The following is a 55,028-nucleotide window of genomic DNA, read 5'->3' on the forward strand; positions in this document are numbered from 1 at the left end:
CCAAGCTGGCCTTGGGCGCAGCCATGCGCAAGCTGCTGCATATCGCTTGGGGAGTGGTGCGTTCCGGCCTGCCGTTCGATCCCAATCGTGCCCTTGTCGGGGGGTAAGTAAGACGGTATCTACCGATCTGCGAGGGCTCAGGCCAGCGCGGCGTGCAGGCCGAGGCAGTCGGCGAAGTGCCAGTCGGCCAGGTCCGGCCAGCGGTTGTCGGGCAGGTTCACCAGTACCGAGCGCGCGCCGGCGGCGCGGGCGCTGGCGAGGTCGTAGGCGTAGTCGCCGACCATAGTCAGTTCGGCCGGATCGATCGACCAGCCGGTGGCGATGCGCTGCAGGCCGGCCGGGGACGGCTTGGGCGGTGCGTCCTCGCGGCCGAGCACGTCGGCGGCGGCGAAGCAGTCGGCCAGCCCGATCGCTTCGAGCGACAGCAATGCCAGCTCGCGCAGGTTGCGCGTGAGGATGCCGAGCCGGCAGCCACGTGCCGCCAGTGTGCGTACCAGCGGCACGGCGCCGTCGGCGGGGCGAGACGCCTTCGCCAGTGCGTATTCGTGCTCGAGCAGCCAGGCACGTTTGGCGTCGGCTTCCGGTGCGGGCAGGGCGGCGATATGGGCGAGGATGTCCTCGTCGTCGCGGATCTCCAGCGTGCGGCGGATCGCGGCGAAATCGTGTACGGCGATCGTCAGCGTGCCGTCCAGGTCGAACACCCAGTGCCGGTGCGAGGCCAGTGCGTGGCGCGTGGTCGTCATCGGCGGGTCACCCTCGGCGGCGCGCATGAACCGCAGAAACGACAAAGCCCGCATCGCTGCGGGCTTCGTCTACAATTGGTGCCCAGGAGAGGACTCGAACCTCCACGGTTTTACCCGCTAGTACCTGAAACTAGTGCGTCTACCAATTCCGCCACCTGGGCAGGTGCCGCGCAACCGTTCGGGCTGCGCGAGCCGCGTAGATTAGGCATCTACCCCAGGGTTGTCAACAATACGTCGATAAAAATTTTCCCCTGCTTCCGGACGATTTCCGTCCCGGAGGCCTTCAACCAAGGTAATTGAGTGACCCAGAAGAAAAACACGCGTGGCGGCAAGCGCCGCGCAGTCTCACCCGCCCGCGACGACACCCCCCTGCGGCCGTCCGGCAAGCCTCGCTCCAACGGCGGTGCGCCGCGCAAGGCTGCCGGCGCGGTCCGCGATCCGCAGGCCGAGCGCGAGGCGCAGCGCTACGAACGACCGATCCCCAGCCGCGAGGCGATCCTTTCGATGCTGGCCGAGCGTGGCGAATGGCTGAGCGAGGCGCGCATCGCCGAAACCCTGCAGCTCGACCATCCCACCGACCTGATGGCGCTGCGCAAGCGCCTGGGCGCGATGGTGCGCGACGGCCAGCTGCTGCAAGGGCGTCGCGGCGACTATGCGCCGGCACAGAAGCTCGACCTGATTCCCGGCCTGGTGATCGCCAACGCCGAGGGCTACGGTTTCCTGCGTCCGGACGAGGGCGGCGACGACCTCTACCTTTCGCCGCAGCAGATGCGTGCGGTGATGCACGGCGACCGCGTGCTGGCCAGCGTGGTCGGACTGGATCGCCGTGGCCGCCGCCAGGGCGCCATCGTCGAGGTGCTGCAGCGGCGATCGCCGCGGCTGGTGGGCCGGGTCACGGTGGAAAACGGCGTCACCGTGGTGGCGCCGGATGACCGCCGCCTGCTCCAGGACATCCTGATCCCGCCGGGCAAGGAGCTGGGCGCGAAGAACGGCCAGATCGTGGTGGTGGAGATCACCGACCCGCCGACTGCCCAGCGCGCGCCGCTGGGCGAGATCCGCTCGGTGCTCGGTGAACGCCTGCAGCCCTCACTGCTGGTGGAAATGGCGATCGCCAGCTACGACCTGCCCAGCGAATGGCCGGCCGCCGCGCTGCACGATGCGGCTCAGGTTGAGCCGGAAGTGACCGCGGCCGAGCGCGAGGGTCGCGTCGACCTGCGCAAGCTGCCGTTGGTCACCATCGACGGCGCCGATGCGCGCGATTTCGACGACGCCGTCTATGCCGAGCCACGTCGCGGTGGCGGCTGGCGGCTGATCGTGGCGATCGCCGACGTGTCGCACTACGTGCGCGTCGGCAGCGCGCTGGACAAGGAAGCGGTGGAGCGCAGCACCTCCACCTATTTCCCCGGTTTCGTGGTGCCGATGCTCCCCGAGTCGCTGTCCAACGGCATCTGCTCGCTCAACCCCAAGGTGGAGCGGCTGTGCATGGTGTGCGACATGCAGGTGGATGTGTCCGGCGAGGTCACCAAGTCGAAGTTCTACGACGCGGTGATGCTCTCGCACGCGCGCCTCACCTACGACAAGGTGTGGCAGGTGGTGGGGCTGAACGATCCCGATGCGCGCGACGAGGTCGCCGACGTGCTGCCGCAGCTGGAGAACCTGCACGCGCTGTACAAGGCGATGGCGCAGCAGCGCCAGCGTCGCGGCGCGATCGATTTCGAGACGCCGGAAGTGAAGTTCCGCCTCGACCAGCGCGGCGAGGTGGAGTCGATGGGCGCCACCGAGCGCAACGACGCGCACAAGCTGATCGAGGAATGCATGATCGCGGCCAACGTGCAGGCCGCGCTGTTCCTGGAAAAGAAGAAGATCCCTGCGCTGTTCCGCGCGCACGAGCCGCCGCCGGCGGAGAAGTACGAGGATCTGCAGCAGTTCCTGCGCGAGTTCAAGCTCAGCATGCCGCCGATCGCCGAAGTGGCGCCGGCGGATTTCTCCGAAGTGCTGCGGATGGTGCGCGAGCGCCCCGAGCGCGAGCTGATCCAGTCGGTGCTGCTGCGTGCGCAGAGCATGGCGGCGTACCAGCCGGACAACCGCGGCCACTTCGGCCTGGCGCTGAGTGCCTACGCGCACTTCACCTCGCCGATCCGCCGTTATCCGGATCTGCTGGTGCACCGGGCGATCCGCTACGCGCTCACCGGCGGCAAGCCGGAGAAGTACAGCTACACGCCGACCGAGATGGCCTCGCTGGCGGTGCACACCTCCCAGCGCGAGCGCCGCGCCGAGGAGGCCGAGCGCGACGTGGACGAGCGCTTCAAGTGCGCGTGGATGAGCAAGCACGTGGGCAGCGAGTTCGACGGCGTGGTCACCGGCGTCACCTCGTTCGGCCTGTTCGTCGAGCTGGACGACTCGAAGGTGTCTGGCCTGGTGCACATCAGCCAGCTGGCCAACGACTATTACCACTTCGATCCGCTGCGCAAGCTGCTCAAGGGCGAGAAATCCGGCGAGCAGTTTCGCCTGGGCGACCACGTGCGCGTGCAGGTGCTGCGCGCGAGCCTGGAGGATCGCAAGATCGACTTCCGGCTGGTGCCGCAGAAAAAGAAGGGCGTGCCGCCGCCGCGGACGGCCAAGGCTTACGACTATTCCGCCAGCGGCGAGCGCTACTCGCTGCCCAAGGCGGCCAAGCCGGCAGTGAAGGCGGAGAAGGCACCGGGAATGTTCGGCCGCGCGGCGAAGGCGATCGGTCGGGCGTTTGGACGTCGCGATGCAGAGCTGCCCGTGGCCGCGCCGGCGAGCGATAATCCGCCGCCGCGTTCCCGCACGCCGGCGCCGGCGGTCGAGCCGGCGCCGCGCAAGCGTCGTGGTGCGTCGTCGCAGGAGGCCCGCAGCCCGGGTGCACCGCGCAAGGGTGCCTCGGGCCCATCGTCCGGTGGACGCCGAAGCGAGGGCAGCAAGGCCGCGCCGGCCTCGGCCGGTGGGCGGAAGCGCGGCGGTCGTTCCTCGAAACCCAAAGGCAAGTCATGAGTGAGAGTTGGATCGTCGGGATCAACCCGGTCGAAGGTGCGCTGAGCAACGATGCCGAGCGCGTGCGCGAGGTGCTGGTGGAGCAGGGCCAGCGCAACGCGCGCGTGCAGGCGCTGGCCGAACAGGCCAAGGCGCTGAAGATTCCGGTGCACCATCGCCCGCGTGATCAGCTGGACAAGCTGGCGGGCGAAGCGCGGCATCAAGGCGTGGTGGCGCTGTACGAGCCGCCGCCGATGGCGCACGAGGGCGATCTCGCCAAGCTGATGGAACGCGATGGCGCCAACACGCTGGTACTGGTGCTCGACGGCGTGACCGACCCGCACAACCTCGGCGCCTGCCTGCGCAGCGCGGCGGCGGCCGGCGTCACGGCGGTGATCGTGCCGAAGGATCGCGCGGTCGGACTGACCCCCGTGGTGCGCCGTGCTTCGGCCGGCGGCGCCGATCGCGTGCCGCTGATCGCGGTGACCAACCTCGCCCGCACGCTGCGCGAGCTGAAGGACGCGGGCGTGTGGATCACCGGCCTGGCCGGCGACACCGACACCTCGATCTACGGCGTGGACTTCAAGGGGCCGGTGGCGCTGGTGCTGGGCAGCGAAGGCGAGGGCATGCGCCGGCTGACCCGCGAGCTGTGTGATTTCGTGGCGAAGATCCCGATGCCGGGCACGATGGAGAGCCTCAACGTGTCGGTGGCCACCGGCGTGGTGCTGTTCGAGGCCTTGCGTCAGCGGAGTGCGAAGCGATGACCTTTCACTGGTACGACCTGGCCGGCTACGCCGGCGTGCTGCTGATCCTGCTGGCCTACTTCCTGCTGCAGGCCCACCGGCTGCACGGCAACAAGCTGGCCTATCAGCTGATGAATATCGTCGGCGCGTTCGGCGTGCTGCTCTCGCTGGTGTTCGGCAGCTTCAACTGGTCGGCATTCCTGCTCGAAGTGGCGTGGATCGCCATCGGCATCTACGGCATCGTGCGCGGCGCCGCCCGCCGCCGCGAAGCACGCGAAAAGCCACTGCCCACCCCGTGACCCTCTGACCCGGTAGGAGCCCGCTCGCGGGCGACGCCTTTCGCTTTGCTGGCGCAGCACAGCCAGGGGCATCGCCCGCGAGCGGGCCCCTGCGGGCAGGGGCGTGGTGGCTTATTCGCCGAGCTTGGTCAGCTCCGGGCTGGAGGTGAAGTCGCGCTTCACCCGCTGCTTGTCCAGCGTCTCGCCGTGCACCTGGAACCAGATGCTCTCGGCGATGTTGGTGGCGTGGTCGCCGATGCGCTCGATGTTCTTGGCCATGAACAAGAGGTGCGTGCACGGCGTGATGTTGCGCGGGTCTTCCATCATGTAGGTGAGCAGCTGGCGGAAGTAGCCGGTGTATGCCTCGTCCAGCTCGGCGTCGCTCTTCCACACCTGGTAGGCGTGCTCGGCGTCCTGGTCGCGATAGGCCACCAGCACCTCCCGTACTTCGGAGGCGGCCAGCTTGGCCAGGTAGTCCAGGCCCTTGGTCGGCGAGATCGGGGCGACCATCGACAGCGGAATCGAGCGCTTGGCGACGTTGGCGGCATAGTCGCCAATGCGTTCGATGTCGGCGGCGATGCGCAGCGCGGCGAACACGTTGCGCAGGTCGCCGGCCATCGGCGCCCGCAGTGCCAGCAGGCGCACCACGTCGTGGCTGATTTCCTGCTCCAGCTGGTCGATCGCGTCGTCGTTGGCCACCACGCGCTGCGCGGCGCGCTCGTCGCGGCGGGCGATCACGTCGAGGGCCGACTCCAGCTGGGTCACCGACAGCTCGCCCATGCGCACGATCTCGCCGGTGAGGCGGGCCAGTTCGCTGTCGTAGCTCTTGATGATGTGCTCGCTGCCGCTACTCATGTCGGTACCTGCCTGTATGGGATGCCTGGAACGGGTGGAACACGGGGACGACTCAGCCGAAACGGCCGGTGATGTAGTCCTCGGTCTGCTTCTTGCTCGGCTTGGTGAAGATCTTCTCGGTGCCGTCGAACTCGATCAGTTCGCCCATGTACATGAACGCGGTGAGGTCCGAGCAGCGCGCCGCCTGCTGCATGTTGTGGGTGACGATGACGATGGTGAACTGGCTCTTGAGCTCCTCCACCAGTTGCTCGATGCGGCCGGTGGCGATCGGATCGAGCGCCGAGGTCGGCTCGTCGAGCAGCAGCACCTCGGGGCGCAGCGCGATGGCGCGGGCAATGCACAGGCGCTGCTGCTGGCCGCCGGACAGGCCGAGTGCGTTCTGCTTGAGCTTGTCCTTCACCTCGTCCCACAGCGCGGCGTCGCGCAGGGCCTTCTCCACCCGCACGTCCATGTCGGCGCGCGAGAGCTTCTCGTGGTGGCGGATGCCGTAGGCGACGTTCTCGAAGATCGTCATCGGGAACGGCACCGGTTTCTGGAACACCATGCCGACCTTGCTGCGCAGGCGGTTCATGGAGTACTTCGAGTCCAGCACGTTCTCGCCGTCGAGGATCACTTCGCCGCGCGCTTCCAGCTTCGGGTAGATCGCGTAGATGCGGTTGAAAATGCGCAGCAGGGTCGACTTGCCGCAGCCGGACGGGCCGATGATGGCCGTCACCTTCTTCTCCGGGATCGCCATGCTGATGCCTTTCAGCGCATGGAACCCGTTGTAGTAGAAGTGCAGGTCGTTGACCTGGATCTTGGTCGGCGCGACGGCCTCGGGGCTGGCCGCGGGCTGCGGGTGGAGGCCGGCGGCGGCGGACTCAGTCATGGGACACCTTGTTGCGGGAAAGGACCAGGCGGGAGGCGAGGCTGAGCAGCAGTACGAACATCGTCACCACGAAGGCGCCGGCCCAGGCCAGCGCGTGCATTGCGTCGCCGGGGTCGTTCGCGTACTGGTAGATGATCTGCGGCAGGCTGGCCATCTTGCTCATCGGGCTGAACACCATGAAGTTGTTGCCGAACGCGGTGAACAGCAGCGGTGCGGTTTCGCCGCTGATGCGCGCCAGCGCCAGCAGCACGCCGGTGATGATGCCCGAACGCGCCGCGCGGATCAGGATCTGCAGGGTCAGCTTCCACTGCGGCACGCCCAGCGACAGCGCCGCCTCGCGCAGCGTGGAGGGCACCAGGCGCAGCATTTCGTCGGTGGTGCGCACGATCACCGGCAGGGCGATCAGCGCCAGCGCCACGCCGCCGGCGAAGCCGGAGAAGGTGGTGTTGCCGTTGGTCAGCGTGGTGCTGGGCAGCACCACGATGGTATAGACGAAAAGGCCCATCACGATCGACGGCGCCGACAGCAGGATGTCGTTGAGGAAGCGGATCGTCTCGCCGAGTTTGGTGCGGTTGGCATACTCGGCCAGCCAGGTGCCGGCCAGCACGCCGATCGGGGTGGCGATGGCGATGCCGATGAAGTTGATGATCAGGCTGCCGACCATGGCGTTGGCCAGGCCGCCGTCCGATCCATAGGCGGTGATCTTGGTGAACAGCTTCAGGTCCAGCGCGCTGATGCCCTGGCGCAGGGTCTCGAACAGGATCCACGCGAGGAAGCCCAACCCGATCAGGGTGGCCAGCACGCTGAGCGACAGCGCGACCCAGTTGGTGATGCGGCGACGAAGGTAAAGGGTATTCATCACACGCCCTCCCGCTTCTTCAGCTGCGCGAGCATCAGCCGCGCGATCAGCAGCACGACGAAGGTAACCACGAACAGCAGGAACGCCAGCGCCATCAGGGTCGATTTCTGCAGGCCCACCGCCTCGCTGAACTGGTTGGCGATGGTCGAGGCGATCGACGCGCCCGGATCGAGCAGCGAGGCGGAAAGGTCCATCGCATTGCCGAGCACGAAGGTCACCGCCATGGTCTCGCCCAGCGCGCGGCCCAGGCCGAGGAACACGCCGCCGATGACCGCCGAGCGGGTGTACGGCAGCACGATGTCCCACATCACTTCCCAGGTGCTCGAGCCCAGTGCGTAGGCCGACTCCTTCAGCCGGGTCGGCACGGTCTGGAACACCTCGCGCATCACCGAGGAGATGAACGGGATGATCATGATCGCCAGCACGATGCCCGCGGTGAGCACGCTGGCGCCAAACGGATAGTTGCTGGCGAACAGCTTGCCGACAAATGGTACGTGTGCGGCCAGCCAGGACACCTTGCCGTCGTCCGGACTGTCGCCCAGGTAGCTGGTCAGCCACGGTTTGATGTGCTCGGAAAAAAACGGCGCGAAGATGAACAGGCCCCACATGCCGTAGATGATCGACGGGATGCCGGCCAGCAATTCGATCGCCGAGGCGACCGGCGTGCGCAGCCAGGGCGGGGCGACCTCGGACAGGTACAGCGCAATGCCGAAACTGACCGGCACGGCAATGATCAGGGCGATCAGCGAGGTGGCGATGGTGCCGTAGACCGGGACCAGTGCACCGTAGACGTCGTTGCCCGGATCCCATTCCGAGCTGACGAGGAAGTGCCAGCCGAAGGTGGCGAAGGCGTGGCGGCCGCCCCACAGGGTCGCTCCGGCGGCACCCAGCAGCGAGGCGAGCACCAGCAGCGCACAGCACATGAGCAGCCAGCGGAACCAGCGGTCGTGGCGCGCGTCGCGATGGTTGCGCTGGTCTCCGGTGGCACGGGTCGCGAGGGCGTCTGGGGCACTGGACATGGAACGGGCCGTCCTCTCGGTGGCTAAGGGCGCAAGGATAGCGGCGCCAGCAACGGAAAGCCGCCCCTGGACCTCCGGGGCGGCTGTTCGGGCGTCATCCGCAGGCCGACGGCGGGCAGGGCGCCGCCGTCGGCCGGGAGGACCATCTTACTTCTGGAAGTCCGAGGCCCAGTAGGCTTCGATCTGCTTCACCAGCGACGGCGGCAGCGGCACGTAGTCGAGCGAGGCGGCCTGCGGCTGGCCGTGCTCGTAGGACCACTTGAAGAAGTCGAACGCCACCTTGGTGTGCTCGGCATTCTTCGGCTGCTTGTACATGATCGCCCAGGTGGTGGCGGTGATCGGCCACGCGGTCTTGCCCGGCGCGTTGGTCATGATCAGGTTGAAGTCCTTGGCGTTCGCCCAGTCGGCGGTCGCGGCGGCGGCGGCGAAGGCGTCGGCGCTCGGCTTGACCACTTCACCGGCGGCGTTCTTCATGTCCACCCAGCTGATCTTGTTCTTCAGCGCGTAGGCGTACTCGACGAAACCGATCGAGCCCTTGATCTGGCGCACGTACTGCGACACGCCCTCGTTGCCCTTGCCGCCCACGCCGGTCGGCCAGTCCACGGAGGTGCCGAACTTGACCTGGGCGGCCCAGGCCGGGCTGACCTTGGTCAGGAAGTTGGTGAAGTTGTAGGTGGTGCCCGAGCCGTCCGAGCGGTGCACGACGGTGATCTTGCCCGCTGGCAGGTGCAGGCCGGCATTCAGTGCGGCAATCTTCGGGTCGTTCCAGTTGGTGATCTTGCCCATGAAGATCTCGGCCAGGGTCGGGCCGTCAAGCTTGATCTGGTCGGACTGGATGCCGGCGATGTTGACCACCGGCACGATGCCGCCGACGACCAGCGGGAACTGGCCCAGGCCGAACTTCTTCAGGTCCTCGCCGCTCAGCGGGGCGTCGGACGCGCCGAAGTCGATGGTGCCGGCCTTGATCTGCGCGATGCCCGCGCCCGAACCGACCGACTGGTAGTTGAGCTGGTTGCCGGTCTTGGCGGCATAGGCGGCCGACCACTTGGTCAGGACCGGGTAGACGAAGCTGGAACCGGCACCGGTGATGTCGGTGGCCTGAGCAGCGGCGACGCTGAACAGCGACGCGGCAGCGATCAGGGCAATGCGGGATTTGGTCGAGGTCAACACGGTAGCTCCTTGAGGAGGAAAGACACGGGAGGAAGGCCCGTCCTTTCCCCATTAGAGGGGTGACGTGTTGCAATGAAATGAGATGAATGTTTCAGCCGTGTGACAACCTGTCATCCGGCCGTCACAGCACCCCTTCGCCGATCGCCTCGCGCTCGAAGATTTCCAGCCGGCGCCAGCGGTTGATGATGCCGCAGAACAGCTCGGCGGTGCGCTCGGCATCGTAGACCGCCGAGTGCGCCTCGCGGCTGTCGAAGCTCTGGCCCGCTGCCAGCACCGCCTTGCTCAGCACCGTCTGGCCAAACGCCAGGCCGCTCAGGGTGGCCGTATCGAAGCAGCTGAAGGGGTGGAAAGGGTTGCGCTTGTGGCCCACGCGGCGCACGGCGGCATTCAGGAAACCCAGGTCGAAGGCGGCGTTGTGTCCCACCAGCACGGCGCGCTGGCAGTGCTGGTGGCGCATGGCGTGGCGTACCTCGTTGAAGATGTGGTCCAGCGCCTGGCGCTCGGCGAGGGCGCCGCGCAGCGGATTGTCCGGATCGATGCCGGTCACTTCCAGCGAGCGGGGATCCAGGTTGGCGCCGGGGAAGGGCTCCACGTGCGCCGACACGGCCGGGAGAGGGTGCAGGTAGCCTTCCGCGTCCATCGTCAGGGTCACGGCGGCGATTTCCAGCAGGGCATCGCGTTCGGCGTCGAACCCGCCGGTCTCGACGTCCACGATGACCGGGAGAAAGCCGCGGAAGCGGTCGGCCATGCGGGTGGCAAGGCTCTTGTTGAGGTCGTCCATCGACCAAGCATATCAGCCGTCCCGTGGCAGCCCGGAGACGGCGGAGCACCTTGCCGCAATGCCCGGCCTGACTTTGTCCTGTCATCTGGATGGAACTACTCCGTAAGAACTTGCGCGCAAGATGTTGCGAATTCGCTTCAGCCGGTCGGCCGTATGGCCCGACCGCCGGGGCGCTTATGCCCATCCAGTGGAGACCTACCCATGCGTTCCAAGTTGCTCGTGGCTGCGATTGCAGCTGGCCTCGGCTTCAGCAGCCTTGCCGGTGCCCAGACCTCCAAGGCCCCATCGGCCGCCTCCCATGCCGAGATCGAGACCCTGAAGGCCCAGCTCGCCGCCATGCAGGCGAAGCTCGATGACCTCGAGCAGCGCGCCGATGCCCAGTCCGACATCAATGTCAGCACCGGGCAGGCCATCGAGAAGGTCCAGGCTGCCGGCAACAACGACAAGAAACTGGCCAGGCTGGAGAAGCTGGTGAACGACACGACCATCGGCGGCAAGATGTACGTCGACTTCTCGAACATCGACCAGAAGAACAGCGACAGTGGCAAGACCGCAGCCTCCGGCACCGGCTTGGACGTGAAGCGCTTCTATCTGAGCGTCACCCACAACTTCGACGACATCTGGTCGGCCAACCTGACCACCGATTTCAATTATGTCGGCAGCGACGGCCAGACGAACCTGTTCGTCAAGAAGGCCTACGTGCAGGGCAAGTTCGACCAGGCCGCCGTGCTTCGCCTGGGTTCGGCGGACATGCCGTGGATCCCGTTCGTGGAAAACCTCTACGGCTACCGCTATGTGGAGAACACCCTGATCGATCGCCTCAAGTACGGCAATTCGGCCGACTGGGGCGTGCACCTGGGCGGTGACGTCGGCGCCGGCAAGTCGGTGAACTACGCGGTGTCGGTGGTCAACGGCAATGGTTACAAGAATCCGGGCCGTTCCAAGAGCGTGGATGTGGAGGGGCGCGTCGGCTTCGTGCCGTTCGAGAACATGACTGTCGCCGTCGGCGGCTACTCCGGCAAGCTCGGCAAGGACGTCCAGGGTGTTGCCACGCCGAACCGCGCCACCCGCGGGGACATCCTGGTGGCCTATGCCAGCAAGCAGTTCCGCCTCGGCGCCGAGTACTTCACCGCCAGCGACTGGAACAACGTGCTGACGCCCTACACCGACAAGGCCGATGGCTACTCGGTCTGGGGCAGCGTGGCGGTGGTCGACGGGGTCAGCCTGTTCGCGCGCTACGACAACGCCAAGCTGAGCAAGAACCGCGACGGTGCGGCCAGGGACGCGTATTACAACGCCGGCGTCGAGTTCCAGGTGACCAAGGGCTTCAAGCTGGCCGGCGTTTGGAAGCACGAAAAGGCCGACAAGACCGTAGGCACCCCGGTGCCGCCGCACGTGCAGAACCTGAAGACCAACGAGATCGGCGTTTTTGGCGAAGTCGCCTTCTGATCGCCGGGCCCGGTAGGGTGGTTCGGGGCGGTCGGCATGCCCGCCCCGGGCCGATGTTGGATGCGTCGCCGCTGCCGGGTACCCGGGCAGCGGCATGTCGTCTTTCTGTCATAATTAGTGTGTGCAGCTGTAACACGCGGCGTGGATGATGTTAAGCCGATGACAACAATTGGCCGGGCAGCACACCTGTCCGGTCGTCTTGCTCGGCCACATCACCTTCAGTCCCGGAGTCACACGCCATGCGTAACAACCTGATCGCCGCTGCCGTCGCCGTTGTGCTGGGCAGCCTCAGCTTCGGCGCTCACGCCGACACCACCGGCAACATCTTCAAGGATGGCCACGTCGATGGGGAGCTGCGCCTGTACAACTTCGACCGCATCTACTCCACCAGCGCGGTGCCGGATGCCCATGCCCTGTCGGGCGCGGTGCTCCTGAATGCGCAGACGGCCGACTTCGGTGGCGGCTTCAGCCTCGGCGGTTCGCTGGTCAGCGCCAATGCGTTCGGTTCGCAGGCGTCCAGCATGTCCAAGATCGACACCACGCTGATGGGTCCGACCAACTCGGTCAGTGCGCTCAGCCAGGCCTATGTGCAGTACAAGGCGAACAACGTGCTGGTGCGCGCCGGCCAGCAGTACCTCAACACGCCGTGGATGGGCTCGAGCGACTCGCGTGTGCTGCCTGCCTCGTATCAGGCGGCGATGGTCGACTTCAAGCCGGCCAAGGGCTGGGACCTGGTGGCCCTGCGCAGCTTCGGCTGGAAGAGCCGTACCTCCGATTCGTTCCACTTCGACAACCTCTACTACCCGCCGACCTACCGCGGTGACTCGTCCTACGGTGGCATCGGCGGCCTGCCCGCCACCGCGCGCGCCGCACGGGGTGCCTGGGCAGCCGGCGCCGTGTATGCCAACGGCGGCTTCAAGGGCCAGGGGTGGTACTACGACTTCATCGACTTCGCCCACATGGGCTATGTCGACGGTACCTACACCTTCAAGACCGGTACCGGGTTCGACCCGTTCATCGCCGCGCAGTACGTCGACGAGACCGGCGGTTCGGGCACCCGTCTGGTTCAGAACAACGTCGCGCTGTTCGGCGTGGCCGGCAGCAAGGTCAAGAGCCGCGCCTGGGGCACCGACGTCGGCGTCAACATCCCGCACGGCAAGTTCGAGGCGGCATACAACAAGATCGACCGGCAGTCCGGTGCGGTCGGTGACGGCGCGCTGATCTCGCCCTATACCGCCGCGTACGCCACCGACCCGCTGTACACCACCTCGATGATCCGCGGTCTGGTGGAGCAGGGTCCGGGCCACGCCTGGAAGACCAAGCTCACCTACAACCTGCTGAATGACAAGCTCAACGTGATGGTGGCCTACGCCAAGTACACCACCGAGCATCGCGGCAACAGCCACAACGTCTATGTCGATCTCACCTACAGTCTCGACGGTGTGCTCAAGGGCCTGTCCCTGCGCAACCGCTGGGAGCGTTCGACCGGCGGCGCCAACGGCCTGAACCCGGGCAACGGCTCGTTCACGTACAACCGCGTGATGATCGCCTACAAGTTCTAAGCGATCATGGCGACGCCGCCGGATACGGCGTCGCCCCCTTGACGGCAGGTCATGACGGGGTCGCCGTACCGATGAAGTTCGGACGGTCGACACGAGACGGTCATCTTCCTGCGCCAAGCTTGGCCGGTAGTTCGATTATCGGAAGGGAGTTCGACCCAGGGACGGAAAAACGGCGGGCAGCAGCCCGCCGTTTGCTTTTTTTTTGCGTCGAGCCAGCGCCACATGTCTTGCAGGAGCCCGCTCGCGGGCGATGCCTTTCGCTCTGATCGACATTCAGAGCCAGGAGCATCGCCCGCGAGCGGTATCTACAGGGGCTTCCCGCGTGGCGCGGATCAGGCTGGCGTCTTGTCCTTGAACCGGCACAGGTCGCGGATCACGCAGTTCGGGCAATCCGGCTTGCGCGCCTTGCATACGTAGCGGCCATGCAGGATCAGCCAGTGGTGGGCATCGAGCTTGAACTCGGCCGGTACCACCTTTTCCAGCTTGTCCTCGACCGCTCGTACGTCCTTGCCCGGTGCCAGCCCGGTGCGGTTGGCGACGCGGAAGATGTGCGTGTCCACCGCGATGGTCGGTTCGCCGAAGGCGGTGTTGAGCACCACGTTGGCGGTTTTTCGACCCACGCCGGGCAGCGCCTCCAGCGCCGCGCGCTCGCGCGGCACCTCGCTGCCATGCTGTTCGACCAGGATCCGGCACAGGGCCATCACGTTCTTCGCCTTGGCGTTGAACAGGCCAATGGTGGAGATGAAGGTCTTCAGCTTGTCTTCGCCCAGCGCGAGGATCGCCTCGGGCGTGTTGGCGACCGGGTAGAGCCGGCGCGTGGCCTTGTTCACGCCGACGTCGGTGGCCTGCGCCGAAAGCACCACGGCGACCAGCAGCTCGAACGGCGTGGTGTAGTCCAGTTCGGTGGTGGGCCTGGGATTCAGCTCGCGCAGGCGGGTAAACAGCTCGACGACATCGGCACGCTTCACGTGGGGTTTCCCTGCTTCTTCGCCCTGGCGCGCGCGAGCGCGGCCAGCACCGGGTTGGCGGGCGAGGCGGCTGCGTCCACTGCGGCCTTGCGCGCGGCCAGCTCGGCTTCCTGCGCCAGCCGCTCGCGTTCGAGCCGTGCCTCGCGACGCCGGAAATGCGTGCGCGCGGCGTCGGCGCGGGCGGGGTCGTTCACCCAGGCCTGCGGCATCGGTTCGAGCACGATGCAGTCGACCGGGCAGGCCGGCACGCAAAGCTCGCAGCCGGTGCAGTCGTCGGCCAGCACGGTGTGCATCAGCTTGGCCGCGCCGACGATGGCATCGACCGGGCACGCCTGGATGCACTTGGTGCAGCCGATGCAGTCGGCCTCGACGATGCGTGCAAGTGTGCGCGGCTTTTCCACGCCGTGCGCCGGGTCCAGCGGCAGCGCCGGCTGTCCGAGCAGGGCGGCCAGCCGGGCAATGCCGGTGGCGCCGCCGGGCGGGCAGCGGTTGATCGGCGCCTCGCCCGCGGCGATCGCCTCGGCGTAGGGGCGGCAACCGTGGAAGCCGCACTGCTCGCACTGGGTCTGCGGCAGGATCGCGTCGATGCGGTCGGCCAGGGTTGTCACTGCAAGGACGCCAACTCTTTCGGTACGACGTAGTGCTGGCCGTCGTAGTGCAGACGCGCCTTGATCGGCCTGTGCTTGCCGGGCGTGTCCGTACATTGTTGGTGGCTGTCGAGGCGACTGGCGTGGGTGTCATCCGATCCGCTGATATCGATGTCGGCCAGGCCACGCGTCATGGCGTCGCCGGTGCTCAGAAGCAGATGCCGGGAGTCGAACGTTCCAGCGCACTGGGTATCCCAATCGCCGTTGCTGCGTGACACCGCCAGCCCATCCAGCACGGTGCGAAGCTTGCCGTTGATAACGGCGTAGAGCGACAGGTCGACTTCTTCGAACGGATCGGGGCCCGAGCTGCCCTCCAGCGTCTTGCGGATTCCGAACGCCAGCGTTCCCGGCGCGAGCCGGTAGCGAGCGGTGTCCAGCTTGATGTCTTCGATCCGAATGGCGTCGTCGTCCATGTAGCCGGGCAGACGCAGGCGTTGCAGCAGCTTCAAATTCCCGCTGTCGAGCAACAGCAGATCGAGGTCGCCTTCATTGCCCTGGTCCGACCCGGGTGACATCAACGGCACCAGGGCCAGGGTCAGTTCGGGGTGTTCCGGCCACACCTTGCAAACGACGTCCCCGGCGTCGCCAATGTCGTCACTCGATGGGGTGATGCTCCTTTCCCCCAAGCGGTAACCGCCATCCGGGTCGGGCCTGGCATTGGGATAGGCATGGCGCACGATGGCGTCGGCTTGCGCGCATGCGGCCCTCGCCAGCGTCGCGTGCATACCGCACAGGAGCAGGACGAGGATCGGCAACGTGCGGGCGAAAGGCATGTGTTGACGTCCTGGCAGCCTGGGGGTCGAAACCGCTCGACTCAGCGTCTGGGTGATGCGCGCTATCAGCGGACGGTGGCGCCCGGCCTGGCGCCCTGGTCGGCGTCCAGCAGGAACAGGTCGCTGCCGCCCTCGCCGGCGGACAGGATCATCCCCTGGGACAGGCCGAAGCGCATCTTGCGCGGCGCCAGGTTGGCGATGAACACCACGTTGCGGCCGACCAGCTTGTCCGGCTCGCCGTAGGCGGCACGGATGCCGGAGAAGATCTGCCGGGTGCCCAGCGGGCCGGCGTCCAGCTCGAAACGCAGCAGCTTGTCCGAGCCCTCGACGAATTCGCACACGGTCACCTTGCCCACGCGCAGGTCGAGCTTGGCGAAATCGTCGATACCGATGGTCGGGGCGACGGCGGCGGCTTCGGGGGTGGGTGGTGCGGTGTTCTCGGTCATGGCGTTCTTTTCGGTCTTGCGGGGGGCGGGGGCGGCCGCTGCGGGGGCGGCCAGGGATTCCTTCGAGGCTTCGACCATGGCGTCGATCTGCTTGGGATCGAGACGGCCGAGCAGCGGCTCGAACGGGGCAATGATGTGGTTGTGCAGCGGCGCGCGGGCGCTGTCGAAATCGAGGATCGGCGCTGCAAGGAACTGTTCGGCCGCGGTCACCGTGGCCGGCACGATCGGCTTGAGCAGGCCGCCGAGCAGGCGGAACGCGGCGATCGCGAACGAGCACACCTGGTGCAGTTCGAGCCGGCGCGACTCGTCCTTGGACAGCGTCCACGGCGCGGTGGCGGCGATGTGGCCGTTGACCAGGTCTGCCATGGTCACGAAGCGGCGGGTGACCTCGGCGAACAGCCCGCGGTCGTACAGCTCGGCGATGCCGTCGTAGTGCTCCAGCAGGCGGTTCCACAGCTCCGCCTCGGTGCTGCCGAAGCGCTCGGCGAGCTGGCCGTCGAAGAACTTGTGCACGAAGCCGGCGGTGCGGCTGGCGATGTTCACCCACTTGCCGACCAGGTGCGAGTTGACGCGTTCCTCGAAGGCCTTCAGGTCGAGGTCCACGTCCACCGGTGCGTCGTCGAGCATGGTGGCGAAGTAGTAGCGCAGGCACTCCGGGTTCAGGCCCACGTCCAGATACGTGCGGGCCTGGATGAAGGTGCCGCGCGACTTGGACATCTTCGCGCCGTTGACGGTGAGGTAGCCGTTGACGTGCAGCGCGGTCGGCACGCGGAAGCCGGCGCCGTGCAGCATGGCAGGCCAGAACAGACCGTGGAAATTGATGATGTCCTTGCCGATGAAGTGGTGCATCTCGGCGGCGCTGTCCGGGCCGAGGTAGGCGTCGAAATCGGTGCCGGTGCGCTCGCACAACGCCTTGAAGCTGGCCAGGTAGCCGACTGGCGCGTCCAGCCAGACATAGAAGAACTTGCCCGGCGCGTCGGGGATCGGAAAGCCGAAATAGGGCGCGTCGCGCGAGATGTCCCAGTCCTTCAGGCCGCCGTCCAGCCACTCGCGCAGCTTGGCGGCGACGCCGCTGTCGGCCACCGGCTGGCCGCCGGAGTATTTGCCGGCGAACCAGTCGCGCAGCAGACCCTCGAACTTGGACAGCTCGAAGAAGTAGTGCTCGGACGCGCGCAGCACCGGCGTAGCGCCGGACATCACCGAGTACGGGTTGATCAGGTCGGTCGGTGCGTAGGTGGCACCGCAGTTCTCGCAGTTGTCGCCGTACTGGTCGGGCGTCTTGCACACCGGGCAGGTGCCCTTGATGTAGCGGTCCGGCAGGAACATCTGCTTGTCCGGATCGAACAGCTGCTGGATGTCGCGGCGGGCAATGAAGCCGCCGTCGCGCAGGCGCGTGTAGATCAGTGTCGCCAGCTCGCGGTTTTCGTCCGAATGAGTGGTGTGGTAGTGGTCGAAGTCCACGCCGAACGCGGCGAAATCCGCCTCGTGGCCGGCACGGATGCCGGCAATGTAGTCCTCCGGCGCCAGGCCGGCCTTCTCCGCCGCCAGCATGATCGGCGTGCCGTGCGCGTCGTCGGCGCAGACGTAGATCGCCTCGTGGCCGGCCATGCGCTGCGCCCGCACCCAGATGTCGGCCTGGATGTAGCCCAGCAGGTGGCCCATGTGCAGCGGGCCATTGGCGTAGGGCAGGGCGTTGGTGACGAGGAGGCGTCGGCTCATGGCGGCTTGCTTGGCTTTGATGACCGCAGATTATGGCATGGCCGTCCAAAGCGTCCGACCGGTCCATGCCGCAAACAAAAGGCCCACCAGGTGGCGGGCCTTCGGGTTCCACGGAAGCGGGAAACGTCAGTTCTGCCGTTCCCACACCTGCGAGCGGCCGATCAGGGCGAAGCCGATGTAGCCGTGCACGTCGAGCTTCTGGCCGCCGTCGAGCATCTTCAGGCGTACCTTGTAGACCTTGCCGGTCTTCGGGTCGAGGATCTTGCCGCCGTCCCACACGTCGTCGTCCTTGCTCACGCCCCACATGATGTTCATGCCCTCGATCGGCTGGTTGTGGCGCTCGCCGTCGCACTTCTTGCAGATCGGTTCGGCGCCGTCGCGGGCGATGTCCTCGGGGCTGCGGTTGAGCAGCTTGACGATGTGCGCCTGGAGCTCGCCGTTGTGGTCGGTGATCTCGACGATCGACTTGGCCATGTGGGTCTCGTCGTCGATGGTTTTCCAGGTGCCGACCGGAGTGTCGTTGGCGGCGAACGCGGAACCGGCGATCAGCAGCAGGCCGGCGGCGAGGGTGAGGCGGGACAGCAGGGTCATGGGTTTCCTCCCGTACGAATGCGTATGGCGACGAGACTGGCGAGGGCCGGGGAGAGCGTCAAGCTGCAATGCGCAAGAGCCGCCCGGGGCCACCGGGCCATGATCCAGCGCAGCCGGTGACGCCGGCATGACTGGCATAATTGCACTCTTTCCCCGCAAGAAAGCCCCCATGACGCAGGCAAACGAAGCCCTGGTGCGCGAACTGCTCGCCGCGCTCACCGACCCCCATACAGGCGCGCTGCTGGCCGAGTCCGTGCGCGCCATCGGTGTGGATGGCGACCGCGTGTCGGTCGACGTCCAGCTCGGCTATCCCGCGGCCTCTGTGACGGCGGAGCTTGCCGCGCAGGTGCGCCAGGCACTGGAAGCCCATCCGGCGGTCGCCGCGGCGGCGGTGTCGGTCGGCAGCCGGGTCCAGGTGCACAAGGTGCAGGGCCAGCTGGCGCCGCTGCCGAACGTGAAGAACATCATCGTGGTCGCCTCCGGCAAGGGCGGCGTGGGCAAGTCCACCGTCTCGGCGAACCTAGCGCTGGCACTGGCCGCCGAGGGCGCGAAGGTCGGCATCCTCGATGCCGATATCTACGGCCCCAGCCAGCCGCGCATGCTCGGCCTGTCCGGCAAGCCGGAATCCCCGGACGGCAAGACCATCGTTCCGCTCCAGGCGCACGGCTTGCAGGCGATGTCGATCGGCTTCCTGGTCGACGAGGAGACCCCGATGATCTGGCGCGGCCCGATGGTCACCCAGGCGATGATGCAGCTGCTCGGCGACTCGCGCTGGGAACAGCTCGATTATCTGGTGGTCGACCTGCCGCCGGGCACCGGCGACATCCAGCTCACGTTGTCGCAGAAGGTGCCGGTGGCCGGTGCGGTGATCGTCACCACGCCGCAGGACATCGCCCTGCTGGACGCGCGCAAGGCGCTGAAGATGTTCGAGAAGGTCGAGGTGCCGGTTCTGGGCGTGGTGGAAAACATGGCCACCCACGTCTGTTCGAACTGCGGCCACGAGGAACACATCTTCGGCGAGGGCGGCGGCCGGCGCATGGCCGAGCAATATGGCGTGGCCTACCTGGGCTCGTTGCCGCTGGACATCCGTATCCGCGAACAGGCCGATGGCGGCAATCCCACCGTGGTGGCGATGCCCGATTCCGACCTCGCCGCGCGCTACCGCGAGATCGCGCGCAACACCGCTGGCCGGCTGTCGCGCCAGCCGCGCAACAAGTCGCTGGGCCTGGGCAAGGTGGTGGTGCAGGGCGCGCCGTCGGCATGACGGCCGCCGCACGCCGTCGCGTGCTGTGCCTGGCAGGCAGCTTGCGGGCGGTGTCGGCGAACAGGAGCGTGCTGGAGGCCGCGCGTGAACTGGCGCCGGCCTCGCTGGAGCTGGTTCTCTACGACGGTCTCGCAGCGCTGCCCTGGTTCAATCCGGACGACGAGCGGGATCCCCTGCCCGGAGCCGTCACCGGCCTGCGCGAGCAGGTCGCCGCCAGCGACGCGCTGCTGATCGCCTGTCCGGAATATGCGCACGGCGTGCCCGGTGCGTTCAAGAACCTGCTGGACTGGCTGGTCGGCTGCCCGCGGTTTCCGGGCAAGCCGGTGGCCCTGCTCAACGCCTCGGCGCGCGGATCCCATCATGCGCAGGACGCGCTTCGCGAGATCCTGCGAACGATGTCGGCCGAGCTGCTGGACCGAGTGTCCGGCACCGTGCCCTTGCCGGGTACGGGCTGCGACCGGGCATATGTGCTTGCCCAGCTGGAACCGCGCGGCGAGCTGGAGGCCCTGCTGAAGCGGCTTGCGCGGGCGCTCGAGAGCGCCTGATCGGCCCGATGCTGGTCTGTCGGGCCGTTTCGCGTGGTATTTTTCCGGGTCTTTGCGGCAGCCGAATGCTTCGGTTGCCCACCACCCGACGACCGGAGCGCGCGTGAGCATCAAACCCGACAAGTGGATCCGCCGGATGGCCGAGCAGCACGGCATGATCGAGCCGTTCGAGCCCGGCCAGGTGAAGATGCGCGATGGCGAGAAACTGGTGTCCTACGGCACCTCCAGCTACGGCTACGACGTGCGTTGCGCGCGTGAGTTCAAGATCTTCACCAACATCAACTCCACCATCGTCGACCCGAAAGCGTTCGACCCGACCAGCTTCGTCGACGTGGAGGCGGACGTGTGCATCATTCCACCGAACTCGTTCGCGCTGGCGCGCACGGTGGAGTACTTCCGCATCCCGCGCGACGTGCTGGTGGTGTGCCTGGGCAAGAGCACCTACGCGCGCTGCGGCATCATCGTCAACGTCACGCCGCTGGAGCCGGAGTGGGAAGGCCATGTGACGCTGGAGTTTTCCAATACCACGCCGCTGCCGGCCAAGATCTACGCCAACGAAGGCGTGGCGCAGATGCTGTTCTTCGAGTCCGACGAATCGTGCGAGACCAGCTACCGCGACCGCGGCGGCAAGTACCAGGGCCAACAGGGCGTGACCCTGCCGCGCACCTGAATGTTCGCTGGCGACGTCGATCGCCGCGCATCGCGCGCGCCGTACCGGCGCTACACTCCCCCAGTTGTGATGAATGCCTTGCAGGAGATCCGCATGACCCGTCTTTCCTCCCTCGCTGGCCGGCTGGCGATGGCTTTCCTTGTCGGCGGCACTGTGCTGTTGGCGGGCTGCCACCGCGGCGCGACCAAGGAACAGGTAGCTGCGCTCGAGTCCAAGGGCCAGTTCGACACCGTGATCAAGGCGTACAAGGGCGGCCAGTTCCTGGTCGACGGCGCGGTGCTTTCTGCCCTCGATACGGGCAGCCACTTCGCCTATCTGAAGGAAGTGGGCAAGCTGCCCAAGAGCGTGCTGCTGGTGCCCAGCGACGACTACTCGATCCGCAAGGAGCATCTGCAGTACCTGGCGCGGATGCAGCTGGATTACGGTTTCGTCGCCTACTACGACAAGAAGGGCACCCTGGTGCAGATCAATCCCGAGGAAACCAAGACCCGCAGGCTCGAGGACTACCACGGTCCGGCCAAGATGGACGACCAGATGAAAGGCAAGGACGCGGCAGGCTCCAGCATGGAAGACCGCTCGCAGGGTTACTGAGGCGGTTCCTCGCGGGTGCGACGGCTCAGCTGATCGTGCCCGCCGCCAGCCGGGCATCCGTCCGGACACGCGCGGCCGTGCGCAGGGCGACCAGCAGACCCCTGCGCACATCCTCCAGCGACATGCTCGGCGCATGCGCATGCGACACCGCCTGGTCCGGCAGGAAGGGAATGTGCAGGAAGCCGGTGCGCACGCCACGCTGGCGCGCCGTGTAGTGCGCCATGGCGTAGGCGATGTGGTTGCACACGTAGGTGCCGGCCGTGTTCGAGATTTCCGCCGGCAGCCCCTCCTCGCGCAACGCGGCGAGCATCGCCTTGATCGGCAGGCTGCTGAAATAGGCGGCCGGTCCGCCGGCCACCACCGGCTCGTCCACCGGCTGTGCGCCGGCATTGTCGGGGATGCGCGCGTCGTTGACGTTGATCGCCACCCGCTCGAGCGACAGCCGGCTGCGGCCGCCGGCCTGGCCCACGCCCAGCGCGATCGCCGGACGCTCCTCGCGCAGCGCGCGCCGAAGCGCCCTCAGCGAGGCGGCGAACTCGGTCGGCAGCTGCAGTGCGACGATGCGGTGGCCGGCGATCCGGCGGCCGTGCAGCGCGCTGACTGCTTCCCACGAGGGGTTTACCGTCTCGCCGCCGAACGGGTCGAAGCCGGTGAGCAGGATGCGAGGTGTTTGGGTCATGGTCGGTCGGTCTCGACGGTTCAGTGGCGGAATACCAGCAGCGCCATCAGCGCCAGGTTCACCGCCAGCAGCACCAGCGCGGTGACTACCTGGGCACGGATCACGCCGTACGGCGAGCGCAGTTCGAGCAGCGCGGCCGGTACCAGGTTGAAGTTCGCCGCCATCGGCGTGAGCAGGGTGCCGCAGTAGCCGCACAGCATGCCCAGGGCGCCCAGCGTGGCGGGGTTCGCCCCGTAGTGCTGCACCAGCAGCGGCAGGCCGATGCCGGCGGTCATCACCGGGAAGGCGGCGAACGCGTTGCCCATGATCACGGTGAACAGCACCATGCCCAGCCCGTAGGCCAGCAGGCAGGCCATGGCGCTGCCCGTCGGGAGCGCATCGGTGGTGAGCTGGGCGATCGCGTCGCCCACGCCGCTGCGGGTGAATACCTGGCCCAGCGCGGCCAGCAGCACCGGCAGCAGCACGGCCCAGCCCATGGTGTCGAGCAGGCGGCGGCCTTCCAGCAGGCCCAGAGACGGCGCCTCGCGGGTCACCGCGGCCGCCGCGAACAGGGCCAGCACGCACGCCAGTGCCAGCCCGGTGAGGGTCATCTGCACCGGGTCGAACAGCTGCCAGCCGTGCCACTGCAGCTTCGCCCCGCCCAGTGCCACGCCGACAGTCACCAGCGGGATCAGCAGGGCCGGCAGGAACAGCCGGTGGCCGAGACACGCGGCCGACGCCGTGCGCTGCGCCGGGGTGGTCTGCTCCGCCGGGCGACGATGGCCCAGCTTCGGCGCGATCAGCGCCACCGCGATGACCGCCAGGCCGGCCAGCTGCGCCGGCAGCGGATGGCCGGCATGCGCCGCGTCGAGTACGGCCCCGCCAGTGCCGAACAGCGCGGCCAGGATCAGCCAGAACGCGCCGCGCCAGGCCTCGCGCTCGCGCAGGTTGCGCCAGCCGGCGTAGGCCATGAACAACGCCAGCAGCAGGTGCACGTGTTCGACGCGGAGCATCGTTCAGGTCCCCTGCCGGGTCGCGGCGCGACGCCGCAGATGGCGCTGGAACAGCGCGATCTGCACGCCGTGGACGACGGACGCGGCGATCGCCGTCGGCAGGGCCCACAGCGCGATCGAAAGCGGCGTCAGCTCGATGCCGTGCTGGCTGTAGAAGCCCTGGATCAGCAGCACTGCGCCCAGCGCGATGAACACGTCCTCGCCGAAGAAAAGCCCGACGTTGTCGGTGGCGGCGCACAGTGCACGCAGGCGGTCGCGCTCGGCCTCCGGCAGCGCCGGATCGATGCGCTCGGCGGCCGCCTCGGCCATCGGTGCCAGCAGCGGGCGCACCGTCTGCGCCGGTCCGGCCACGCTCTGCAGGCCGATCATCGACAGCACCTGGCGCCCCAGCAGGTAGCCGACCAGCAGCCGCGCCAGGGTCATCCCGCGCAGGCGGTCCATCCATGCACGCGCGTGTTCGCGCAGGCCGGCGCGCTCCAGCAGGCCGATCGCCGGCAGCGTCATCACGATGATCAGCAGGATGCGGCTGGAGGCGAAGCTGGTACCCAGCAGGGCCAGCAGGTCCGGCACGCTCATCCCGGAGAGCAGGCCGCTGGTCACCGCCGCGGTGACCACCACCAGAACCGGGTTGAAGCGCAGCACGAAGCCGAGCGCGATCACTGCCACGCCGAGCAGGGGCCACCCGTTCACGCGACCCCCGGGGAGACGATGCGCAAGCCTGCTTGTTCCAGCGCGGCGCGCAGGCTGCGCGCGAACGCCACGGCATGCGCGCCGTCGCCGTGCAGGCAGAGCGTGTCGGCTTCCAACTGCACCGCCGTGCCGTCGACCGCGGTGACCGCGCCGTCCACGGCCATGCGCAGCGCCTGCGCGGTGGCCTCGGCGTCGTCGGTGATCACCGCGTCCGGTTCGCGGCGCGGCTGCAGCGAACCGTCGGCGCGATAGCGGCGGTCGGCGAAGGCCTCGGACACCACCGCCAGCCCCGCCGCGCGCCCGGCATCGAGCAGCGCCGAGCCGGCCAGGCCGAACAGCCGCAGCGTGGGATCGAACGCGCGCACGGCGTCGGCGATCGCGTCGGCCAGCGCGCGGTCGCGGGCGGCCATGTTGTAGAGCGCGCCGTGCGGCTTGACGTGGGCGACGGTCGCACCGGCCGCGCGGGCGAAGCCGTGCAGGGCGCCGAGTTGGTACAGCGTCATCGCGTGCACCTCGGTCGGCGACACCGTCATTTCGCGGCGGCCGAAACCCTGCAGGTCCGGCAGCGAGACGTGGGCGCCGATCGCCACGCCGCGGGCGGCCGCCTCGGCCACCGTGCGCTGCATGATCGCGGGGTCGCCGGCGTGGAAGCCGCAGGCGATGTTGGCCGAGCTGACCAGGGCGAGCAGGGCGCTGTCCTCGCCCATCCGCCAGGCGCCGAAGGATTCGCCGAGGTCGCAGTTGAGATCGATGCGTTTCATCGTTCCGATTCTCCCCGGTCGAGTACCCGCTGCACCAGCCGTTGCAGGTCGCGCTCGCGCGCGTTTTGCCGCTCCAGCGCCTCGTCGAGCGTGATCGATACGAATTGCACGGCGTCGCCCGGCCTGCGCTGCGCCAGGGTCGGCAGATCGACGGCGGCGACCTGGCCGATGCGCGGATAGCCGCCGGTGACCGGCGCCTCGGCCAGCAGGGCGATCGGCTGACCGGACGGCGGCAGCTGCACGGTGCCGGGCAGCACGGCTTCGGACACCAGCTCCAGCGGGGCGGCCAGCGCCAGCGCCTCGCCCTCAAGTCGCGCGCCGGTGCGGTTGCTGGAGGCGGCGAGGCGGAACGGCTGGCGGTGCAGCCGCTCGCGGGACGCCGCATCGAGCCGGTCGGCATGGCTGCCCGGCAGCAGCGCAAGCGGCCCCAACGCGAAGTCGAACCAGGGCTGTGGATCGACGCCCCAGCGGCGGATGCGCAGCTGATCGATCGCTTCGATTCCGCCGGTCTCGTCCAGCGGCAGCACGTCGCCGGCGACCAGCGCGCGCCCGCCGAGCGGCCCGAGCCGGGCATGCAGGTCCACGCTGCGGCTGCCGAGCACCGCCGGCACGGCGAAGCCGCCGCGTACCGCCAGGTAGCTGCGGCAGCCCTGGCGCATGCCGCGCAGGCGCAGCACGCTGCCGGCGGGCAGGTCGACCGCGGTCCACGGCGGCAACGGGCGCTCGCCCACGCTCGCGTCGATCGGTGCGCCGGTCAGGGCGATCCGCGCCGCGCGCTCGAAGCACAGGGTCGGCCCCTGCAGGGTGATCTCCAGCGCGGCCTCGCCGCCGGTATTGCCGACCAGCGCGTTGGCCAGCCGCCACGCCGGACCGTCCGCCGCCCCGGCGCGCCCGATGCCGAGCGCCGCGTGGCCGGGGCGGCCGGCGTCCTGCAGCGTGGTCAGCAGGCCGGAGCGCAGCGCCTGCACGCTCATCGCCCGGGCTCCGCCCAGAGTGCATCGAAGCGCGCAGCGTCGATCGACGCGAAGCGCACGCGGTCGCCCGGGCGCAGCGCGGCCGGTTCGTCCGCGGCGGGGTCGAACAGCCGCAGCGGCGTGCGTCCGATCAGCTGCCAGCCGCCGGGCAGGGCGTCGGGATAGATACCCGTCTGCGCCCCGCCGATCGCCACGCTGCCGGCGGGCACGCGGGTGCGCGGATCGGCCCGGCGCGGTACCGCCAGCACGGGGTCGAGGCCGAGCAGGTACGGGAAGCCCGGTGCGAAGCCGAGCATCGCCACGCGGTAGTGCCCGGCGGCGTGGCGGGCGACCACTTCTTCGGCGCCCAGCCCGGTCAGCCGGGCGACCTCGGCAAGATCGGGGCCGGCGTCGCCGCCATAGCAGACCGGCACGGTCACCTCGCGCGCCGACGGCGATGCGGCATCCGGCGACGCCAGGGCGGCCATCGCGGCCTCGCCCACGGCCTGATGCGGCGCCGGTCCGCCCGGCGTTCGCCACGATCCGGCATCGAACCGCAGCAGCACGCTGGCGTAGGCGGGCACGCACTCCACGTCGGGCAACGCGCGCATGAGCACCGCGGTGGCGGCCAGCACGCGGTCACTGGTGCCCGGGGCGATGCCCTCGCCGACGTGCAGCAGCAGCGCGTCCTCGGCCAGGGGTTCGCAGCGGATCGGCGCCATCGGTGGCTCAGCCCGCCTTGGCGGCGAGCCGGTCGCGCAGCGCGGCGACCAGGCGCTCGCGCACCGGCGCGGCATACGGTTCGGCGGCGCCACTGCCCCAGACCGGGCCGGGCCAGGCGGCGTCGCCCTCGCGACGGGCGACCACGTGGACGTGCAGCTGGCGCACGATGTTGCCCAGCGCGCCGAGGTTGAGCTTGTCGCAGGGCGCCACCGCGCGCAGCGCGTTGCTGGCAAGTCGGATCTCGCGCCACAGGCGTTCCTGATCGATCCCGTCCAGGTCGTGGATCTCGCTCGTCGCCGCGCGTCGTGGCACCAGCAGCAGCCAGGCGAAGCGGGCGTCGTCCATCAGCCGCACGCTGCATAGCGGCAGCTCGATCACCGGCACCGAGTCGCCGCCGAGGCGGGGGTCCAGCGCGAACTCCGCGCTCATTCCGCGCTACCGAGTTCGCGGGCGAAGAAATCCAGCGTGCGCTGCCAGGCCAGCGTCGCGCTGGGCGCGTCGTAGGCGTGCGGGTCGACGTCGCGGTTGAAGGCGTGGCCGGCCGGATAGGTGTGCACCGGCATCTGCGGCAGTTTCTCGCGGTGCTGCTGCACGGTCTCCGGTGGGATCGAGGTATCGCGCTCGCCGAAGTGGAACAGCACCGGTGCCTTCAGCGTCTCGTCCAGGTAGACCGGGTTGCGCGCGCCGTAGTAGCTCACCGCCGGCAGGCCCAGCCGCTGCGCCGAGCGCAGCGCGACCGTGCCGCCCCAGCAGAAACCGACCACGCCGATGCGCCCGGCCGAGGCGATCGCCTCGGCCGCACTGGCCACGTCGTCCACCGCCAGCTCGACGCCGACCTCGGACACCAACGTGCGGCCGCGGGCGAAGCCGGCGTCGTCGTAGCCCAGCTCCACGCCGCTCTCGACGTGATCGAAGAAGCACGGAGCGATCGCGGTATAGCCGGCTTCGGCGAAGCGGTCGGTGACGGCGCGGATGTGCGCGTTGACGCCGAAGATCTCCTGCACCACCACGATGCCGCCGCGGGGCTTCCCCGTCGGCTGGGCGAGGTAGGCACCGATGCAGTGCAGGCGGGTGGTGTTGAGGCTGATCGACTGACCCATGGGCACGCCTCCGTGAGGGTTGACCAAACCACAAGTCTAGTCCGCTTCCCGCACCGGGGCGGAGCGCCGGGCCGGGTCAGCCGACGTGTTCGGCGAAGAAGGCCAGCGTGCGCTGCCAGGCCATGGCGGCACTGGCGGCGTCGTAGGCGCCCCGGTGGTCGCAGTTGAAGCCGTGGTCCGCCTCGTATTCGTACACCGCAGCGTCCGGATTGGCAGCGGCCACCCTGGCGCGGTCGGCCGCGGTGATGTGGGTGTCCTTCAGCCCGTAGTGGAAGATCAGCGGTGCCCTGGCTGGCTTGCCAACCAACTGGGTGTTGCTGCCGCCGTAGTAGCTCACGCTGGGCAGGCCCAACTCGATGGCCGCGGCGTAGGCGACCGAGCCACCCCAGCAGAAGCCGATCGTGCCGACCTTGCCGGCAGCGGCCACGCGCTTCGCCGCGGCAGCCACATCCTGCACGGCGCGCTCGAAGCTGACCTGGGCCTTCAGCGCCACGCCTTCGCGCATGCCCTCGGCGTCGTAGCCGAGCTCCACGCCCGGTTTCACCGAGTCGAACAGCGCCGGTGCGATGGCGGTGTAGCCGGCGGCGGCGATGCGGTCGGCGACGTCGCGGATGTGCGCGTTCACGCCGAAGATTTCCTGCATCACCACGATGGCGCCGCGCGGCATGGCGGCCGGTTCGGCGAGGTAGGCGCCGATCGGCGTGGTGCTCTGTAGTTCGATCATCCGACCCATGGGGTCTCCTTTGATGGCGGTGAAAGGGGGGGGGGGGGGTTAATACCTGTCGCGTCAGGCATACGTGCAGGACCCGCTTCCGGAGGCGGGGGCAGCCGTCGCGTTACAATGAAAGGCTGCCCCATCCGGTAACCGTCATGTCTGCCCAGTCCACCTCCCAGAAGATCGGCTTCGTCAGCCTCGGCTGCCCCAAGGCGCTGGTCGATTCCGAGCGCATCCTCACCCAGCTGAAGGTCGAGGGGTACGAGATCGTGCCCAGCTACGACGCGGCCGACGCGGTGGTGGTGAACACCTGTGGCTTCATTGACGCGGCGGTGCAGGAATCGCTGGACGCGATCGGCGAGGCGCTGCACGAAAACGGCAAGGTGATCGTCACCGGTTGCCTGGGCAAGCGCGAGGAATTGATCCGCGAGGCCTACCCGGACGTGCTGTCGATCAGCGGCCCGCAGGACTACGCCAGCGTGATGAGCGCGGTGCACACGGCGCTGCCGCCGGCGCGCGACAAGTTCCTCGACCTGGTGCCCGATACCGGCGTGAAGCTGACCCCGAAGCACTACGCGTATCTCAAGATTTCCGAAGGCTGCAACCACCGCTGCAGCTTCTGCATCATCCCCTCGATGCGCGGCGACCTGGTGTCGCGGCCGGTCGACGAGGTGCTGCGCGAGGCCGAGCGGCTGGTCAAGGGCGGCGTGAAGGAGCTGCTGGTGATCTCGCAGGACACCAGCGCCTACGGCGTGGACGTGAAATACGCCGAGCACCTGTGGCGCGACAGGAGCTACCGCACGCGGATGATCGAGCTGTGCGAGGGCCTGTCCGAGCTCGGCGTGTGGACGCGCCTGCACTACGTCTACCCGTACCCGCACGTGGACGAGCTGATGCCGCTGATGGCGGCCGGCAAGATCCTTCCCTACCTGGATATCCCGTTCCAGCACGCCAGCCCGCGCATCCTCAAGCTGATGAAGCGCCCGGGCAACATCGACAAGACGCTGGAGCGGGTGAAGAACTGGCGCAAGGCGGTGCCGGACCTGACCCTCCGCAGCACCTTCATCGTCGGCTTCCCCGGCGAGACCGACGCCGAGTTCGAGGAGCTGCTGGACTTCCTGCGCGAGGCCGAGCTGGACCGCGTCGGTGCCTTCACCTACTCGCCGGTGGACGGTGCCAGGGCCAACGAGCTGCCCAACCCGGTCTCCGAGGAGCTGAAGGAAGATCGCCTGGAGCAGTTCATGGCGGTGCAGGCGGAGATCTCTGCCGCCAAGCTGCAGCGCAAGGTCGGCCGCACCATCCAGGTGCTGGTCGACGAGGCGAACGAGGGCGGCGCCGTGGCGCGCTCGGCGGCCGACGCGCCGGAGATCGACGGCACCGTGCTCATCGCCGACGGCCAGCAGCTCAAGCCCGGCCAGTTCGTGCAGGTGCTGGTGGAGTCGGCCGGCGAGCACGACCTGCAAGCCCGTCTTGCGCCATCCGTGCTGCCGGTGGTGTGAAGCGGCAGCGCTACGTCGCCCCGGCGCGCGAGGCGGTCGATCCGGCCGTGTTCGCGATGCCGCCGCTGGACGCGTGGAGCGAGTACGCCGAGCTGCTGCGGGGAAACGACTGGCCCGCCATCGATGCGCTGAACGCGCGGCGCGGCGGTGATGCGCTGCCGCGTTTCGCCGCGCAGGACCGCGCCCTGCTCGATGATGGCCTGCACTACGAGCAACGCATCGCCGAACGCGGCGTGGTCGCCACCCGCGCGCGCAACTGGCACGACCTGTTCAATGCGCTGGTGTGGCTGCGCTACCCGGCGCTCAAGCAGGCGCTGAACCAGCGCCAGGTCGAGGAGATCGCCCGCATGGGCCCGCGCGAGCGCTCACGCTCGCAATGCGCGATGACCCATTTCGACGAGGCCGGGGTGATCGTGCGCGTGGCCGATCCGTCGCTGCTGGCGCGGTGGGATGCGCACGACTGGCACGGGCTGTTCTGGCGCGAACGTACCGCCTGGCTCGACGGTCGCATCGCCGTCGCGGTATTCGGCCACGCCCTGCTGGAGCACGCGCTCATCCCGGGCAAGCTGCTGGTCGGCAAGGCGCTGGTGGTGGCGGCCGAGGCGGAGGCACCGTGGGTGCCGATCGTCGCCGGTCTGGCCGGGTGCACTGCGCGAGCCGCGCTGTTGATGGATCCGCTGGAACTGCGGCCGCTGCCGCTGTCCGGCATCCCGGGCTGGCATCCGGACAACGGCGGCGAGGCCTTCCATCGCAGCACACCGTGCTACCAGCCGCGGCGCGAAGGGCGCAGTTATCCGCCGCCCTGGACGATTCCGGATATCGCCGGACTGTCGAGAGCCTGAGTCCAGACCGGCCGCGCGGGTATCGAAGCTAGAGCTGGAACAGCGCGACCGGCAGGACCGCCACGCCGACGGCGAGCACCTGCAGCCCCAACACGCCCAGGCCGCGTGCCGGCGCCTTTGGCATCCAGTGGAAGGCGAAATGCGCCACGAAGGGCAGCTGACCGACGATCAGCAGCTGGAACAGATGGGCCGCGGCGCCCTCGTCCGCCTGGCGTACCGGTCCGGACAGCGCCAGGTAACCGAGCACGATGGCCAATGCGGCCAGCGACATGAGCAGTGGCGCGATGGCGCTGACGTGACGAATGGTTTTCATCGACGTAACCCGTTCAACGCTTCGGTGGATTGTGCGCCGCGCAGCATGCCTGGCCAAGCGGTGCCCGCGATGCCCTCATGTGACGCCGGTGAGCTACTGGCATGGCATCACGGGTGCTCGTCCTGTTCCTGCCGGGCGATCGCTTTCGCCGCGGCCAGCACCACCGAGGCGGGAATGCGCACGCGGTAGTCGGGATGCGAGTACGAGAACTGAAGCTTGCCATGGCCGTCGACGATGAACACCGAAGGCACCGGCAGCACCGGCTGTGCCTCGCCGGTCGATGCCCTCAGATCGATGCCGTAGCCCTGGTACTGCGCCAGCAGCTTGGCGTCGACCCGGTAGCCGATGCCGAAGGCCTTCAGTGCGTTGGCAGGGCTGTCCGACAGCAGGGTATAGCCGAGCTTGTCCTTGCCGAGGGTCTTGCGCAGTTCTTCCGGGCGATCCGGGCTGATCGCGAGGATGCGGTAGCCCAGCGCCTCGGCGTCCTTCTGGATCAGCCGCAGCCGGCTCAGCTGCAGGTTGCAGTAGGGGCACCAGCCACCGCGGTAGAACACCAGGATCGCCGGCTTGCCGGCGACCTGGTCTTTCAGCGTGGTGGGCTGGCCGTCCAGCGTGCGCAGCATCACTTGCGGCAGCTTGGAACCGAGCAGGATCGGGTGGACCTGCTCGGGAGCGTTCGCCAGCGCACCGGCGGTGGCGGAGGCGGTGCCCAGCAGCAGGGCGGCGGAAAGGAGGAACCTGAGCATGGGCGTTTCCATCGGGGGGGACGTATCGACCATTCGCCGGACGAGACTCGCTGGATACGCGGGATGGCCGCGGCAGTGGGGGCCGCTCGAGCGGACCGCCGCCCGGCGAGTGGGAACGGGCCGCGGCCCACTCCCACTCCGCATGACGACAGGGCGACTACTGGGCGACCAGCTCGACCCGCCGGTTCTGCGCGCGCCCGGCATCGGTGGCGTTGCTGGCCACCGGCGCCCACGAAGCGACGCCTTCGGCGGCCATGCGGTTGGCGGCAATGCGATAGCCCATGGCCAGAGCCTGCACCACGGCCTGCGCGCGCTGCTGCGACAGCGCCAGGTTGTGCGCTGCGGAGCCGGTGTCATCGGTATGGCCCACGATGTAGACCTTCAGTGCGGGATGCCCGGTCAGCAGCTTGGCCATCTCCTCCAGCGTGGCCTTCGATGACGGGTCGATCGTGGCGCTGTCGTTGGCGAAATGCAGACCGTACAGGGCCACGTGGCCGCTGCTCGCCAGGCTCTCATTCATCGCCTTGGCGTTCACCGTGACCTCGCCGGATGCCATCGGCTGGTGTTCGCAGATTTCCAGGAGGATGCCGGGAGGGTAGTTGTCGCCCTTGCCCACCAGCAGCACCAGATCGATATCGCCCTGGGGGCGGGAGAGATGGGCGGTCAGGGCATCGATGTTGTCGTTGGTGGGTTCCAGCTCATGCAGCAGGTCGCTAGTGGAGTCGGGATTCAGCGCCTGGAGCACCGGATCGAGCACGGCGCTGGCAAAGCCATAGCCGTCGCCGCACGTGGCGTCACCTTCGCATGAGAAACGGGTGGAGAAGCCCGCCGACTGCAGTGCCGACTGGAAGTTGCGGAAGATCTCCAGCGCGCTCTTTCCGGGGGGAGCCACGTAGCTGATGCGGGTGATGCGTCCTTCGGCCGTGTCCGATTTCGACAGTTTGTCGTCCACGGTCTTGCCCAGTGGCAACAGCATCCGGTCGTAATCGACCGTCTGGTATCCGGTGATCAGCGAACCGGCAAAGCGCGACACGAGCGGATGATCGTGGCTCCCGGGGATGTCCTTGTCGGGCATGTCCTGCGCTGCGGCGACGCCGGCGAGGGACAGGATGACGATGCTCAAGAGCAGGCGAAACGGTTTCACGTGTGCGGATCCTTGCGGGTGTGGTGGAACGAAGTGGGCTTGGCCGATCCATGCGGCTCGTTCCGTGGCCGATGGCGGATTCGGTCGTCCGGCAGGGGCGGAAAGTTTATCGTCCACGCTTTTCTTTGGCACCGCGTGGCATGGGCGGGCGGCGGGTTGGCAAGGCATTGGCGGTGGCGGCCGGCGTGGCCGTGCCGCGGGCCGGGATCGTCGTCGAACTGGCCTCGCGCACCCCGCCAGCGGGTTGCCGATGGATTTGCTGGGATGGTGTGTCCGCTGCCGCTGTCAGTCATCCCTGGCAGGCACCCGCGCAACGGTGAGCGAGCGTTCCACTGCGACGCCATGTGCCACTCGCCGTGTGGCATGTGGCGTCGCTACCCGCCGATCCGGCTCCGGTGCTCACGCTGACCGGCTTCCCTGCGGCGGCCAGCGTGTGTGCGGACACGAACAAGGCACGTATCCGGCGACGCGTGGTGTACGCGTTTCTTGGTCTCGCGCCAAATCCTTCGAATCCACGATGATCGCCCGGGCTGCGGTCCGGATGAAGGCTGGAACACGCCGGATGCCGGGCGCCGCTTTCGTTCGCGTCGGCAATGCGGCGGCTGGTAGCATCGGCGCCCCCCTTTTTGTCACTGGCGAAAACCACCATGGGCAACATCGTCTGGCTGGCTTCGTATCCCAAGTCCGGAAATACCTGGCTGCGCGCGTTCCTCGCCAACCTCATCGCCAACCGCTCCGTTCCGGTACCGCTGAACGAGCTGTCCCGGTACGCCGAAGACGAGGCGAACCCGGACCTCTTCAGCGAGTTGGGGGGGCGGCCCAGCAGCGGCCTCGATATCGAGGAAATTGCCGTGCTGCGTCCGCAGGTTCACATGGCGATTGCCGGGCGGGCCGCGGGGACGTGTTTCGTCAAGACGCACAACATGGCGGGCAGCTTCAACGGATATCCGCTCCACAACATGCAGGTAACGGCGGGAGCCATTTACGTGGTGCGCAATCCGCTCGATGTGGCGGTCAGCATGACCCATCACTTTGGCATCGGCCTCGACGAGGCGATCGAGCGTCTGGGCAACGAAAACGTGGCGACGGCCAACGACGCCCAGTTCGTAAGCCAGATTCTCGGGTCGTGGTCACAGCACGTACGGAGCTGGGCCGACATCAAACATGATCGCGTCCTCGTCGTGCGCTACGAGGACATGATCGACAAGCCGGTCAAGGTCTTTCTGAAAATTGCCAGGCTGGTGACGGCCGGCGTCGACCGCACCCGTATCGATCGCGCCGTCCGCCATGCGGAATTTCGCAATCTCGCCGGAATGGAAAGGCAGGGCGGGTTCATCGAGGCGTCGGACAAGGGCGTGCGCTTTTTCAGGAAGGGCCGCGCCAACGAATGGCGTGCCGCGCTCACGCGCGAACAGGTTCGGCGTGTGGTCGAGGCACACCGCGAACAGATGCAGCGTTTCGGGTACGTCCCGGCCGGATTCTGACGGATCCCGTGATGCCCGGCTTCCAGCCGGCTGCCGATAGGCGAGGGGGCGCTCAAGCCCGGTCGTAGGTGATCGACAGGATCGCGAACCGTGCGGGCCCGGCGGGCAGTTCGGCGGAGACTTCGTCGTCCAGGCGCTTCTTCAGTATCGCGCGGGCCAGCGGCGAGTCGATGCTGATCCAGCCGAGCTTCGCGTCGGTCTCGTCCGGGCCGACGATGCGATAGCGGCTGGTTTCGCCGTTGTCGACGTTCTCCAGCTCGATCGTGGCGCCGAAGAACACCGCGTCGCGGTCGGCCGGCGCGCCTTCGGCCACCTTCAGCGAAGGGATGCGCCTGCTGAGATAGCGCACACGGCGGTCGATCTCTGCGAGTTGCTTCTTGCGGTAGGTGTACTCGGCGTTTTCCGAGCGATCGCCCTCGGCCGCGGCGGCGGCCAGCGCCCTGACCACTTCGGGGCGCAGGGTGTGCCAGAGGTGGTCGAGCTCGGCTTTCAGACGCTCGAAGCCGGCGCGCGTGATGATGGCCGTCGACGACGGCGAAGGAGGGCGCCAACGGCTCATGCGCGGGTTCCGGAATGCAGTTGCTGGATGCGGGCGAGCAGCTCGTCGTGCTGCGGATGGTCGGTCCAGGCGCTGGCGATGCGCCCGAGCAGCACGGCGGCCTCCATCGCCTGGCCTTCGGCTTCCAGTTCGCGCGCGGCGAGCAGGGCGACTGCGGGCGCGCGCCCGTCGCGCGGCCAGCGGGCCAGCCAGCCGCGACAGAGCTTGAGCGCCATCCTGCGCATGCCGCTGCGCGAGGCGGCCTCGGCCAGCGCCCCGGCATTGCCGGGGTCGTCGGGCAGGAAATCGGGGTCGATCGTCAAGCAGTCCTGCACCATGCCCAGCGCCTTGCGCGGCTGGCTGTTCGCCATCAGTGCGGCGATGCGGATCTGTCCGTGCACCAGCAGCGCATCGGTGAGCTGCTGGCGGCGCAGCAGGTCGCGGTAGGCCTGGTGCAGTTCGGCCGGTGCCTCTCGGTCCTGCAGGCGGGGGACCAGCAGCCGCGTCGCAGCCATCGGATCGTTCGTGGCCAGCTCGCGGACATGGTCGAGCAGCCGCTGGTCGTCGTTGCCACCCAGCGCCTCGGTGATCAGTTCGGCCTCGGGCGTCAGGCCGAAATGTTCGTGCCGACGATGGATCATCGCGCCCATCAGGTGGAAGCCGAGCACGATCAGGTAGGTGTAGGCGAACGCGAACAGCGGCAGCGAGAGCAGGCGCGGGAGCCGTGCGCTGATCATGGAGGCCAGTACGGCCAGGATGCCCACGGTCACGTTGATGCCGACAGGCAGCAGGTAGGCCCAGCCGAAGCGCCGGATGATCTCGCCCCAATGCAGCGGGTTCAGCGCCAGCGGCAGGCTCCCGTCGAAGGCCAGCGCCATGTCGATCGCCGGCAGTACCAGGGCCACGGCCAGCAGGGTGGGCCAGAATAGCTCGGGCGAGTACAGCGGCGCCGCCACGCAGCAGATGGCGGCCAGCACGTGCACCGCGGTCAGCCCCCAGGCCGCGCGGTCGCTGTCGCCCAGGCCGACGTCGGGAGGGTCGGCGAAGCCGTTGGCAGTGTGCAGCATGCACTCGGCGGCGTAGCGCCAGGTGGCGCCCCAGACCAGCAGGCTGGCGGCTGTGCCGAGGAACAGCGGCAGCAGGCCGAGGTAGTGGACCAGCGCCAGGCCAACCAGGGTGGGCAGGGCCGCACCGCGCAACGGGTAACCGAGCCCCGTGGCGAAGCGCTCACCCAGCGGCGTGTCCGGGGCGACCGTGCGGATGCGGACGTGCGCTGGCTTCAACGCTTGCCGCCGAAGATGCCGCCCAGCACGCCGCGCAGGATCTGCCGACCGAGCTGGTTGCCGACGGTGCGCACGGCGGACTTGCCCAGCGCCTCGATCATGCCCTGGCGGCGCTTGGTGCCGAACAGCGCGTCGTGCACCGCCTCGCCCCAGGCCGAGCCGGGCGTGCCGGCGGTGGAGGGGGCGCTGGTGGCGACTTTCTCGGCGTCGGCGGCCTTGTCCTGCGCGCGGGCGGCGAGCTTCTCGGCGGCCGATTCGCGGTTCACCGGCGTGTCGTACTTGCCGCCCACCGGCGAGCGCATGCGCACCGTCTGGCGCTCCTCGGCGGTGATGGCGCCGATGCGGCAGCACGGCGTGGTCACCAGCACCTGCTGCACCGGTGCGGGCACGCCGCCGTCGCCCAGCGTGGAGGCGAGCGCCTCGCCCACGCCGAGCTGGGTGATCGCCTCGACCACGTCGAGCTTGGGATTGGCGACAAAGGTTTCCGCCGCTGCCTTGACCGCCTTCTGGTCGCGCGGGGTGAAGGCGCGCAGCGCGTGCTGCACGCGGTTGCCGAGCTGGCCGAGGATCTCGCCGGGCACGTCGTCCGGGTTCTGCGAACAGAAGTACACGCCCACGCCCTTGGAGCGGATCAGCCGCACCACCTGCTCCACGCGCTGGCGCAGCGCGGGCGGGCAGTCGTCGAACAGCAGGTGCGCCTCGTCGAAGAAGAACACCAGCTTCGGCTGGTCCAGGTCGCCCACTTCCGGCAGCTGCTCGAACAGCTCCGACAACAGCCACAGCAGGAAGGTGGAGTAGAGCTTGGGCTTCATGATCAGCTGGTCGGCGGCCAGCACGTTGATCACGCCGCGACCGCTCATGTCCTGGCGCATCAGGTCGACCAGGTCCAGCGCCGGCTCGCCGAAGAACTGGTCAGCGCCGTCCTGCTCGAGCTTCAGCAGGGCGCGCTGGATCGCCGCGATGCTCTGTGGACTGATCAGGCCGTACTGGGCGGAAATGGTCTTGGCGTTCTCGCTGGCGAAGCCCAGCATGCTGCGCAGGTCGGCCAGGTCGAGCAGCAGCAGGCCCTGGTCGTCGGCCACCTTGAACACCACCTCGAGCACGCCCTGCTGGGTGTCGTTGAGCTCCAGCACGCGGCCGAGCAGGGTCGGGCCCATCTCGCTGATGGTGGCGCGCACCGGGTGGCCGAGCTTGCCGTACAGGTCCCAGAACACCACCGGGTTGGCCTGCGGCTTCCAGTCGCTGAGCTTGAGCTTTTCCAGGCGCGCCTTGAGCTTGTCGCCCGGTTCGCCGGCGGCCATCGCCAGGCCTGCCAGATCGCCCTTGGCATCGGCCAGGAAACAGGGCACGCCGAGCCGGGAGAAGCCCTCGGCCAGCACCATCAGCGAGACCGACTTCCCGGTGCCGGTGGCGCCGGCGATCATGCCGTGGCGGTTGCCGTAGCGCGGGTCGAGGCTGACGCCGGTCGTGTCGTTGCGGCCGATCAGGATCTGGCTCATGGGTTCTCGCTCCCTGGGAATGGGCCGATTCTACCCAGCGTGAGCGGTTTCATTGAGTCGGCGGGCGCACACGGCTACTGTGGCGGTTTCGTCCTTGCCGATCTGCCTCATGTCCGTGCGTGTCCCGTTGTTCCGTTCGCTGTCGTTCGCTGTCGCTGTTTCGCTGGCCGGTTGTGCCAGCGCCCCGGACAAGGCACCGGCATCTCCTTCGCTCAATGCGCTTTACGGCCAGCTGGACACGGCCAGTCAGGGCTACGAGAACGCCCTGCAACAGGCGCGGGCGGGTGACGAGGCCGGTTCGGAGAGGACTCTCGCAGCCGCACTCGACCAGCTGAAGCAGGCGGCCGCCGGTTGCGACGCCGCGAGCGGCTGCGACCCCCAGCGGTTCTACGCCGTCTACGATCGCCTGCTGCGGCTGAAGGACGGCAGCGACATCGGGGTGGAAGGTCTGGATACAGCTGGCGAGTCGGCCGGGCCGGACGGCGTGGCGAAAGGAGCGGCCAGTCTGCCTCAGGCGCGCCGCTCGGTGACGCTGCTGCACGGACAGAAGCTGTCCGAGCTGATCGCGATGAACGGTCCGGTCAAGGCGGCGCTGGAGATGTGGCTGACGCAGTGGCGCCCGAACTTGATGGATGCCTGGGTCAACTACCAGTACATGCGCTTCGAAATGTGGCCGCAGTACCGGAAGGCCGATCTGCCGGAAGCGCTGCTGTTCGGCATCATGGCCAAGGAATCCGGCGGCAAGGTGCATGCGGTATCGCGCTCGGGCGCGGCCGGGCCGCTGCAGTTCATGTATTCCACCGGGCTGCGTTTCGGGCTGGGCACGGACAACGGCTTCGACACCCGCTTCGACCCGAAGCAGGCGGCGCGCGCCAATGCCGAGTATCTCAACGAGCAGCTCGGTGCCTTCAACAACAACCTCGAGCTCACCCTGGCCGCCTACAATGCGGGCGAGGGCCGCATGCGCCGCATCGCCGGCGACCGCCCCGGGGTGAGCTTCTACGATCCGTCGGTGTACGACGAGTTGTCGCAGGAAACCCGTGACTACGTGCCGGCGGTGCTGGCTGCGGCCTGGCTGTTCCTGCACCCGGACAGCTACAACCTGCATTTCCCGAAGGTGGATGGCCGGCCGGGGCAGGTGGTGCTCAAGCGCCCGGCCTCGCTGTCGGAGCTGACCGTCTGCCTGGGCAACACGGCGAACCTGCCGGGCGGCTGGTTCCGCACCCTGCGCAACCTCAATCCCCGGATGGATCCCGAGGCGGAGCAGCCGGTCGGTACCACGCTGGCTCTGCCCAAGGCGCTGGAACGAGCCTATGCGGCGCGCTGCGTGGATGGTCCGTGGCCGATTCTCGCCTCCGACCTGCATGATGCAGTGGTGCCTAAGCTGGCGGTCGACCCGTCACCGGACAAGCCGCAGCGCCAAGGCCCCACGCGACATTACCGCGTGCGCTCTGGCGACACGCTGATCGGTATCGTGCACCGGATGCGCTGTTCCAGCGTGCGGGACGTGGTGGAGGCGAACGAGCTGCACGGTCACCGGATCAAGCCGGGCCAGGTGTTGCGGATCCCGGACTGCCGGCGCCGCTGAGCTTCAGGCGGCAGCGGCTTCACCCGCCCAGCCGTGGCTGGCGTCACCGGTTGGCGCCGCTTGGCGCATTTCCTTCAGCTCGCGCAACTGGCGCATTAGCTGGCGGTATACGGACTGCAGGCTGCCGAGCTGCGCGTCCTTGGTCTCGTGATAGGCCACGGCCAGCCACAGTGCAATGCCGCGGATGGCGATCTCGACGTTTTCCGAGCGCGCCCGGGTGTAGCCGATCTCGGTGCCCTGGCCCCACGGCAGATAGCGTTCCTCCGGCGGAGTGCCATAGAGGTGCGGGAAGTCGCAGCGGGTGGCCTGGCCGATCTCGCGCAGGGCGAGCGTGCCCAGACGCATGCGGTTGTGCCGCGACAGCCCCCGAATGGCCTGCTGGATGTCACGCAGCTGGCGATTGAGCTGGCGGGCGCGGTTCAGGGCGATGAGCTGGGTGAGCAGGCGCATGGGACTCTCGAGCACGGCGGCAGCGCATTCATACGCTGTACACCAGAATACTCGGGCTCGCGTCAGTTTTGTACGGTCGTGGTCACAAACTGCCGCGCATGGTCACGAATATGTGCGCCAGCTGCCGTTTTGCGTCACCCGTGCCCGAGGCGCTGGCCCACCTTCACGGGCTGCTGGGAGGTGAGCAGGTCCCATTCGGCCATGCCCGGGGGGAGCAGCAGGATCACCGTCGAGCCCATGTTGAAGCGTCCCATCTCGGCAAAGCGCCCGAGCCGGATGTCCTGTCCGGAGAAGGACTTGCGGCGGATGTCGGAGGCATAGGGAGGGATCACCAGTCCATCCCAGACGGTGGAGACGGACGAGACCAGCACGGCTCCGACCATCACCACGGCGAACGGGCCGTGCTCGCCGTCGAAGTGGCAGACGAGCCGCTCGTTGCGGGCGAACAGGCGGGGGATGGCCTCCACCGCGAACGGCGCCACGCTGAAGATGCGCCCGGGGATGTGCACGGTCTCGCGCAGCTTGCCGGCCAGCGGCATGTGCACGCGGTGATAGTCGCGCGGGGAGAGGTAGACGGTGACGAAGCGGCCACTGCGGTACGGTTCGGCCGCGGCGTCGTCGCCCAGCAATTCGGCGGCGGTGAACGACTGCCCCTTGGCCTGGAAGATGCGGCCATCCTCGATCGTGCCGGCCTGGCTGATGCGGCCGTCGGCCGGGCACAGCACCGTGGCGGGGTCAGGGTCGGGCTGGCGCGCATCGGGCTTCAGCACACGGGTGAAGAAGGCGTTGAAGTGCTCGTAGGCGCGTGGGTCCGGCTGCGCCGCCTCGGCCATGTCGACCTGGTAATTGCGCACGATGGTGCCGATCAGCCAGTCCTTCCAGGGGCGGAAGGTCCAGCGGGTGGCCCAGTAGACCACCCGCGACAGCGCGCGGTGCGGCAGGATGTACTGCAGGAATACCTTGAAAGTCATCCGGTCAGTATAGGGGCGAGGCTCCTATAATGGCCGGCTCGCCTTTGCCGCCCGGAACGCGCCGTGACCGCCGAACTGTCTACCATCATCGACTTCATCCGCTACGGCGCCAGCCGCTTCTCGGCGGCCGGGCTGACCTTCGGTCACAGCCACGACAACCCGATCGACGAGGCGACCCACCTGATCCTGGCGGCGTTGCACCTGCCGCCAGACCTGCCGCCGGCCTACGGTGCGGGCAAGCTCGTGGCCGAGGAGCGCGAGCGGGTGCTGGGGCTGATCGAGCGCCGCGTCAGCGAGCGCGTGCCGGTGGCCTACCTGGTGGGCGAGGCCTGGTTCGCCGGGTTGAAGTTCAAGAGCGACCGCCGCGCGCTGGTGCCGCGCTCGCCGATCGCCGAGCTGATCGAGTCCGGCTTCGCGCCGTGGCTGGATCATCGCCACGTGGAGCGTGCGCTGGACGTGTGCACCGGTTCGGGCTGCATCGGCATCGCGATGGCCGAGTACAACCCGGACTGGCAGGTCGACATCGTCGACATCAGTCCCGAGGCGCTGTCGCTGGCGCGCGAGAACATCGTGTTCCAGCATGTCGAGGACCGGGTCGAGGCAATCCAGTCCGACCTGTTCGCCGGCGTGCAGGGGCGTCGCTACGACCTGATCGTGTCCAATCCGCCCTACGTCACCGAGGACGAGTACGCGGCGCTGCCCGGCGAGTACAGGCACGAGCCGAAGCTGGGCCTGACCTCTGGCGAGGACGGGCTGGACCTGTGCCTGCGCATGCTCGACGAGGCGGCCGACTACCTCACCGAGGACGGCCTGCTGATTGTCGAGGTGGGCGAGAGCGAGCGGGCGCTGGCCGAGCTGCTGCCGCAGGTGCCGTTCGTGTGGATCGAGTTCAAGGTTGGCGCGATGGGCGTGTTCGCGCTGGAGCGCCGCGACCTGATCGAGCACGCCGAGGCGATCCGCGCCGTGGCCCAAGCCCGTCGTTGATCGGTTTCCGGGCGGCCGCCACGGCCGCCGGCTGTGGCAAGATGCAGTGCAGCATGAGGCCGGGCGATCCGGCCCCGGCACCTTCTTCCCAGCGGTAGCGCCCGTGTCCAGCAACTCCTTCGGCAAGCTCTTCACCGTCACTACCTTCGGCGAAAGCCACGGCCCGGCCATCGGCTGCGTGGTCGACGGCTGTCCGCCCGGACTGGCGATCGCCCCGGAGGATTTCCGCGCCGACCTGGAGCGCCGGGCCACCGGCCGCACCCGGCACACCTCGCAACGGCGCGAGGACGACGTCATCGAGATCCTTTCCGGGGTCTACGAGGGGCGCACCACCGGCACGCCGATCGCGTTGCTGATCCGCAACACCGACCAGCGCAGCAAGGACTACGGCGACATCGTCGAGACCTTCCGCCCCGGTCATGCCGATTACACCTACTGGCAGAAATACGGCATCCGCGATCCGCGCGGCGGCGGCCGCTCGTCGGCGCGCGAGACCACCATGCGCGTGGCGGCTGGCGTGATCGCCAGGAAATGGCTGGCTGAGCGTTATGGCGTGCGCGTGCGCGGCTACCTCTCCCAGCTGGGCGAGGTCGCGCCGACCGCCATCGACCTGGACGCGGTCGAACAGAACCCGTTCTTCTGGCCGGACACCGCCCAGGTGGCGGAGCTCGAGGCCTACATGGACGCACTGCGCAAGTCCGGCGACTCGGTAGGGGCACGGGTCACCGCGATTGCCGAGGGTGTGCCACCGGGCTGGGGCGAGCCGATCTACGGCAAGCTCGATGGCGAGCTGGCCGCGGCGATGATGTCGATCAATGCGGTGAAGGGGGTGGAGGTGGGCGACGGCTTTGCCGTCATCACCCAGCGCGGCACGCAGCATCGCGACGAAATTCATTTGGACGGCTTTACGTCCAATCATGCCGGTGGCATCCTCGGCGGGATCAGCACCGGCCAGCCGGTGGTCGTCTCGGTGGCGTTCAAGCCCACTTCCAGCATCCTCGTCCCCGGTGCCAGCGTGAACCTTGCCGGCGAGCCGGTGGAGGTGGTGACCAAGGGGCGCCACGACCCCTGCGTGGGCATCCGTGCCACGCCGATCGTCGAGGCGATGCTGGCCCTGGTGCTGATGGATCAGGCCCTGCGCCATCGCGCCCAGTGCGGCGATGTCGGCGCGGTGTCGCCCCGCATTCCCTGAGCGGATCCGCGCCACGCGCGCCGCTCTCCGACCAGGTTTCCGGCATGAGCAAGCGTTTCAAGGTGTGGGTCTCGCGACCGCTGTTCGCCGACGTGCTGGCGCGGCTCGAACAGTACGTGGACATCGACGCCGAAGCGGTGGAGCGGGTCCATGACGCGCAGGAGCTGAAGCAGCGGCTGGCGGCGGTGGATGGCGCGATCATCGGCCTGGCCGACCGCGTCGATGCCGCGACGCTCGTCGGGAACGACCGGCTCAGGGTCATCTCGAATCTGGCCGTGGGCTACAACAATCTCGACATCGAGGCGCTGACGCTTGCCGGCGTACTGGCCTGCAACACGCCGGAGGTGCTCAACGAGACGACGGCCGACTACGCCTGGGCGTTGCTGCTCGCCGCGGCGCGGCGGGTCGGCGCCGCCGAGCGCTGGCTGCGCGCGGGGCGGTGGAGGGGCGCGATGCGCTTCGACGACTGGCTTGGTGTCGACCTGCACGGCCGCACGTTGGGTATCCTCGGCATGGGGCGCATCGGCCAGGCGGTGGCGCGGCGCGCCAGCGGGTTCGACATGCGGGTGCTTTACCACAACAGAAGCCGCTTGCCGGCGCCGGTGGAGTCCGTGTGCGCGGCGCGCTGGGTGGACAAGGCCGAGCTGCTGCGCGAGTCGGACCATCTGGTGCTGGTGCTGCCCTATACGTCGGAGAGCCACCACATCATCGGTGCCGCGGAGCTGGCGCTGATGAAGCGCGGCAGTGTGCTGGTGAACATTGCCCGCGGCGGCCTGGTCGACGAGGCCGCATTGGCGGCGTCGCTGCGCGAGGGGCACCTGGCGGCGGCCGGGCTGGACGTCTACGAGGACGAGCCGTTGGTGTATCCGGAGTTGCTGGGGTTGGAGCAGGTGGTGCTGAGTCCGCATCTGGGCAGCGCCAGCGCCGACACCCGCCGCAACATGGCCGAGCTGGCCGTCGACAATGTGCTGGCGGGTCTGGGCCTGGGGCCGAAGGCGGGGCGTCCGCCCGCGCCGATCAATCCCCGGGTGCTGGAGGCGAGGAGGCCTGGCAGTAAAGCGTGACCCGTTTCACGGCCGCGCAGTTGGTGCATTTGAGTTGCGTTCCGCCCCGGCTAGATTCCCGCGAATGCGGGAACGTCATCGGCCCGGCGGCCCTTTTCCGACATTCCTGGCAGACAGATCAATCATGAGCAAGAAGAGCAGTTACAAGGTGGCGATGGTCGGTGCGACCGGCGCGGTGGGCGAGGCCCTGCTGTCGATCCTGGCCGAACGCGATTTTCCGGTGAGCGAACTGGTGCCGCTGGCGAGCGAACGCTCGGCCGGAGGCCAGGTCGAGTTCGCTGGCAAGAAAGTCACCGTGCAGAACCTGGCCGACTTCGACTTTGCCGGCGTCGACATCGCGTTCTTCTCCGCCGGCGGTTCGGTCAGCCGCGAGCACGCGCCGCGCGCCGCGGCGGCCGGTGCGGTGGTGATCGACAACACCTCGGAGTTCCGTTACCAGGACGATATCCCGCTGGTGGTCAGCGAGGTCAACCCACACGCCATCGCCGACTACACCGTGCGCAACATCATCGCCAACCCGAACTGCTCGACCATGGGCATGCTGGTGGCGCTGGCGCCGATCCACCGGGCGGTAGGCATCGAGCGGATCAACGTGGCCACCTACCAGTCGGTGTCCGGTGCCGGTCGCTCGGGCCTGGAGGAGCTGGGCAGGCAGACCGCGGCCCTGCTCAACTTCCAGGACGTGGAGCCGGGCAAGTTCCCCAAGCAGATCGCGTTCAACGTGATCCCGCATATCGACGAGTTCCAGGCCAACGGTTACACCAAGGAAGAGATGAAGATGGTCTGGGAGACGCGCAAGATCCTCGAGGACGCGTCGATCCAGGTAAACCCGACCGCGGTGCGCGTGCCGGTGTTCTTCGGCCACTCCGAGGCCGTGCACATCGAGACCCGCGACAAGATCACCGCCGAGCAGGCGCGGGCGCTGCTGGAGCAGGCCGAGGGCGTGGTGGTGATCGACGACCGCAAGGCCGGCGGCTACCCGACCCCGGTGGGCGACGCGGCCGGCAAGGATCCGGTCTACGTCGGCCGCATCCGCGAGGACATCTCGCACGAGCACGGACTGGACCTGTGGGTCGTGTCCGACAACATCCGCAAGGGCGCAGCGCTCAATGCCGTTCAGGTGGCCGAGCTGCTGGTCCGGGACTATCTGTAAGAGGGTGGATCGATGATGCGTACGGGTCCGATGTATAGGCTGGTCCTCGGCGGCATGCTCTCCGTGAGCTCGGCGGCGGCCTGCGCGGCGGCATCGCCGGCGCATGGCGCGGAAGGGGGAAGGGTGGCCCAGACCCACAAGGCCGTGGCCAGCCATGCCGCCGAGGTCGCCAAACTCCAGCGACAGGTGGCCAAGCAGGAGGCGCGCAGCCGCCAGGCAGACCAGCGGCTGCGAGAGCAGGACCAGGCGCTGGAGCGCCTGCGTCGCGAGCTCAAGGCGGCCGGAGTGTCCGACGACGCGGTCGCCACCGGCCCGTGATCGGGCACAATAATGAGAAGCTGGCGCAGAAACATCATGCAAGTGGTCGCCGCGCCTATTGTTGATTGGCTGGCATATAACTAAAGTGGCGCGTCATTCAGGCGGTTGTCGCAACTTGCGGCCACCGGGTTAAGCGTCACGGGGAGTCCGGGGGAAACGCGATGAATCGTTCGTTGAAACTGTCTTTGATGCTGGCGCTGGCGCTGGGGAGCAGCCAGGCGGCAGCGCTCGAGCTGGGCCAGATCCAGGTGAAATCGGCGCTGGGACAGCCGCTGGTGGCGGAAATCCCGGTGACGCCGGAAGGCGCGGGGGATCTGCGCAATCTCAGCGCGAAGCTGGCTTCGGACGCGGATTTCATGCGTGCCGGCATTACCGACGGCCGGACCTCGGTCCCACTGAGCTTTGCCATCGTTAATGGCCCGCACGGCACCAAGCTGATCCGCATCACCAGTGCCGAGGCGATCAACGATCCCTACCTCGATCTGCTGGTCGAGGTGGACAACGCCTCCGGCAAGAGCCTGCGCGAATACACCATCCTGCTCGATCCGCCGGGCATGGCATCGGCACCGCCGGCGGCCTCCGCTGCGGCGCCGGCCCGCAAGGCGCCGACTCGTGCACCGGCTCCTGCCCGGGCTGCTGCGCCGCAGGTGGCGGCGAATGGCCAGATCGGGCCGGTGCAGAGCGGTGAAACGCTTTCCGCCATCGCCGCCAAGGTGCGACCGGACGGTGTCGACCTCAACCAGATGCTGCTGGCGCTGAAGCAGTCCAACCCGGATGCCTTCTATCGCGACAACATCAATGCGCTCAAGCGCGGCGCCGTGTTGCGCGTGCCCAGCGCCGAGGAGGCCCGTGCTACCTCGATCGCCGCGGCGATGGCCGAAGTGCGTCGGCAGAACAGCGATTGGCGCGCGGGCACCGTCTCCGCGCCGACCAACGTCGCCGATGCCGGCACCCGGTCTTCGGCTTCGAGCTCGCCGACGGCGCCTGCGACCAAGGCCAGCGACCATCTCGAGTTGCTGCCGTCCGCCAAGGGCGGCACGAGTGCCAGCGCCGGCGGCGGCAAGGCCGCCGACCTGCGTCGCGACCTGCAGCAGAGCCAGGAGAGCGTGGCCAACCTGCAGCAGCAGAGCGCCGACCTCCGGTCGCGCCTGAAGGACCTGGAAGACATCAACGGCAAGAACCAGCGTCTGCTGGCACTCAAGGACAGCGAGATCGCCGAGCTGCAGCGCAAGCTCGCCGAAGCCCGCAATGGCGCCCCGGCGGGTGAGCCGGTCGCCGCCCCCGCTACGGCACCCATGTCCGCGCCAGCGACCGTGGCAAGTGTCGCCAAGCCGGCTCCGGCGACGGCGCCGCTGCAGCCCGCTTCGGCATCGACAGCCCCTGCTGGCAGCGCAGCTCCGGTGTCGGCATCCACCGCCGGCGCTCCCGCTTCCGCCGCGAGCGCGCCGTCCGGAGCCAAGCCGCAGGCCAGCGAGCCGGTCGCCAAGCCCGTGGAGAAGCCGGCAGCGAAGCCGGTGCCGGCCAAGGTTGCGCCCAGGCCCGTGGCGAGCGAAGAACCCTGGTACATGCAGACCTGGGCTTGGGCCGCCGGTGGCGGTGCCATCGTGCTGCTGCTCCTCCTTTTCCTGCGCGGCCGACGCAGCCAGGCTCCGGCCAAGAGCACGTCCTCGCTGGCCGACCGCTTCGGCTCGGCGCCGCCGCTGGACGATGCTGGCGGCAGCGATCCCGACCAGGACGAACTGCTCGATCAGCTCGCCGAACACCCCGACGACATCAGCCTGCACCTTGAGCTGGTCAGCCTGTACTACCACCGTCGCGACGTGGAGCATTTCGAGGCTGCCGCGGAGGCGATGTACGCCCACATCAGCGATCCGCAGCAGTCCGAGTGGCAGGACGTGGCGGCGATGGGCGAGGATCTGGTGCCGGGCCACCCGCTGTTCGCCGGTGTCGACACGTCGGTGCCCGAGTCCGAGCGCGCCCCGCTGGGCGGCTTCAACCTCGACGAGCCGGCCGAAGACCTGCACGAGGGCGCCCCGGTGCCGCCGCCGATGCCGTCCGGTCCGTCCAAGATCAGCGAGTACCACTTCGACTTCAACCTCACGCCCCGCCCGGGTGCGCAGGGCGACGCCGGACACCACGAGGAGCCGGGCGAGCCGGCTGAAGAGCATCCGCTCGGCGCCATGGACGAGAGCCTGTCGCTGGATTCGCTCGCCAATGAACCGGCGGCGGCTCCGGCCGGCGGGGCGGACGAACTGCCGGCATGGCAGCCGTCCGAGGGCGGCGGCGACTTCGAGATGGGCGAGTTCAGCGACGACCCGATCGACACCAAGCTCGACCTGGCCCGCGCCTACCTCGACATGGGCGACGCCGATGGCGCCCGCGCCATGCTGGAGGAAGTGCTGGCCGAAGGCACGCAGATGCAGCGCGATACCGCGCGACGCCTACTCGACGGCATCGCCTGACCGCTTCGCCTGACCGCTTCGCCCGCGTGCCCCGAGCCCGGATCGACCCTGCGTCGGCCCGGGCTTTTTCTTGCCGGCTGCTATGCTCGGCCCCCTTTTGACCGCAGTTTTCTTCCCGCATGCGCATTGCCCTGGGCATCGAGTACGACGGCACCGACTTCTCCGGCTGGCAGCGTCTGAGCCACCGCGACAGCGTGCAGGGCGCGCTGGAGAAAGCGCTGTCGTTCGTCGCCGCGCGGCCGATCGACGTGACCTGCGCCGGGCGCACCGATGCCGGCGTGCACGGGCGCTGCCAGGTGGTGCATTTCGATACCGAGGTCGAGCGCGACCCGCGCGGCTGGGTGCTCGGCGCCTGCTCCAACCTGCCGACTTCGGTGGCGGTGCTGTGGGCGCAGCCGATGCCCGATGAGTTCCACGCGCGCTTTTCCGCGCGCAGCCGCCGCTACTGCTACCGCATCCTCAATCGCCCGGTGCGGGCGGCGCTGGACGCGCGCTACGTGACCTGGGAGCGCCATCCGCTCGATGCCGCGCGCATGCACGCCGCGGCGCAGGCGCTGGTCGGCGAGCACGACTTCACCGCCTTTCGCGCGATCGCCTGCCAGGCCGCGCACGCGCGCCGCGAAGTGATCGCGGTCTCGGTGCGGCGCGAGGGCGAGCAGGTGATCGTGGAGATCGAGGCCAATGCCTTCCTGCATCACATGGTGCGCAACATCGTCGGTTCGCTGCTGCCGATCGGCCGCGGTGAGCAACCGGTGGCGTGGATGGGCGAGCTGCTGGCCGGCCAGAATCGCGAGGTGGCTGGTCCGACCGCGCCGTCCTCTGGGCTCACCTTCATCGGCCCGCGCTACGAGGCGCACTGGGGCCTGCCGCCGGAGGTGAGCCAGTGAGCCGCACCCGCATCAAGTGCTGCGGCATGACCCGCGTCGAGGACGCGCGGCTCGCCGCTGAGCTCGGCGCCGACGCGATCGGCGTGGTGGTCACCGCGCGCAGCAAGCGTCGGGTGGATGTGGCGCAGGCGCGGGCGATCGTCGCCGCGATGCCGCCGTTCGTCACCACCGTGGCGCTGCTGATGGACGACAGCGTCGAGACGGTGCGCGCGGTGATCGAGCAGGTGCAGCCGGACCTGCTGCAGTTCCACGGCGCCGAGAGCGACGCGTGGTGCGCGCAATTCGGCCGGCCGTATCTGAAGGCGGTCGCGATGGGCGAGGGCGCCGCCGCCCTGCCGCGCCTGCGTGAGTTTCCTCGCGCGGTGGGTCTCTTGCTTGATGGCCACGGTCTGGGCGAACCCGGCGGCAGCGGCAAGGCCTTTGACTGGTCGCTGATGCCCGCCGAGCTGGAGCAGCCGCTGCTCTTGGCCGGCGGGCTACACGCCGGCAACGTCGGCGACGCGATCCGCCTCGCGCGGCCGTGGGCGGTGGACGTGGCCAGCGGTATCGAGGCCTCGCCCGGGATCAAGGATCCCAAGCGCATGGCCGATTTCATCGCGGCGGTGCGCGCCGCCGATCGGGCTTGAGTGGAGCTGATCGGATGAGCCTGCTCATCGAGGAACTTCGCCCGTCCGACCCGCTGCCCGACATGGCCGCGCTGGTCGCGCGCGGTTCGCCGCTGGTGTTACGTGGACTGGCCGCGCACTGGCCGGCGGTGGCGTGGGCGCGCGAGTCCGACACCGCCTTCGCTCGCGGCTTGGCCGCGCTCGACGCCGGCGGCGAGGTCGACACTTTGGTGATGGCGCCGGAGGAAGGCGGCTGCGTCGGCTACAACGCCGGCCTCAGCGGCTTCAACTACGACCACTTCCGCGTGACCGTGACCGAGGGCCTGCGCCGCATCGCCCACGAGGCGCGGCAGGCCCGACCCCACGGGGTGGCGATCCAGAGCGCGCCGATCGCCGACTGCCTACCGGGTTTCCTGGCGGGCCATCCCCTGCCGCTGCTCGATCCGGCCATCGCGCCGCGCCTGTGGATCGGCAACCGGGTGACCACGCCGGCGCATTTCGACGAGTACCACAACATCGCCTGCGTGGCCGCGGGGCGCCGGCGCTTCACGCTTTTCCCGCCCGAGCAGGTGGCCAACCTCTACATCGGTCCGCTGGACTTCGCGCCCACCGGCGCGGCGATCAGCCTGGCCCGGCTGGACCGTCCCGACGATCCGCGCTTCCCACGCCTGCGCGCAGCGCTGGAACACGCGCAGGTGGCCGAGCTGGAGCCGGGCGATGCGATCTACATCCCGCCTCTTTGGTGGCACCACGTGGCCTCGCTCGGCCGGCTCAACGCGCTGGTGAACTACTGGTGGAAGCCGGTGCCGGCCGGTGGCGCCGCCACCGGGACAGCGCTGGGCGCGCTGCTGCACGCGGTCCTGGCGTTCCGCCGGCTCAGCCCTGCCGAACGTGCGGGCTGGAAGTCGTTGCTGGACCACTACGCCTTCAGCGATACCGATCCGGCGGGACACATCCCTGCCAGGCGGCGTGGCGCGCTGGCTGAGTTGACGCCGGAGCAGGCGGCGGCGCTGCGTGAGACGATCAAGCAGTACCTGTAAGTGCGGGGCTGGCCAGTTCGCCGGTCAGCCACTCGGCCAGCGCGGCGGCCCGCGTGGCATTCGCACGAGCGGGTGTCACGAGCACCCAGCTAGCTGCCGTGTCGACAAAGCCCCACGGCGCGATCAGCCGTCCCGCGGCGAGATCGTCGGTCACCAGCGGCTCTGGTGCGATCGCCACGCCCAGTCCGGCCAGCGCCGCTTCCAGCAGGTAGTAGAGATGGGCGAAGCCCTGGCCCATCCGCTGCGGAGTGGTGCGCAGCCCCGACGCCTCCGCCCAGTCGCGCCAGGCCTGGGGGCGCGAGGCGGTGTGCAGCAGCGTCTCGTCCAGCAGTGCGGATGCAGGCGATCCGGCCAGCCGCGCACTGCCGGCATAGCGCGGGCTCAGCACCGGGCCGATCCGTTCCTGCGCCAGCGGGGTAACCCGCCAGTCCGCGGGCCACGGCGCGGTGCCGATCAGCAACGCGGCGTCCAGGCCGCGCAGGTCGGGCGGCAGTGGCGCCTCCTGCGCGGACAGGTGCAGGGTGAGGTCTGGGAGGTCGCCAGCGAGCCGGTCCAGTCGCGGGATCACCCAGCGTGCCAGCACGCTGCCCGGACAACCCAGCACGAACGGTGCCCGCGCGGGGCGCGACAGGTCGGTCCAGGCATCGCGTAGCTGCTCGAATGCGGCACCGGCCGTGTCGCGCAATCGCTCGCCGGCCTCTGTGAGCACTAGGCCGCGTCCCTGGCGAGTGAACAGTGGGCGTCCCAGCGCCTCTTCCAACTGCCGGATCTGACGACTTACCGCACCGTGGGTCACGTGCAGGGCCTCGGCAGCCCGGCTCACGCTCTGCAGGCGGGCCGTTGCCTCGAAGGCCCGCAGGGCGTTGAGCGGAGGCAGGTTACGTTCGGTCATGTGTGATATTTACTCACATGTCGGTGAGAACTTCTCGCTTTTTCCCCCTGGCAGAGGCGCCTATGCTGGGCGTCACCCCGACAATACAGGTCGGTGGATCGCAGTTTTTCGCACAGGACACCCGCCATGGCCACGCCCGCACCGCTCGCCACCCCCGCCGTCACCGACTTCCACGCCTGGCCCGATCCGCACGGCCGCTTCGGCCAGTTCGGCGGCCAGTATGTGGCCGAGACGCTGATGGCGCCGCTGGCCGAGCTGACTGAAGCCTACGAGCGCCTGCGCAAGGATCCGGAATTCCTCGCCGAGCTGGACCGCGACCTCACCCACTACGTCGGCCGGCCCAGCCCGCTGTACCACGCCGAGCGACTGTCGGCGCACGTCGGCGGCGCCCGCATCATCCTCAAGCGCGAGGACCTGAACCACACCGGCGCGCACAAGATCAACAACACCATCGGCCAGGGCTTGGTCGCCAAGCGCATGGGCAAGCCGCGCATCATCGCCGAGACCGGCGCCGGCCAGCACGGCGTGGCCAGTGCCACGGTGGCGGCGCGGCTGGGCCTGAAGTGCGTGGTGTACATGGGCGCCACCGACATCGAGCGGCAGAAGATCAACGTCTACCGCATGAAGCTGCTCGGCGCCGAGGTGGTGCCGGTGACCTCCGGCTCGAAGACGCTGAAGGACGCACTCAACGAGGCGATGCGCGACTGGGTCACCAACGTGGCCGACACCTTCTACATCATCGGCACCGTGGCCGGCCCGCATCCGTACCCGATGATGGTGCGCGACTTCAACGCCATCGTCGGTCGCGAGGCGCGCGCGCAGATGCTCACCGAGTACGGCCGCCTGCCGGATGCGATCACCGCCTGCGTCGGCGGCGGCTCCAACGCGATCGGCCTGTTCCACGAATTCCTCAACGACCGCGACGTGCGCATCGTCGGCGCCGAGGCGGCGGGCGAGGGCATCGGCAGCGGCCTGCACGCGGCCTCGCTGGCCGCCGGCCGCCCCGGTGTGCTGCACGGTAACCGCACCTACGTACTGTGCGACGACAACGGCCAGATCGCCGAGACCCATTCGATCTCTGCCGGCCTGGACTACCCCGGCGTCGGCCCCGAGCACGCCTTCCTCAAGGACGCCGGCCGCGCCGAATACGTCGGCGTCACCGATGCCGAGGCGATGGAGGCGTTCCACCTGCTGGCGCGGATGGAGGGCATCCTGCCCGCGCTGGAGTCCAGCCATGCGGTGGCGCAGGCCATGAAGCTCGCGCGCGAGCTTCCAAGAGAGGGCTTGGTGCTGTGCAACCTCTCCGGCCGCGGCGACAAGGACGTGCACACGATCGCCGCGCGCGAAGGCGTCACTGTTTGAAGGCAGGAGTGAGTGGGGAGGAGTAAGAAGTGAGAGAAAGCCACTCCGCTCCACGTCACTCGAATCTCCCGGACTTGCCACCTCTCACTCCTCACTTCTCTTCACTCACTTTTCGCTGCTGGTTCCCATGTCCCGAATCGATCAACGCTTCGCCTCGCTCAAGGCCGCCGGCCGCACCGGCCTGATCCCGTTCATCACCGCCGGGGATCCTTCGCCCGAAGCCGTGGTTGCGTTGATGCACGCGCTGGTGGAAGCCGGCGCGGACCTGATCGAGTTGGGCGTGCCGTTCTCCGACCCGATGGCGGACGGCCCGGTGATCCAGCACGCCAGCGAGCGGGCGATCGCCAGGGGCGTGGGCCTGGGCGACGTGCTGCGCTGGGTCGGTGAGTTCCGCCAGCGCGATACGGACACGCCGGTGGTGCTGATGGGCTACCTCAACCCGGTCGAGATCCACGGCTACGAGGCGTTCGCCGCGGAGGCCGCGACCGCGGGCGTCGACGGCGTGCTGCTGGTGGATTGCCCGCTGGAAGAGTCCGCCGTGCTGGAGCCCCTGCGTGCCGCCGGCCTCAAGACCATCCGCCTGGCGGCGCCGACCACCGCACCCGCGCGTATGGCGCAGTTGTGCGAGGTGGCCGAGGGCTTCCTGTACTATGTGTCGTTTGCCGGCATCACCGGCGCCGGGCGGTTGAGCACCCGGGACATCGCGTCCCGCGTGGCCGACATCCGCTCGCGTGCCAGCGCGCCGGTGGCCGTGGGTTTCGGCGTGCGCGATGCGCAGAGCGCGAAGGAGATTGCCGCCTTCGCCGATGCGGTGGTGATCGGCAGCGCGCTGGTGGAGCGGTTGGACGGGGCAGGCACGGCGGACGAAGCCGTGGCCCGGGCAAAGGACTTCCTGGCACCGATCCGCGCCGCACTCGATGCACACTGAAACGGTTGCCTGACCGTTTCGGTCAGGAACGTTTGAGGTGTCGCAATGAACTGGTTGCAGAAAATCATGACCCCGCGCGCCCGCACCCAGGGCGCACCCGCCGCCGGCAAGGGCAAGGTGCCTGAAGGCGTGTGGGACAAGTGCGGTGGCTGCGGTGCGGTGCTCTACCGCCCGGAGCTGGAGCGCAACCTGATGGTCTGCCCCAAGTGCGGACATCACCACGCCATCCGCGCGCGCGCGCGCCTGGCCGCATTGCTCGACGAGGGCAGCACGGTCGAGCTCTGGCCGAACCTCGAGCCGACCGATCCGCTGAAGTTCCGCGACTCGAAGAAGTATCGCGATCGCGTCGTCGCTGCGCAGAAGTCCACCGGTGAGAAGGACGCGCTGGTCGCCATGAGCGGCAAGCTCAAGGAGCGCCCGCTGGTCGCGGTGGCTTTCGAGTTCGCCTACATGGGCGGCTCGATGGGCTCGGTGGTCGGCGAGAAGTTTGCCCGCGCGGCGGAAAAGGCGCTGGCCGAGCGCAGTGCGCTGGTGTGCTTCTCGGCCACCGGCGGTGCGCGCATGCAGGAGTCGCTGTTTTCGCTGATGCAGATGGCCAAGACCTCGGCCGCGCTGGCGAAGCTGCGCGACGCCGGCGTGCCGTACATCAGCGTGATGACCAACCCGACCACCGGCGGCGTGTCGGCCAGCCTGGCGATGCTCGGCGACATCAACATCGGTGAGCCGAAGGCACTGATCGGCTTCGCCGGCCCGCGCGTGATCGAGCAGACCGTGCGCGAGACGTTGCCGGAAGGCTTCCAGCGCTCGGAGTTCCTGCTCGAGCACGGCGCGATCGACATGATCGTCGATCGCCGCGAGATGCGCGACAAGCTCGCCGACGTGCTTGGCCTGCTGATGAAGGCGCCGCGCGCGGCCTGATCCGCAGATCGCAGCAGGTATCCGTCGAAGCCGTCGCACCCTCCGGTGCGGCGGCTTCTTCGTTTGCGTGTCCGGCGTTGTCCACAGCCGGTGTGGGTGTCCTGCGGAAAAGCCTGTGGACAAGCACGATTCGCATGTTTGCGATCAGACACTTGCCACGCGTCGCTCATTTTCTGTGCAGTCGCGCGCGTGTTTTCCACAGCGGCTGTGGAGGTCGCTGGGAAAAGCCTGTGGATAGGTGGCCTATCGTGCTGATCGCACAGCACTCGTGCACGTGATGCCTACGATCTGATCACATCGGCAGGGCGAAGTGGCCCAGCCACAGCGCGAGCGAACCGAGCGCGCCGCCGATGCCGATCGCCGCCAGCACGTCGCTGGGGTAGTGCAGTCCAAGGATCACCCGCGAGGCGGCGACCAGCGTGGTGAACGGCAGCAGCAGCGGCGCCAGCATCGGATACCAGGCCAGCGCCACGACGGTGAAGCCGACCGCCTGCAGCGTGTGGCCGGAGGGGAAGCTGAACTCGTCCAGCGGCGGCACGTGCGCGATCACCCCGGGGCAGGCGCGGAACGGCCGCGGGCGCCGGGTCCAGCGCTTGAGCAGGCGGTACAGCAGCAGCGCGGTAAGTCCGGTGAGCGCCATGTGCGCGGCGGCGGTGAGTCCGCGCCGCCCATCCAGCAGCGCCAGCGATGCCATCAGCGCATACCAGAACACTCCATC

General features: G+C 68.6%; 56 protein-coding genes and 1 tRNA gene (1 of these 57 running past the window's edge). 25 read left to right on the plus strand and 32 right to left on the minus strand.

Annotated features, from left to right (window positions below):
• Positions 1-137: 137 nt before the first annotated feature.
• Complete coding sequence (locus NC595_RS16575) at positions 138-743, minus strand: HAD family hydrolase (protein WP_253568370.1); 606 nt, start codon at positions 741-743, stop codon at positions 138-140.
• A gap of 76 nt (positions 744-819) precedes the next feature.
• Positions 820-904, minus strand: a tRNA-Leu gene (locus NC595_RS16580).
• Positions 905-1,112: 208 nt separating this feature from the next.
• On the opposite strand from NC595_RS16580, the gene rnr reads away from it, so the two are divergent.
• The 3 genes from rnr to NC595_RS16595 are packed head-to-tail and all read left to right on the plus strand — an operon-like array spanning position 1,113 to position 4,779.
• On the plus strand, positions 1,113-3,758 hold the full coding sequence (gene rnr, locus NC595_RS16585) for a ribonuclease R (protein ID WP_253568909.1): 2,646 nt from the start codon (positions 1,113-1,115) through the stop codon (positions 3,756-3,758).
• The gene (rlmB, locus tag NC595_RS16590) at positions 3,755-4,501 is read left to right on the plus strand and encodes a 23S rRNA (guanosine(2251)-2'-O)-methyltransferase RlmB (protein ID WP_253568372.1); all 747 of its coding nucleotides are present in this window, start codon (positions 3,755-3,757) and stop codon (positions 4,499-4,501) included. Before rnr ends, rlmB begins: the two co-directional genes overlap by 4 nt.
• Positions 4,498-4,779, plus strand: coding sequence for a CBU_0592 family membrane protein (locus NC595_RS16595; RefSeq protein ID WP_253568374.1), 282 nt, complete (start codon positions 4,498-4,500; stop codon positions 4,777-4,779). The genes rlmB and NC595_RS16595 overlap by 4 nt, the downstream gene beginning before the upstream one ends.
• Positions 4,780-4,890: 111 nt before the next feature.
• Here the strand turns inward: NC595_RS16595 and phoU are convergent, their stop codons facing one another.
• The 6 genes from phoU to rnt form a co-directional block, all read right to left on the minus strand.
• Positions 4,891-5,613 (minus strand): phosphate signaling complex protein PhoU, encoded by a 723-nt coding sequence (gene phoU, locus NC595_RS16600; protein ID WP_253568376.1) that lies wholly within the window; start codon positions 5,611-5,613, stop codon positions 4,891-4,893.
• A gap of 52 nt (positions 5,614-5,665) precedes the next feature.
• Positions 5,666-6,481, minus strand: coding sequence for a phosphate ABC transporter ATP-binding protein PstB (gene pstB, locus NC595_RS16605; RefSeq protein WP_253568378.1), 816 nt, complete (start codon positions 6,479-6,481; stop codon positions 5,666-5,668).
• A complete protein-coding gene (gene pstA / locus NC595_RS16610; protein ID WP_253568380.1) occupies positions 6,474-7,340 on the minus strand; it encodes a phosphate ABC transporter permease PstA in 867 nt (288 codons plus the stop codon). The genes pstB and pstA overlap by 8 nt, the downstream gene beginning before the upstream one ends.
• Complete coding sequence (gene pstC, locus NC595_RS16615; protein WP_253568382.1) at positions 7,340-8,359, minus strand: phosphate ABC transporter permease subunit PstC; 1,020 nt, start codon at positions 8,357-8,359, stop codon at positions 7,340-7,342. The genes pstA and pstC overlap by 1 nt, the downstream gene beginning before the upstream one ends.
• Before the next feature lie 147 nt (positions 8,360-8,506).
• Positions 8,507-9,529, minus strand: coding sequence for a phosphate ABC transporter substrate-binding protein PstS (gene pstS / locus NC595_RS16620; protein WP_253568384.1), 1,023 nt, complete (start codon positions 9,527-9,529; stop codon positions 8,507-8,509).
• A 121-nt stretch (positions 9,530-9,650) separates the two neighbouring features.
• The gene (gene rnt, locus NC595_RS16625) at positions 9,651-10,310 is read right to left on the minus strand and encodes a ribonuclease T (RefSeq protein ID WP_253568386.1); all 660 of its coding nucleotides are present in this window, start codon (positions 10,308-10,310) and stop codon (positions 9,651-9,653) included.
• Positions 10,311-10,511: 201 nt separating this feature from the next.
• On the opposite strand from rnt, the gene NC595_RS16630 reads away from it, so the two are divergent.
• Together NC595_RS16630 and NC595_RS16635 are read left to right on the plus strand one after the other, a co-directional pair.
• Complete coding sequence (locus NC595_RS16630; RefSeq protein ID WP_253568388.1) at positions 10,512-11,759, plus strand: porin; 1,248 nt, start codon at positions 10,512-10,514, stop codon at positions 11,757-11,759.
• Positions 11,760-11,998: 239 nt separating this feature from the next.
• Positions 11,999-13,321, plus strand: coding sequence for an OprD family outer membrane porin (locus tag NC595_RS16635; RefSeq protein ID WP_253568390.1), 1,323 nt, complete (start codon positions 11,999-12,001; stop codon positions 13,319-13,321).
• Between the two features lie 332 nt (positions 13,322-13,653).
• On the opposite strand, the gene nth is transcribed toward NC595_RS16635, so the two are convergent.
• The 5 genes from nth to NC595_RS16660 all read right to left on the minus strand — a co-directional run bounded on the left by nth (position 13,654) and on the right by NC595_RS16660 (position 18,465).
• Positions 13,654-14,289: an endonuclease III gene (nth, locus tag NC595_RS16640; RefSeq protein ID WP_253568392.1), complete on the minus strand. Its 636-nt coding sequence runs from the start codon at positions 14,287-14,289 to the stop codon at positions 13,654-13,656.
• Entirely contained in the window at positions 14,286-14,897 is a 612-nt protein-coding gene (rsxB, locus tag NC595_RS16645; RefSeq protein WP_253568394.1) for an electron transport complex subunit RsxB, read from the minus strand. Before rsxB ends, nth begins: the two co-directional genes overlap by 4 nt.
• Positions 14,894-15,709: a PA3715 family protein gene (locus tag NC595_RS16650; RefSeq protein ID WP_253568396.1), complete on the minus strand. Its 816-nt coding sequence runs from the start codon at positions 15,707-15,709 to the stop codon at positions 14,894-14,896. The genes rsxB and NC595_RS16650 overlap by 4 nt, the downstream gene beginning before the upstream one ends.
• Positions 15,710-15,774: 65 nt before the next feature.
• Positions 15,775-17,874, minus strand: a complete 2,100-nt coding sequence (gene metG, locus NC595_RS16655) for a methionine--tRNA ligase (RefSeq protein WP_253568398.1) — start codon at positions 17,872-17,874, stop codon at positions 15,775-15,777.
• A gap of 126 nt (positions 17,875-18,000) precedes the next feature.
• Positions 18,001-18,465, minus strand: coding sequence for a DUF2147 domain-containing protein (locus tag NC595_RS16660; protein ID WP_253568400.1), 465 nt, complete (start codon positions 18,463-18,465; stop codon positions 18,001-18,003).
• A gap of 169 nt (positions 18,466-18,634) precedes the next feature.
• Between NC595_RS16660 and apbC the strand changes: the two genes are divergently transcribed.
• The 4 genes from apbC (at position 18,635) to NC595_RS16680 (ending at position 21,535) form a co-directional block, all read left to right on the plus strand.
• Positions 18,635-19,729, plus strand: coding sequence for an iron-sulfur cluster carrier protein ApbC (gene apbC, locus NC595_RS16665; protein WP_253568401.1), 1,095 nt, complete (start codon positions 18,635-18,637; stop codon positions 19,727-19,729).
• Positions 19,726-20,274 carry an NADPH-dependent FMN reductase gene (locus tag NC595_RS16670; RefSeq protein WP_253568402.1) on the plus strand — a complete coding sequence of 183 codons (549 nt, stop codon included), beginning with the start codon at positions 19,726-19,728 and terminating at the stop codon, positions 20,272-20,274. The genes apbC and NC595_RS16670 overlap by 4 nt, the downstream gene beginning before the upstream one ends.
• A gap of 103 nt (positions 20,275-20,377) precedes the next feature.
• Positions 20,378-20,944 (plus strand): dCTP deaminase, encoded by a 567-nt coding sequence (dcd, locus tag NC595_RS16675; protein WP_017460385.1) that lies wholly within the window; start codon positions 20,378-20,380, stop codon positions 20,942-20,944.
• Positions 20,945-21,037: 93 nt separating this feature from the next.
• Positions 21,038-21,535 (plus strand): hypothetical protein, encoded by a 498-nt coding sequence (locus NC595_RS16680; protein WP_253568404.1) that lies wholly within the window; start codon positions 21,038-21,040, stop codon positions 21,533-21,535.
• A 25-nt stretch (positions 21,536-21,560) separates the two neighbouring features.
• On the opposite strand, the gene pcp is transcribed toward NC595_RS16680, so the two are convergent.
• From pcp to NC595_RS16725, 9 genes are all read right to left on the minus strand, one after another.
• Entirely contained in the window at positions 21,561-22,214 is a 654-nt protein-coding gene (gene pcp, locus NC595_RS16685; RefSeq protein ID WP_253568406.1) for a pyroglutamyl-peptidase I, read from the minus strand.
• Between the two features lie 20 nt (positions 22,215-22,234).
• Entirely contained in the window at positions 22,235-23,206 is a 972-nt protein-coding gene (locus NC595_RS16690) for a 5-oxoproline transporter, DUF979 family subunit (RefSeq protein WP_253568408.1), read from the minus strand.
• A 3-nt stretch (positions 23,207-23,209) separates the two neighbouring features.
• The gene (locus NC595_RS16695) at positions 23,210-23,896 is read right to left on the minus strand and encodes a DUF969 domain-containing protein (protein ID WP_253568410.1); all 687 of its coding nucleotides are present in this window, start codon (positions 23,894-23,896) and stop codon (positions 23,210-23,212) included.
• Positions 23,893-24,657 carry a LamB/YcsF family protein gene (locus tag NC595_RS16700; protein ID WP_253568412.1) on the minus strand — a complete coding sequence of 255 codons (765 nt, stop codon included), beginning with the start codon at positions 24,655-24,657 and terminating at the stop codon, positions 23,893-23,895. The genes NC595_RS16695 and NC595_RS16700 overlap by 4 nt, the downstream gene beginning before the upstream one ends.
• Positions 24,654-25,631, minus strand: coding sequence for a 5-oxoprolinase subunit C family protein (locus NC595_RS16705; RefSeq protein WP_253568413.1), 978 nt, complete (start codon positions 25,629-25,631; stop codon positions 24,654-24,656). Before NC595_RS16705 ends, NC595_RS16700 begins: the two co-directional genes overlap by 4 nt.
• Positions 25,628-26,332 carry a 5-oxoprolinase subunit PxpB gene (gene pxpB / locus NC595_RS16710; protein WP_253568415.1) on the minus strand — a complete coding sequence of 235 codons (705 nt, stop codon included), beginning with the start codon at positions 26,330-26,332 and terminating at the stop codon, positions 25,628-25,630. Before pxpB ends, NC595_RS16705 begins: the two co-directional genes overlap by 4 nt.
• 7 nt (positions 26,333-26,339) lie before the next feature.
• Positions 26,340-26,762 (minus strand): HIT domain-containing protein, encoded by a 423-nt coding sequence (locus tag NC595_RS16715; protein WP_253568416.1) that lies wholly within the window; start codon positions 26,760-26,762, stop codon positions 26,340-26,342.
• The gene (locus tag NC595_RS16720; RefSeq protein ID WP_253568418.1) at positions 26,759-27,433 is read right to left on the minus strand and encodes a dienelactone hydrolase family protein; all 675 of its coding nucleotides are present in this window, start codon (positions 27,431-27,433) and stop codon (positions 26,759-26,761) included. The genes NC595_RS16715 and NC595_RS16720 overlap by 4 nt, the downstream gene beginning before the upstream one ends.
• A gap of 76 nt (positions 27,434-27,509) precedes the next feature.
• Positions 27,510-28,166, minus strand: a complete 657-nt coding sequence (locus tag NC595_RS16725; RefSeq protein ID WP_253568420.1) for a dienelactone hydrolase family protein — start codon at positions 28,164-28,166, stop codon at positions 27,510-27,512.
• A 137-nt stretch (positions 28,167-28,303) separates the two neighbouring features.
• Between NC595_RS16725 and rimO the strand changes: the two genes are divergently transcribed.
• Both rimO and NC595_RS16735 read left to right on the plus strand, forming a co-directional pair.
• Complete coding sequence (rimO, locus tag NC595_RS16730) at positions 28,304-29,647, plus strand: 30S ribosomal protein S12 methylthiotransferase RimO (protein ID WP_253568421.1); 1,344 nt, start codon at positions 28,304-28,306, stop codon at positions 29,645-29,647.
• A 56-nt stretch (positions 29,648-29,703) separates the two neighbouring features.
• Entirely contained in the window at positions 29,704-30,489 is a 786-nt protein-coding gene (locus NC595_RS16735) for a DUF3025 domain-containing protein (RefSeq protein ID WP_256489629.1), read from the plus strand.
• A 28-nt stretch (positions 30,490-30,517) separates the two neighbouring features.
• On the opposite strand, the gene NC595_RS16740 is transcribed toward NC595_RS16735, so the two are convergent.
• From NC595_RS16740 to NC595_RS16750, 3 genes are all read right to left on the minus strand, one after another.
• Positions 30,518-30,802 (minus strand): hypothetical protein, encoded by a 285-nt coding sequence (locus NC595_RS16740; protein ID WP_253568425.1) that lies wholly within the window; start codon positions 30,800-30,802, stop codon positions 30,518-30,520.
• Positions 30,803-30,909: 107 nt separating this feature from the next.
• Entirely contained in the window at positions 30,910-31,548 is a 639-nt protein-coding gene (locus NC595_RS16745; RefSeq protein WP_253568427.1) for a peroxiredoxin-like family protein, read from the minus strand.
• Positions 31,549-31,705: 157 nt separating this feature from the next.
• A complete protein-coding gene (locus NC595_RS16750; RefSeq protein ID WP_253568429.1) occupies positions 31,706-32,692 on the minus strand; it encodes an OmpA family protein in 987 nt (328 codons plus the stop codon).
• A gap of 647 nt (positions 32,693-33,339) precedes the next feature.
• Here NC595_RS16750 and NC595_RS16755 point away from each other — a divergent pair.
• Positions 33,340-34,176 (plus strand): sulfotransferase domain-containing protein, encoded by an 837-nt coding sequence (locus NC595_RS16755; RefSeq protein WP_253568431.1) that lies wholly within the window; start codon positions 33,340-33,342, stop codon positions 34,174-34,176.
• A 52-nt stretch (positions 34,177-34,228) separates the two neighbouring features.
• Here NC595_RS16755 and greB read toward each other — a convergent pair whose 3' ends face one another.
• The 3 genes from greB to NC595_RS16770 are packed head-to-tail and all read right to left on the minus strand — an operon-like array spanning position 34,229 to position 37,496.
• Positions 34,229-34,735: a transcription elongation factor GreB gene (greB, locus tag NC595_RS16760; protein ID WP_253568434.1), complete on the minus strand. Its 507-nt coding sequence runs from the start codon at positions 34,733-34,735 to the stop codon at positions 34,229-34,231.
• Positions 34,732-35,997 (minus strand): hypothetical protein, encoded by a 1,266-nt coding sequence (locus NC595_RS16765; protein ID WP_253568436.1) that lies wholly within the window; start codon positions 35,995-35,997, stop codon positions 34,732-34,734. Before NC595_RS16765 ends, greB begins: the two co-directional genes overlap by 4 nt.
• A complete protein-coding gene (locus NC595_RS16770) occupies positions 35,994-37,496 on the minus strand; it encodes a helicase HerA-like domain-containing protein (protein ID WP_253568438.1) in 1,503 nt (500 codons plus the stop codon). Before NC595_RS16770 ends, NC595_RS16765 begins: the two co-directional genes overlap by 4 nt.
• 109 nt (positions 37,497-37,605) lie before the next feature.
• On the opposite strand from NC595_RS16770, the gene NC595_RS16775 reads away from it, so the two are divergent.
• Positions 37,606-39,084, plus strand: a complete 1,479-nt coding sequence (locus NC595_RS16775) for a transglycosylase SLT domain-containing protein (protein ID WP_253568441.1) — start codon at positions 37,606-37,608, stop codon at positions 39,082-39,084.
• Positions 39,085-39,087: 3 nt separating this feature from the next.
• Here the strand turns inward: NC595_RS16775 and NC595_RS16780 are convergent, their stop codons facing one another.
• Together NC595_RS16780 and asd are read right to left on the minus strand one after the other, a co-directional pair.
• Positions 39,088-39,534 (minus strand): hypothetical protein, encoded by a 447-nt coding sequence (locus tag NC595_RS16780; protein WP_253568443.1) that lies wholly within the window; start codon positions 39,532-39,534, stop codon positions 39,088-39,090.
• A gap of 134 nt (positions 39,535-39,668) precedes the next feature.
• Positions 39,669-40,505, minus strand: coding sequence for an archaetidylserine decarboxylase (asd, locus tag NC595_RS16785; protein ID WP_253568445.1), 837 nt, complete (start codon positions 40,503-40,505; stop codon positions 39,669-39,671).
• A gap of 63 nt (positions 40,506-40,568) precedes the next feature.
• Between asd and prmB the strand changes: the two genes are divergently transcribed.
• The 9 genes from prmB (at position 40,569) to NC595_RS16830 (ending at position 50,210) form a co-directional block, all read left to right on the plus strand.
• Positions 40,569-41,489, plus strand: a complete 921-nt coding sequence (gene prmB, locus NC595_RS16790; RefSeq protein WP_253568447.1) for a 50S ribosomal protein L3 N(5)-glutamine methyltransferase — start codon at positions 40,569-40,571, stop codon at positions 41,487-41,489.
• Positions 41,490-41,592: 103 nt separating this feature from the next.
• Positions 41,593-42,681 (plus strand): chorismate synthase, encoded by a 1,089-nt coding sequence (aroC, locus tag NC595_RS16795; RefSeq protein WP_253568449.1) that lies wholly within the window; start codon positions 41,593-41,595, stop codon positions 42,679-42,681.
• A 44-nt stretch (positions 42,682-42,725) separates the two neighbouring features.
• A complete protein-coding gene (locus NC595_RS16800) occupies positions 42,726-43,745 on the plus strand; it encodes a 2-hydroxyacid dehydrogenase (protein ID WP_253568451.1) in 1,020 nt (339 codons plus the stop codon).
• A 124-nt stretch (positions 43,746-43,869) separates the two neighbouring features.
• Positions 43,870-44,898: an aspartate-semialdehyde dehydrogenase gene (locus tag NC595_RS16805; protein ID WP_253568453.1), complete on the plus strand. Its 1,029-nt coding sequence runs from the start codon at positions 43,870-43,872 to the stop codon at positions 44,896-44,898.
• A gap of 123 nt (positions 44,899-45,021) precedes the next feature.
• Positions 45,022-45,216 carry a hypothetical protein gene (locus tag NC595_RS16810; protein WP_253568455.1) on the plus strand — a complete coding sequence of 65 codons (195 nt, stop codon included), beginning with the start codon at positions 45,022-45,024 and terminating at the stop codon, positions 45,214-45,216.
• A gap of 161 nt (positions 45,217-45,377) precedes the next feature.
• A complete protein-coding gene (locus tag NC595_RS16815; RefSeq protein ID WP_253568457.1) occupies positions 45,378-47,678 on the plus strand; it encodes a motility hub landmark protein FimV in 2,301 nt (766 codons plus the stop codon).
• Positions 47,679-47,797: 119 nt separating this feature from the next.
• Positions 47,798-48,565 carry a tRNA pseudouridine(38-40) synthase TruA gene (truA, locus tag NC595_RS16820; RefSeq protein ID WP_253568459.1) on the plus strand — a complete coding sequence of 256 codons (768 nt, stop codon included), beginning with the start codon at positions 47,798-47,800 and terminating at the stop codon, positions 48,563-48,565.
• Entirely contained in the window at positions 48,562-49,191 is a 630-nt protein-coding gene (locus tag NC595_RS16825; protein ID WP_343214919.1) for a phosphoribosylanthranilate isomerase, read from the plus strand. The genes truA and NC595_RS16825 overlap by 4 nt, the downstream gene beginning before the upstream one ends.
• 14 nt (positions 49,192-49,205) lie before the next feature.
• Entirely contained in the window at positions 49,206-50,210 is a 1,005-nt protein-coding gene (locus NC595_RS16830; RefSeq protein ID WP_253568461.1) for a cupin-like domain-containing protein, read from the plus strand.
• On the opposite strand, the gene NC595_RS16835 is transcribed toward NC595_RS16830, so the two are convergent.
• Positions 50,194-51,102 carry a LysR family transcriptional regulator gene (locus NC595_RS16835; protein ID WP_253568463.1) on the minus strand — a complete coding sequence of 303 codons (909 nt, stop codon included), beginning with the start codon at positions 51,100-51,102 and terminating at the stop codon, positions 50,194-50,196. The genes NC595_RS16830 and NC595_RS16835 overlap by 17 nt on opposite strands.
• Before the next feature lie 126 nt (positions 51,103-51,228).
• On the opposite strand from NC595_RS16835, the gene trpB reads away from it, so the two are divergent.
• From trpB to accD, 3 genes are all read left to right on the plus strand, one after another.
• Positions 51,229-52,464, plus strand: a complete 1,236-nt coding sequence (trpB, locus tag NC595_RS16840) for a tryptophan synthase subunit beta (RefSeq protein ID WP_253568464.1) — start codon at positions 51,229-51,231, stop codon at positions 52,462-52,464.
• Between the two features lie 127 nt (positions 52,465-52,591).
• Positions 52,592-53,392 carry a tryptophan synthase subunit alpha gene (gene trpA / locus NC595_RS16845; RefSeq protein ID WP_253568466.1) on the plus strand — a complete coding sequence of 267 codons (801 nt, stop codon included), beginning with the start codon at positions 52,592-52,594 and terminating at the stop codon, positions 53,390-53,392.
• 45 nt (positions 53,393-53,437) lie between these two features.
• Positions 53,438-54,310 (plus strand): acetyl-CoA carboxylase, carboxyltransferase subunit beta, encoded by an 873-nt coding sequence (gene accD, locus NC595_RS16850; protein ID WP_253568469.1) that lies wholly within the window; start codon positions 53,438-53,440, stop codon positions 54,308-54,310.
• A 292-nt stretch (positions 54,311-54,602) separates the two neighbouring features.
• On the opposite strand, the gene NC595_RS16855 is transcribed toward accD, so the two are convergent.
• On the minus strand, positions 54,603-55,028 hold the 3' portion of the coding sequence (locus NC595_RS16855; protein ID WP_253568470.1) for a phosphatase PAP2 family protein. 144 nt of this gene lie beyond the right edge of the window; 426 of the gene's 570 nt are visible here — the last part of the coding sequence; its start codon lies off the right edge, out of view — the gene reads right to left on this strand; its stop codon occupies positions 54,603-54,605.

The sequence above is a fragment of the Dyella lutea genome, from assembly GCF_024158035.1.
Classification (GTDB): Bacteria; Pseudomonadota; Gammaproteobacteria; order Xanthomonadales; family Rhodanobacteraceae; genus Dyella_A; species Dyella_A lutea.

Excerpts from the sequence above, each read along its gene's own strand:
- NC595_RS16650 (WP_253568396.1), bottom strand. The coding sequence starts at position 15,709 with ATGCCTTTCGCCCGCACGTTGCCGATCCTCGTCCTGCTCCTGTGCGGT.
- NC595_RS16830 (WP_253568461.1), top strand. The coding sequence starts at position 49,206 with ATGAGCCTGCTCATCGAGGAACTTCGCCCGTCCGACCCGCTGCCCGAC.
- pcp (WP_253568406.1), bottom strand. The coding sequence starts at position 22,214 with ATGACCCAAACACCTCGCATCCTGCTCACCGGCTTCGACCCGTTCGGC.
- trpA (WP_253568466.1), top strand. The coding sequence starts at position 52,592 with ATGTCCCGAATCGATCAACGCTTCGCCTCGCTCAAGGCCGCCGGCCGC.
- trpB (WP_253568464.1), top strand. The coding sequence starts at position 51,229 with ATGGCCACGCCCGCACCGCTCGCCACCCCCGCCGTCACCGACTTCCAC.
- rlmB (WP_253568372.1), top strand. The coding sequence starts at position 3,755 with ATGAGTGAGAGTTGGATCGTCGGGATCAACCCGGTCGAAGGTGCGCTG.
- NC595_RS16680 (WP_253568404.1), top strand. The coding sequence starts at position 21,038 with ATGACCCGTCTTTCCTCCCTCGCTGGCCGGCTGGCGATGGCTTTCCTT.
- rnt (WP_253568386.1), bottom strand. The coding sequence starts at position 10,310 with ATGGACGACCTCAACAAGAGCCTTGCCACCCGCATGGCCGACCGCTTC.
- asd (WP_253568445.1), bottom strand. The coding sequence starts at position 40,505 with ATGACTTTCAAGGTATTCCTGCAGTACATCCTGCCGCACCGCGCGCTG.
- NC595_RS16635 (WP_253568390.1), top strand. The coding sequence starts at position 11,999 with ATGCGTAACAACCTGATCGCCGCTGCCGTCGCCGTTGTGCTGGGCAGC.
- rimO (WP_253568421.1), top strand. The coding sequence starts at position 28,304 with ATGTCTGCCCAGTCCACCTCCCAGAAGATCGGCTTCGTCAGCCTCGGC.
- NC595_RS16575 (WP_253568370.1), bottom strand. The coding sequence starts at position 743 with ATGACGACCACGCGCCACGCACTGGCCTCGCACCGGCACTGGGTGTTC.
- NC595_RS16755 (WP_253568431.1), top strand. The coding sequence starts at position 33,340 with ATGGGCAACATCGTCTGGCTGGCTTCGTATCCCAAGTCCGGAAATACC.
- NC595_RS16775 (WP_253568441.1), top strand. The coding sequence starts at position 37,606 with ATGTCCGTGCGTGTCCCGTTGTTCCGTTCGCTGTCGTTCGCTGTCGCT.
- NC595_RS16740 (WP_253568425.1), bottom strand. The coding sequence starts at position 30,802 with ATGAAAACCATTCGTCACGTCAGCGCCATCGCGCCACTGCTCATGTCG.
- pxpB (WP_253568415.1), bottom strand. The coding sequence starts at position 26,332 with ATGGCGCCGATCCGCTGCGAACCCCTGGCCGAGGACGCGCTGCTGCTG.
- NC595_RS16800 (WP_253568451.1), top strand. The coding sequence starts at position 42,726 with ATGAGCAAGCGTTTCAAGGTGTGGGTCTCGCGACCGCTGTTCGCCGAC.
- NC595_RS16630 (WP_253568388.1), top strand. The coding sequence starts at position 10,512 with ATGCGTTCCAAGTTGCTCGTGGCTGCGATTGCAGCTGGCCTCGGCTTC.
- NC595_RS16770 (WP_253568438.1), bottom strand. The coding sequence starts at position 37,496 with ATGAGCCAGATCCTGATCGGCCGCAACGACACGACCGGCGTCAGCCTC.
- metG (WP_253568398.1), bottom strand. The coding sequence starts at position 17,874 with ATGAGCCGACGCCTCCTCGTCACCAACGCCCTGCCCTACGCCAATGGC.
- NC595_RS16595 (WP_253568374.1), top strand. The coding sequence starts at position 4,498 with ATGACCTTTCACTGGTACGACCTGGCCGGCTACGCCGGCGTGCTGCTG.
- NC595_RS16745 (WP_253568427.1), bottom strand. The coding sequence starts at position 31,548 with ATGCTCAGGTTCCTCCTTTCCGCCGCCCTGCTGCTGGGCACCGCCTCC.
- apbC (WP_253568401.1), top strand. The coding sequence starts at position 18,635 with ATGACGCAGGCAAACGAAGCCCTGGTGCGCGAACTGCTCGCCGCGCTC.
- accD (WP_253568469.1), top strand. The coding sequence starts at position 53,438 with ATGAACTGGTTGCAGAAAATCATGACCCCGCGCGCCCGCACCCAGGGC.
- NC595_RS16835 (WP_253568463.1), bottom strand. The coding sequence starts at position 51,102 with ATGACCGAACGTAACCTGCCTCCGCTCAACGCCCTGCGGGCCTTCGAG.
- pstB (WP_253568378.1), bottom strand. The coding sequence starts at position 6,481 with ATGACTGAGTCCGCCGCCGCCGGCCTCCACCCGCAGCCCGCGGCCAGC.
- NC595_RS16715 (WP_253568416.1), bottom strand. The coding sequence starts at position 26,762 with ATGAGCGCGGAGTTCGCGCTGGACCCCCGCCTCGGCGGCGACTCGGTG.
- NC595_RS16720 (WP_253568418.1), bottom strand. The coding sequence starts at position 27,433 with ATGGGTCAGTCGATCAGCCTCAACACCACCCGCCTGCACTGCATCGGT.
- NC595_RS16700 (WP_253568412.1), bottom strand. The coding sequence starts at position 24,657 with ATGAAACGCATCGATCTCAACTGCGACCTCGGCGAATCCTTCGGCGCC.
- NC595_RS16660 (WP_253568400.1), bottom strand. The coding sequence starts at position 18,465 with ATGACCCTGCTGTCCCGCCTCACCCTCGCCGCCGGCCTGCTGCTGATC.
- NC595_RS16815 (WP_253568457.1), top strand. The coding sequence starts at position 45,378 with ATGAATCGTTCGTTGAAACTGTCTTTGATGCTGGCGCTGGCGCTGGGG.
- NC595_RS16735 (WP_256489629.1), top strand. The coding sequence starts at position 29,704 with ATGCCGCCGCTGGACGCGTGGAGCGAGTACGCCGAGCTGCTGCGGGGA.
- NC595_RS16690 (WP_253568408.1), bottom strand. The coding sequence starts at position 23,206 with ATGCTCCGCGTCGAACACGTGCACCTGCTGCTGGCGTTGTTCATGGCC.
- NC595_RS16725 (WP_253568420.1), bottom strand. The coding sequence starts at position 28,166 with ATGGGTCGGATGATCGAACTACAGAGCACCACGCCGATCGGCGCCTAC.
- NC595_RS16705 (WP_253568413.1), bottom strand. The coding sequence starts at position 25,631 with ATGAGCGTGCAGGCGCTGCGCTCCGGCCTGCTGACCACGCTGCAGGAC.
- NC595_RS16670 (WP_253568402.1), top strand. The coding sequence starts at position 19,726 with ATGACGGCCGCCGCACGCCGTCGCGTGCTGTGCCTGGCAGGCAGCTTG.
- NC595_RS16805 (WP_253568453.1), top strand. The coding sequence starts at position 43,870 with ATGAGCAAGAAGAGCAGTTACAAGGTGGCGATGGTCGGTGCGACCGGC.
- pstA (WP_253568380.1), bottom strand. The coding sequence starts at position 7,340 with ATGAATACCCTTTACCTTCGTCGCCGCATCACCAACTGGGTCGCGCTG.
- truA (WP_253568459.1), top strand. The coding sequence starts at position 47,798 with ATGCGCATTGCCCTGGGCATCGAGTACGACGGCACCGACTTCTCCGGC.
- phoU (WP_253568376.1), bottom strand. The coding sequence starts at position 5,613 with ATGAGTAGCGGCAGCGAGCACATCATCAAGAGCTACGACAGCGAACTG.
- NC595_RS16780 (WP_253568443.1), bottom strand. The coding sequence starts at position 39,534 with ATGCGCCTGCTCACCCAGCTCATCGCCCTGAACCGCGCCCGCCAGCTC.
- pstC (WP_253568382.1), bottom strand. The coding sequence starts at position 8,359 with ATGTCCAGTGCCCCAGACGCCCTCGCGACCCGTGCCACCGGAGACCAG.
- greB (WP_253568434.1), bottom strand. The coding sequence starts at position 34,735 with ATGAGCCGTTGGCGCCCTCCTTCGCCGTCGTCGACGGCCATCATCACG.